Source organism: Enterovibrio baiacu, from assembly GCF_004120195.1.
GTDB lineage: Bacteria > Pseudomonadota > Gammaproteobacteria > Enterobacterales > Vibrionaceae > Enterovibrio > Enterovibrio baiacui.
In genome coordinates this window covers 1-57,671 of the sequence record NZ_SCHN01000008.1, presented here as the reverse complement: position 1 = coordinate 57,671, position 57,671 = coordinate 1, and the positions used below count along the sequence as shown (strand labels likewise).

At 48.2% G+C, this 57,671-nt stretch carries 54 protein-coding genes, 2 tRNA genes and 2 rRNA genes (1 of these 58 running past the window's edge); 31 read left to right on the top strand and 27 right to left on the bottom strand.

Annotated features, from left to right (window positions below):
- A protein-coding gene (locus EQP46_RS07145) for a DsbA family protein (protein ID WP_129492997.1) crosses the window boundary here: on the top strand, nt 1-183 show its final stretch. 558 nt of this gene lie to the left of the window's left edge; 183 of the gene's 741 nt are visible here — the last part of the coding sequence; its start codon lies beyond the left edge, outside the window; its stop codon occupies nt 181-183.
- 341 nt (nt 184-524) lie between these two features.
- Nucleotides 525-2,096 carry a lytic polysaccharide monooxygenase gene (locus EQP46_RS07140; protein WP_129492996.1) on the top strand — a complete coding sequence of 524 codons (1,572 nt, stop codon included), beginning with the start codon at nt 525-527 and terminating at the stop codon, nt 2,094-2,096.
- A 67-nt stretch (nt 2,097-2,163) separates the two neighbouring features.
- Here EQP46_RS07140 and zipA read toward each other — a convergent pair whose 3' ends face one another.
- On the bottom strand, nt 2,164-3,204 hold the full coding sequence (gene zipA, locus EQP46_RS07135) for a cell division protein ZipA (RefSeq protein ID WP_129492995.1): 1,041 nt from the start codon (nt 3,202-3,204) through the stop codon (nt 2,164-2,166).
- A gap of 276 nt (nt 3,205-3,480) precedes the next feature.
- Here zipA and cysZ point away from each other — a divergent pair, with 276 nt between their 5' ends.
- The 5 genes from cysZ to crr all read left to right on the top strand — a co-directional run bounded on the left by cysZ (nt 3,481) and on the right by crr (nt 8,371).
- Nucleotides 3,481-4,242, top strand: a complete 762-nt coding sequence (gene cysZ / locus EQP46_RS07125) for a sulfate transporter CysZ (RefSeq protein WP_129492993.1) — start codon at nt 3,481-3,483, stop codon at nt 4,240-4,242.
- Nucleotides 4,243-4,493: 251 nt separating this feature from the next.
- Nucleotides 4,494-5,462, top strand: a complete 969-nt coding sequence (gene cysK, locus EQP46_RS07120) for a cysteine synthase A (protein WP_129492992.1) — start codon at nt 4,494-4,496, stop codon at nt 5,460-5,462.
- A gap of 317 nt (nt 5,463-5,779) precedes the next feature.
- Nucleotides 5,780-6,037 (top strand): HPr family phosphocarrier protein, encoded by a 258-nt coding sequence (locus EQP46_RS07115; RefSeq protein WP_002537934.1) that lies wholly within the window; start codon nt 5,780-5,782, stop codon nt 6,035-6,037.
- 54 nt (nt 6,038-6,091) lie between these two features.
- Nucleotides 6,092-7,819 (top strand): phosphoenolpyruvate-protein phosphotransferase PtsI, encoded by a 1,728-nt coding sequence (ptsI, locus tag EQP46_RS07110; RefSeq protein WP_129492991.1) that lies wholly within the window; start codon nt 6,092-6,094, stop codon nt 7,817-7,819.
- Nucleotides 7,820-7,861: 42 nt separating this feature from the next.
- The gene (crr, locus tag EQP46_RS07105; RefSeq protein ID WP_017009306.1) at nt 7,862-8,371 is read left to right on the top strand and encodes a PTS glucose transporter subunit IIA; all 510 of its coding nucleotides are present in this window, start codon (nt 7,862-7,864) and stop codon (nt 8,369-8,371) included.
- A gap of 169 nt (nt 8,372-8,540) precedes the next feature.
- Here the strand turns inward: crr and EQP46_RS07100 are convergent, their stop codons facing one another.
- Entirely contained in the window at nt 8,541-9,434 is an 894-nt protein-coding gene (locus EQP46_RS07100; protein ID WP_129492990.1) for a helix-turn-helix transcriptional regulator, read from the bottom strand.
- A gap of 235 nt (nt 9,435-9,669) precedes the next feature.
- Between EQP46_RS07100 and EQP46_RS07095 the strand changes: the two genes are divergently transcribed.
- From EQP46_RS07095 to EQP46_RS07080, 4 genes are all read left to right on the top strand, one after another.
- The gene (locus EQP46_RS07095; protein ID WP_129492989.1) at nt 9,670-11,232 is read left to right on the top strand and encodes a PTS fructose transporter subunit IIC; all 1,563 of its coding nucleotides are present in this window, start codon (nt 9,670-9,672) and stop codon (nt 11,230-11,232) included.
- Between the two features lie 5 nt (nt 11,233-11,237).
- Nucleotides 11,238-11,684, top strand: coding sequence for a PTS sugar transporter subunit IIA (locus EQP46_RS07090; RefSeq protein WP_129492988.1), 447 nt, complete (start codon nt 11,238-11,240; stop codon nt 11,682-11,684).
- Between the two features lie 85 nt (nt 11,685-11,769).
- Nucleotides 11,770-14,433, top strand: coding sequence for a glycoside hydrolase family 38 N-terminal domain-containing protein (locus EQP46_RS07085; protein ID WP_129492987.1), 2,664 nt, complete (start codon nt 11,770-11,772; stop codon nt 14,431-14,433).
- Nucleotides 14,434-14,487: 54 nt separating this feature from the next.
- A complete protein-coding gene (locus EQP46_RS07080; protein ID WP_240671682.1) occupies nt 14,488-15,282 on the top strand; it encodes a MurR/RpiR family transcriptional regulator in 795 nt (264 codons plus the stop codon).
- Nucleotides 15,283-15,368: 86 nt separating this feature from the next.
- Here the strand turns inward: EQP46_RS07080 and EQP46_RS07075 are convergent, their stop codons facing one another.
- The 5 genes from EQP46_RS07075 to EQP46_RS07055 form a co-directional block, all read right to left on the bottom strand.
- Nucleotides 15,369-17,825 carry a beta-mannosidase gene (locus EQP46_RS07075; protein WP_129492985.1) on the bottom strand — a complete coding sequence of 819 codons (2,457 nt, stop codon included), beginning with the start codon at nt 17,823-17,825 and terminating at the stop codon, nt 15,369-15,371.
- A gap of 2 nt (nt 17,826-17,827) precedes the next feature.
- Complete coding sequence (locus EQP46_RS07070; RefSeq protein WP_129492984.1) at nt 17,828-18,139, bottom strand: PTS fructose transporter subunit IIB; 312 nt, start codon at nt 18,137-18,139, stop codon at nt 17,828-17,830.
- Nucleotides 18,140-18,436: 297 nt separating this feature from the next.
- Entirely contained in the window at nt 18,437-19,336 is a 900-nt protein-coding gene (locus tag EQP46_RS07065) for a Dyp-type peroxidase (protein WP_129492983.1), read from the bottom strand.
- Nucleotides 19,337-19,459: 123 nt separating this feature from the next.
- A complete protein-coding gene (locus EQP46_RS07060; protein WP_129492982.1) occupies nt 19,460-19,855 on the bottom strand; it encodes a hypothetical protein in 396 nt (131 codons plus the stop codon).
- Nucleotides 19,855-20,343 (bottom strand): DUF2919 domain-containing protein, encoded by a 489-nt coding sequence (locus EQP46_RS07055; protein WP_129492981.1) that lies wholly within the window; start codon nt 20,341-20,343, stop codon nt 19,855-19,857. Before EQP46_RS07055 ends, EQP46_RS07060 begins: the two co-directional genes overlap by 1 nt.
- A 374-nt stretch (nt 20,344-20,717) precedes the next feature.
- On the opposite strand from EQP46_RS07055, the gene EQP46_RS07050 reads away from it, so the two are divergent.
- From EQP46_RS07050 to EQP46_RS07040, 3 genes are read left to right on the top strand one after another with little or no spacing between them, the layout of a single operon-like run.
- Entirely contained in the window at nt 20,718-21,059 is a 342-nt protein-coding gene (locus EQP46_RS07050; protein WP_129493398.1) for a DUF2956 domain-containing protein, read from the top strand.
- A gap of 23 nt (nt 21,060-21,082) precedes the next feature.
- Nucleotides 21,083-21,523 carry a DUF1499 domain-containing protein gene (locus tag EQP46_RS07045; RefSeq protein ID WP_129492980.1) on the top strand — a complete coding sequence of 147 codons (441 nt, stop codon included), beginning with the start codon at nt 21,083-21,085 and terminating at the stop codon, nt 21,521-21,523.
- Between the two features lie 27 nt (nt 21,524-21,550).
- Nucleotides 21,551-21,913, top strand: coding sequence for an MmcQ/YjbR family DNA-binding protein (locus tag EQP46_RS07040; protein ID WP_129492979.1), 363 nt, complete (start codon nt 21,551-21,553; stop codon nt 21,911-21,913).
- Between the two features lie 58 nt (nt 21,914-21,971).
- On the opposite strand, the gene EQP46_RS07035 is transcribed toward EQP46_RS07040, so the two are convergent.
- The 3 genes from EQP46_RS07035 to EQP46_RS07025 form a co-directional block, all read right to left on the bottom strand.
- Nucleotides 21,972-23,201, bottom strand: coding sequence for a polyhydroxyalkanoate depolymerase (locus EQP46_RS07035; protein WP_129492978.1), 1,230 nt, complete (start codon nt 23,199-23,201; stop codon nt 21,972-21,974).
- 384 nt (nt 23,202-23,585) lie between these two features.
- On the bottom strand, nt 23,586-23,867 hold the full coding sequence (locus EQP46_RS07030) for a winged helix-turn-helix domain-containing protein (RefSeq protein WP_017009008.1): 282 nt from the start codon (nt 23,865-23,867) through the stop codon (nt 23,586-23,588).
- Between the two features lie 205 nt (nt 23,868-24,072).
- Entirely contained in the window at nt 24,073-24,396 is a 324-nt protein-coding gene (locus tag EQP46_RS07025; protein ID WP_194956748.1) for an ArsR/SmtB family transcription factor, read from the bottom strand.
- A 215-nt stretch (nt 24,397-24,611) separates the two neighbouring features.
- On the opposite strand from EQP46_RS07025, the gene EQP46_RS07020 reads away from it, so the two are divergent.
- From EQP46_RS07020 to EQP46_RS07000, 5 genes are all read left to right on the top strand, one after another.
- Nucleotides 24,612-24,962, top strand: a complete 351-nt coding sequence (locus tag EQP46_RS07020; RefSeq protein ID WP_129492976.1) for an ArsC family reductase — start codon at nt 24,612-24,614, stop codon at nt 24,960-24,962.
- A 55-nt stretch (nt 24,963-25,017) separates the two neighbouring features.
- Nucleotides 25,018-26,151, top strand: coding sequence for a succinyl-diaminopimelate desuccinylase (gene dapE, locus EQP46_RS07015; protein WP_129492975.1), 1,134 nt, complete (start codon nt 25,018-25,020; stop codon nt 26,149-26,151).
- A complete protein-coding gene (locus EQP46_RS07010) occupies nt 26,151-26,822 on the top strand; it encodes a M15 family metallopeptidase (protein ID WP_129492974.1) in 672 nt (223 codons plus the stop codon). The genes dapE and EQP46_RS07010 overlap by 1 nt, the downstream gene beginning before the upstream one ends.
- Before the next feature lie 2 nt (nt 26,823-26,824).
- Nucleotides 26,825-27,037, top strand: a complete 213-nt coding sequence (locus EQP46_RS07005) for a DUF2897 family protein (RefSeq protein WP_017009003.1) — start codon at nt 26,825-26,827, stop codon at nt 27,035-27,037.
- 242 nt (nt 27,038-27,279) lie between these two features.
- Nucleotides 27,280-28,383, top strand: a complete 1,104-nt coding sequence (locus tag EQP46_RS07000; protein WP_129492973.1) for a phosphoribosylaminoimidazolesuccinocarboxamide synthase — start codon at nt 27,280-27,282, stop codon at nt 28,381-28,383.
- Nucleotides 28,384-28,465: 82 nt separating this feature from the next.
- On the opposite strand, the gene bamC is transcribed toward EQP46_RS07000, so the two are convergent.
- Nucleotides 28,466-29,491 (bottom strand): outer membrane protein assembly factor BamC, encoded by a 1,026-nt coding sequence (gene bamC, locus EQP46_RS06995; protein WP_129492972.1) that lies wholly within the window; start codon nt 29,489-29,491, stop codon nt 28,466-28,468.
- Nucleotides 29,492-29,509: 18 nt separating this feature from the next.
- The gene (gene dapA / locus EQP46_RS06990) at nt 29,510-30,388 is read right to left on the bottom strand and encodes a 4-hydroxy-tetrahydrodipicolinate synthase (protein ID WP_129492971.1); all 879 of its coding nucleotides are present in this window, start codon (nt 30,386-30,388) and stop codon (nt 29,510-29,512) included.
- A 368-nt stretch (nt 30,389-30,756) separates the two neighbouring features.
- On the opposite strand from dapA, the gene bcp reads away from it, so the two are divergent.
- Nucleotides 30,757-31,227 (top strand): thioredoxin-dependent thiol peroxidase, encoded by a 471-nt coding sequence (gene bcp / locus EQP46_RS06985; RefSeq protein ID WP_102318237.1) that lies wholly within the window; start codon nt 30,757-30,759, stop codon nt 31,225-31,227.
- Nucleotides 31,228-31,306: 79 nt separating this feature from the next.
- Here bcp and EQP46_RS06980 read toward each other — a convergent pair whose 3' ends face one another.
- The 3 genes from EQP46_RS06980 to EQP46_RS06970 all read right to left on the bottom strand — a co-directional run bounded on the left by EQP46_RS06980 (nt 31,307) and on the right by EQP46_RS06970 (nt 34,244).
- Nucleotides 31,307-32,776 (bottom strand): FAD-dependent oxidoreductase, encoded by a 1,470-nt coding sequence (locus tag EQP46_RS06980; protein WP_240671681.1) that lies wholly within the window; start codon nt 32,774-32,776, stop codon nt 31,307-31,309.
- 153 nt (nt 32,777-32,929) lie between these two features.
- Nucleotides 32,930-34,009, bottom strand: coding sequence for an AI-2E family transporter (locus EQP46_RS06975; RefSeq protein WP_129492970.1), 1,080 nt, complete (start codon nt 34,007-34,009; stop codon nt 32,930-32,932).
- 13 nt (nt 34,010-34,022) lie between these two features.
- On the bottom strand, nt 34,023-34,244 hold the full coding sequence (locus tag EQP46_RS06970; RefSeq protein WP_129492969.1) for a sulfurtransferase TusA family protein: 222 nt from the start codon (nt 34,242-34,244) through the stop codon (nt 34,023-34,025).
- Between the two features lie 167 nt (nt 34,245-34,411).
- On the opposite strand from EQP46_RS06970, the gene bepA reads away from it, so the two are divergent.
- The 4 genes from bepA to EQP46_RS06950 all read left to right on the top strand — a co-directional run bounded on the left by bepA (nt 34,412) and on the right by EQP46_RS06950 (nt 37,427).
- Complete coding sequence (gene bepA, locus EQP46_RS06965) at nt 34,412-35,869, top strand: beta-barrel assembly-enhancing protease (RefSeq protein ID WP_129492968.1); 1,458 nt, start codon at nt 34,412-34,414, stop codon at nt 35,867-35,869.
- Between the two features lie 147 nt (nt 35,870-36,016).
- Nucleotides 36,017-36,367, top strand: coding sequence for an arsenate reductase (glutaredoxin) (gene arsC, locus EQP46_RS06960; protein WP_129492967.1), 351 nt, complete (start codon nt 36,017-36,019; stop codon nt 36,365-36,367).
- A 15-nt stretch (nt 36,368-36,382) separates the two neighbouring features.
- Nucleotides 36,383-36,964 carry an NAD(P)H:quinone oxidoreductase gene (gene wrbA, locus EQP46_RS06955; RefSeq protein ID WP_129492966.1) on the top strand — a complete coding sequence of 194 codons (582 nt, stop codon included), beginning with the start codon at nt 36,383-36,385 and terminating at the stop codon, nt 36,962-36,964.
- A 67-nt stretch (nt 36,965-37,031) separates the two neighbouring features.
- Nucleotides 37,032-37,427 carry a DUF2069 domain-containing protein gene (locus EQP46_RS06950; protein ID WP_129493396.1) on the top strand — a complete coding sequence of 132 codons (396 nt, stop codon included), beginning with the start codon at nt 37,032-37,034 and terminating at the stop codon, nt 37,425-37,427.
- Nucleotides 37,428-37,502: 75 nt separating this feature from the next.
- Here EQP46_RS06950 and EQP46_RS06945 read toward each other — a convergent pair whose 3' ends face one another.
- Entirely contained in the window at nt 37,503-38,777 is a 1,275-nt protein-coding gene (locus EQP46_RS06945; RefSeq protein ID WP_129492965.1) for a DUF2066 domain-containing protein, read from the bottom strand.
- A 140-nt stretch (nt 38,778-38,917) separates the two neighbouring features.
- Here EQP46_RS06945 and EQP46_RS06940 point away from each other — a divergent pair, with 140 nt between their 5' ends.
- Nucleotides 38,918-40,159 carry a uracil-xanthine permease family protein gene (locus EQP46_RS06940; protein ID WP_129492964.1) on the top strand — a complete coding sequence of 414 codons (1,242 nt, stop codon included), beginning with the start codon at nt 38,918-38,920 and terminating at the stop codon, nt 40,157-40,159.
- Between the two features lie 71 nt (nt 40,160-40,230).
- On the opposite strand, the gene upp is transcribed toward EQP46_RS06940, so the two are convergent.
- A complete protein-coding gene (gene upp, locus EQP46_RS06935; RefSeq protein WP_102318229.1) occupies nt 40,231-40,857 on the bottom strand; it encodes a uracil phosphoribosyltransferase in 627 nt (208 codons plus the stop codon).
- Between the two features lie 178 nt (nt 40,858-41,035).
- Here upp and purM point away from each other — a divergent pair, with 178 nt between their 5' ends.
- Nucleotides 41,036-42,079 carry a phosphoribosylformylglycinamidine cyclo-ligase gene (gene purM, locus EQP46_RS06930; RefSeq protein ID WP_102392012.1) on the top strand — a complete coding sequence of 348 codons (1,044 nt, stop codon included), beginning with the start codon at nt 41,036-41,038 and terminating at the stop codon, nt 42,077-42,079.
- A gap of 2 nt (nt 42,080-42,081) precedes the next feature.
- Nucleotides 42,082-42,717, top strand: a complete 636-nt coding sequence (gene purN / locus EQP46_RS06925; RefSeq protein ID WP_129492963.1) for a phosphoribosylglycinamide formyltransferase — start codon at nt 42,082-42,084, stop codon at nt 42,715-42,717.
- Nucleotides 42,718-42,809: 92 nt separating this feature from the next.
- Here the strand turns inward: purN and EQP46_RS06920 are convergent, their stop codons facing one another.
- Complete coding sequence (locus EQP46_RS06920) at nt 42,810-43,601, bottom strand: class II glutamine amidotransferase (protein ID WP_129492962.1); 792 nt, start codon at nt 43,599-43,601, stop codon at nt 42,810-42,812.
- A 77-nt stretch (nt 43,602-43,678) separates the two neighbouring features.
- A complete protein-coding gene (gene lpcA, locus EQP46_RS06915) occupies nt 43,679-44,257 on the bottom strand; it encodes a D-sedoheptulose 7-phosphate isomerase (protein ID WP_129492961.1) in 579 nt (192 codons plus the stop codon).
- 287 nt (nt 44,258-44,544) lie between these two features.
- Between lpcA and fadE the strand changes: the two genes are divergently transcribed.
- Nucleotides 44,545-46,995, top strand: coding sequence for an acyl-CoA dehydrogenase FadE (gene fadE, locus EQP46_RS06910; RefSeq protein WP_129492960.1), 2,451 nt, complete (start codon nt 44,545-44,547; stop codon nt 46,993-46,995).
- 111 nt (nt 46,996-47,106) lie between these two features.
- Here the strand turns inward: fadE and EQP46_RS06905 are convergent, their stop codons facing one another.
- Nucleotides 47,107-48,387: a TIGR03503 family protein gene (locus EQP46_RS06905; RefSeq protein WP_129492959.1), complete on the bottom strand. Its 1,281-nt coding sequence runs from the start codon at nt 48,385-48,387 to the stop codon at nt 47,107-47,109.
- Entirely contained in the window at nt 48,384-49,121 is a 738-nt protein-coding gene (dnaQ, locus tag EQP46_RS06900) for a DNA polymerase III subunit epsilon (RefSeq protein ID WP_129492958.1), read from the bottom strand. Before dnaQ ends, EQP46_RS06905 begins: the two co-directional genes overlap by 4 nt.
- Before the next feature lie 51 nt (nt 49,122-49,172).
- Between dnaQ and rnhA the strand changes: the two genes are divergently transcribed.
- A complete protein-coding gene (rnhA, locus tag EQP46_RS06895) occupies nt 49,173-49,640 on the top strand; it encodes a ribonuclease HI (RefSeq protein ID WP_129492957.1) in 468 nt (155 codons plus the stop codon).
- A gap of 45 nt (nt 49,641-49,685) precedes the next feature.
- Here the strand turns inward: rnhA and EQP46_RS06890 are convergent, their stop codons facing one another.
- Nucleotides 49,686-50,420: a methyltransferase domain-containing protein gene (locus tag EQP46_RS06890; RefSeq protein ID WP_192545485.1), complete on the bottom strand. Its 735-nt coding sequence runs from the start codon at nt 50,418-50,420 to the stop codon at nt 49,686-49,688.
- A 28-nt stretch (nt 50,421-50,448) separates the two neighbouring features.
- On the opposite strand from EQP46_RS06890, the gene gloB reads away from it, so the two are divergent.
- Both gloB and EQP46_RS06880 read left to right on the top strand, forming a co-directional pair.
- Complete coding sequence (gloB, locus tag EQP46_RS06885) at nt 50,449-51,207, top strand: hydroxyacylglutathione hydrolase (RefSeq protein ID WP_129492955.1); 759 nt, start codon at nt 50,449-50,451, stop codon at nt 51,205-51,207.
- A gap of 71 nt (nt 51,208-51,278) precedes the next feature.
- Nucleotides 51,279-52,847: a lytic transglycosylase gene (locus EQP46_RS06880; protein ID WP_192545484.1), complete on the top strand. Its 1,569-nt coding sequence runs from the start codon at nt 51,279-51,281 to the stop codon at nt 52,845-52,847.
- A 67-nt stretch (nt 52,848-52,914) separates the two neighbouring features.
- On the opposite strand, the gene EQP46_RS06875 is transcribed toward EQP46_RS06880, so the two are convergent.
- The 5 genes from EQP46_RS06875 to EQP46_RS06855 form a co-directional block, all read right to left on the bottom strand.
- Complete coding sequence (locus tag EQP46_RS06875) at nt 52,915-53,760, bottom strand: endonuclease/exonuclease/phosphatase family protein (RefSeq protein WP_129492954.1); 846 nt, start codon at nt 53,758-53,760, stop codon at nt 52,915-52,917.
- Nucleotides 53,761-54,119: 359 nt separating this feature from the next.
- Nucleotides 54,120-54,196 (bottom strand) — tRNA-Trp (locus EQP46_RS06870).
- 36 nt (nt 54,197-54,232) lie between these two features.
- A tRNA-Asp gene (locus EQP46_RS06865) sits at nt 54,233-54,309 on the bottom strand.
- Between the two features lie 66 nt (nt 54,310-54,375).
- Nucleotides 54,376-54,491, bottom strand: a 5S ribosomal RNA gene (gene rrf / locus EQP46_RS06860).
- Between the two features lie 96 nt (nt 54,492-54,587).
- Nucleotides 54,588-57,478, bottom strand: a 23S ribosomal RNA gene (locus EQP46_RS06855).
- Nucleotides 57,479-57,671: the final 193 nt, after the last annotated feature.

The following is a 57,671-nucleotide window of genomic DNA, read 5'->3' as shown; positions in this document are numbered from 1 at the left end:
ACGCGAGATCAACTCAAACAACACGATGATAGCGTCGAGATGGTTGAGAAAAACGTTTCTCTGTTCCAGCAACTTGGCCTGCGCGGCACGCCAGCCATGATCATTGGCGGTGATGTTGTACCTGGCTATCTGCCTGCCGAAAAACTTGCACCGTTGATCGAATCTGCCTTAGACAAAGCCTAATGACCAAAGATAAAGAAACTGGTCTTTATCGAGATCGAGTGAGGAAAGCTTTTTCCTCACTCCATTGCCCTCCTCGACCTTCATGCTTAAACCTTAAGCGTGCCGACATTTTTCTTCTATACACCTCAATATGTTAAGTCATTTTACGTTGTATTTTGTGTTGCTAAGGTTTAGTGATTTACCTTCCCGTTTAACTCGAAAATTTTCATCCTTTTGAAAAAAGTCTCTTTCTTTTTCGAGCCACTTTTTAATTGTGATAACAATGAATTGAAGCAGTTTTAATAATTGCGCACACCAAGGAGGCAATCACTAAAACAACGAGAAATATAAAAGGAAGGAACATGTTACGTACTCGACTACTCCCCTATATCGCGATAGCGTCTGCTGTTTCAGCAGTAGCCATTCCGCACACGGTATCCGCACATGGGTATATGGATTACCCGCCCGCTCGACAAGAAATCTGCGACAGTGATGGCGGCTTCTGGGATTCGGCAGATGGCTCTACCATTCCGAATGCAGCCTGTCGTGCTGCGTTTTGGGAGTCCAGCTGGATACCCTTTATTCAAAAACATGAGTTCGCCAAACTCGTCTCTGATTACACCAACCAAGCCGCTGTTGAAGAAGCCATACCAAGCGGCGCTCTGTGTTCTGGTGGCGATCCCGATAAAGCGGGCATTGATTTACCGTCTTCTGAATGGCAAACCACCCCCATTGATCCCGCAGCCAATGGCAAATTGACGCTGCTTTATCACGCAGACACACCGCACAATCCAAGCTTCTGGAAAATCTACCTATCAAACGCCAATTACAATCCTGCCTCCTCACCACTCGCTTGGTCTGATATTGATTTGATTGCTGAGTTCGATGATTTGCCCGTTGTGGTGATCAACGAGAGAAAGTACTACCAAATGCAAGTGACACTCCCAACAGACAGAACGGGGAATGCTGTGCTCTTTTCTCGCTGGCAACGCGTCGATGCCGCGGGGGAAGGTTTCTATAACTGTAGTGATATCAGCTTTGGCGGCGATGTTGTTGCGCCAACATGGAACAGCATCGGCAGTGCAATAAAATCCACCACAGATGCCTCTGCAGGCGATACTGTTTGGTTCCGCGTGTTTGATGGTTCAGGCGCTGAAACGGTATTCGAAAAGCTACCAATAGACGCAACCAATGACGCAGAAACCGTGTGGGGCGCGCAGCTCGCTAACGCAGTCAACAACACATCCTCAAGCGCACGTTTAGGTAAATTGGCAGAAGACGGGACAGTCGCTTGGGACAGCAATGATCTTTATGGCAACTTGGTCTTTGTAAAAAACACCAACCACAGTTTCCAACTCGAAGTGAAAAAAGCCGCCGTGAATGCTGCACCTGTTTTGTCAGCGCCCACTTCGGTCTCTGTTGATAGCGGCCAAGACGTTCAATTCTCCGTGTCCGCAACGGATGCAGATAATGACCCTATCGATTTTTCCATCTCAGAAGGAAGCTTCTCGATTAAAGGAAACACAGCCACAGTGACATATTCAGCGCCCGACACCCTTCAAGATCTGATCCAACAGGTTCAAATCACGGCCACAGATGGCCAAGCAACCGTATCAACAGTTGTTGATATTGCTGTGAAGGGGACTGGCCCTGTAGGGGAAACCGATTGGCGTGCCGATAACGTCTACCTGTCGGGAGATTCAGTAAACCACCTTGGAACGCAATACACTGCACAGTGGTGGACGAAAGGTGACGAACCAGGCACATCATCCGTATGGCAGGCACAAGCGGGGGGTGGCGATCAAGCATGGAACGACGGCGTTGCTTATTCAGCGGGTGACATCGTGATGTTTGAGAACGCGAGCTATGAAGCAAAATGGTGGACCAAAGGCGACCTTCCATCAAATGGTGGCCCTTGGAAACGCGTGAAGTAAAAGAAAACCATCAAAGGGTTTCTCCATAAAAAAACGCCCTTAACGGGCGTTTTTTTCTTCACGCTGTTTAAGCAGGTGAATGGAATTTTTTAATTTTTTCTCTGTACGTATCAATGCGCTGAGGCGTCATCATGGTACGAGAATCATCCGTCACCAAACCACCTAACTGATCCGCAACTTGTTGAGCTGTCTGCAGCATCAACTTAAAGTTTTGCTCAGCTTCGCCATAACACGGTAACGTCATAAACAACGAAATGCCTGGCGTGGTGAATTGATGGATAGTTTCTAATGGGAAACTGCCTGGGTTAAACATGTTCGCAGCACTGAACAACACTTTACCCGTACCCGCTAAATCCGCATGACGATGGAAGATTTCCATTTCGCCATACAGCAAACCATGTTGCTCAAGGCAGTTAATCAACTCAGTGCCATCGAACTCTTGGTTATTGCCCGCTTGCACATTGATGATCAGCACTTGCTGTTGAGGCTCAGGTGCAACCTCTGGCTCTTCATCAACCGCGGCAACATCTTGTTCTTCAGATGTTTCAGCAACAGCATCTTTGGCTGGCACGTCCACCACATCTTCATCATAAGACGACGCGGTTTGGTAAAAATCGTTCGACGCTTTCTTCGGTTCAGCAACCGGTTCAGCATCAACACGCGGCTCATCAACGGTAAAAGATGGCGCGTCGTTATCTGAGGCAGAGAAAGCCGGCAGATCAAACGCTTCTTCTTTTGTATCGACAACAACATCGTTCGCAACGGTGTTTGACTCAAGGTCATTATCAATACGTGTATCAGGTGTCGATGCTTCGTCGGTACGCGTTTCGTTCGCGAACAGCGGATCAACATCAGACTTATCGCCAAAGCTTAAACCAGGTTCTTTCCTGTCCACTTTAGGCTTGTCATCACCCGATTTGATGACACGAACAGAGCCGATACCATCCTGATCAAAGCCAGTGTCATCCTTCTCTGTCAGCTTACCAATGGGTTTTTCACCAAATTTGGCAGGCTTTTCTTTCCTACTGGTCCAAAGGCCATGAAGCAGAAGCGCAGCTATCGCTACCGCTCCCAAAATGATCAATACAAGGCGCAATTCCTGCATCATTTAATCTCAGTATTTATCTAATTAGCGACGAGAAACCATAGAGCAAGCCCCTATCTAAACACCTTGGAACAAGCTTTGGCAATGTCGCGCATACAATTTGCTGACTACTGTACCAAAAAGCGCATAAAAGTTAATGCTCAACCCATAAGAACACTCAAAAAGTGCCTGTTCTTTCTGGCTTTTGACACGCAATGCACTTAAAAATTCCACGCCAGCATAAATTGCCAATACCAACAGGAAACCGTTACCATGCAGAGGTTAAAGCAAGGAGACACTATGACCCCCTCAAAACTGGTACAACAACCAACATCCGGTGCAGGTTATTTCCTGCGTGGATTTTCTCTGGCGTTTACGCCAGGTATCCGCAGATTTGTCATCATTCCATTGATGGTTAACCTCTTGTTGATGGGTACCCTGATTGGCGTGCTATTGTCACAACTCAGTACTTGGATTGATGGGTGGCTCTCCTATATTCCTTCATGGCTAGATTGGCTTTCCTACCTACTCTGGCCATTGCTGGCAATTTTCGTGTTGGTCATCTGCTCGTATTTTTTCAGCACGGTCGCTAACTGGATAGCCGCTCCCTTTAATGGCTTATTGGCTGAGCACTTGGAAGCAAAACTCACCGGCAAGCGCCCACCAGACGATGGTATCGCTGGGATCATTAAAGATTTACCGCGTATATTCAAACGAGAATGGCAGAAACTTTGGTATTACCTACCGAAAGCACTGGGGCTGCTGATTTTGATGTGGATTCCGGCGATCGGACAAACACTAGGGCCAGTACTTTGGTTTTTGTTCAGCGCATGGATGATGGGTATTCAATACTGTGACTACCCATTTGATAACCACCGCGTGTCGTTTCCATCAATGAAAGCCACACTGCGTGAACAAAAAGGCATGAGCATGAGCTTTGGGGCGTTAGTCATGGTGTTCACCATGACCCCAGTGCTTAACCTGTTTGTCATGCCCGCCGCTGTGTGTGGCGCCACTGCAATGTGGGTAGACAAATACCGTGGCGAGCTCGCGCGCTACTAACCACCGAGGAGCAAATCCTCTTCTTCTATATACATGTTAACTTTGTCGCCCAACCTCACGGGCGGCAGAGTCATGCAAAGAAACGCCTCCATAATTAGCCAACCCCTGTCTACTTTCCATATCACAAAAGCCAGAAATAACTGTCTAAGTTCTGAAATCACAATAAGATATAACCAACGATTCCTTTGCATTTATGCAAACGGCGATATTATTTTAGACGTATTCCCCAGCAAACCGAAGGAACGAAGAACATGGGTAAGATTTACGAAGATAATACAACTACCATCGGCAACACCCCTCTAGTACGCCTTAACCGTGTATCTAACGGAAAAGTGCTGGTAAAGATTGAAGCGCGTAATCCAAGTTTCAGCGTTAAATGTCGTATCGGTGCGAACATGATTTGGGATGCCGAGAAAAAAGGCACACTGAAACCAGGTGTAGAGTTGGTAGAGCCTACCAGTGGTAACACAGGTATTGCATTGGCATACGTTGCAGCCGCTCGCGGTTACAAGTTGACGTTGACCATGCCTGAATCAATGAGCCTTGAGCGCCGTAAACTGCTAAAAGCGCTGGGTGCAAACCTTGTGCTGACAGAAGCAGCAAAAGGCATGAAAGGTGCGATTGCTAAAGCAGAAGAAATTGTCGCCACTGACCCAGCAAAATACCTGTTGCTTCAACAGTTTGATAACCCTGCTAACCCAGAGATCCACGAAAAGACGACGGGTCCTGAAATCTGGGAAGACACTGACGGCGAAATCGATGTATTCGTTGCGGGTGTAGGTACTGGTGGTACGCTAACTGGTGTTAGCCGTTACATTAAAAACACCCAAGGTAAAGCGATCACAACCGTTGCCGTTGAGCCTTCAGAATCACCGGTTATTGCACAAACAGTTGCGGGTGATGCAGTTCAACCTGCACCACACAAAATTCAAGGTATCGGCGCAGGTTTCGTACCTGGCAACCTTGATCTATCACTGATTGATAAAGTCGTTCACGTTACCTCTGACGAAGCGATTGCTATGGCACGTCGTTTGATGGAAGAAGAAGGTATTCTAGCCGGTATTTCATCAGGCGCAGCGGTTGTAGCGGCAAACAAAGTTGCAGAGCTTCCTGAGTTCGCAGGCAAAAACATTGTTACCATTCTACCAAGTTCTGGTGAGCGTTACCTCAGTACTGCACTGTTCGCAGGCATCTTCACTGAGTTAGAAAACCAGCAGTAATATATACAATTTGTTACAGACAATAGTCTGACAGACAACAAAAAAGCCCCTCCGGGGCTTTTTTGTTTGATTTTTTTAGCCCGCTCTAGTAAAAAATCCCCGCTTCTTATTTTCGAGGCTCGAAATAAAAAGCCGCCTCGTGTTCGAGGCAGATGCCCATTCAAGCGAAAATGTCACAAAAATTTGACTTGGATTAAGCAAAGGCATGCAAATCTTCGTTAGTTTAGGCTCCACCGATAGCCAAATCAGGTCATTCGGTTTAAGCTATCAACAGATTTAATACATAAACTTAAATAAATAATGTATCGGGGTAAATCATGTATCAAAAGCAAGTAGAAATCACTGCTGAAAACGGTCTGCACACTCGTCCTGCTGCTCAGTTTGTTAAGGAAGCAAAAGGCTTCGATGCAAAAATTACTGTTGAATCTGGCGGTAAAGAAGCAAGCGCAACTAGCCTGTTCAAACTGCAAACTCTTGGCCTGACTAAAGGTACCGTTGTAACTATCAAAGCTGATGGTGCACAAGCTCAAGAAGCTGTTGATCACCTAGTTAAACTGATGGACGAGCTGGAATAATCCAGCTTTTTTCTATCCATTAGCAATTAAATTTGGTCAACGTAAGGTAAAGCTATGATTTCAGGCATTCTGGCATCTCCTGGTATTGCATTCGGTAAAGCGCTGCTACTTCAAGAAGACGAAATCGTCATCAACAAAAACCCTGTTTCAGCTGACAAAGTGGACGCGGAAATTCAGCGCCTTTTCGATGCGCGCGAAAAATCTAAACTTCAGCTAGAAGCTATCAAAGAAAAAGCACTCATCACGTTTGGTGAAGAGAAAGAAGCTATCTTTGAAGGCCACATCATGCTGTTGGAAGATGAAGAGCTAGAAGAAGAAATCATAGCTTTCATTAAAGAGAACAACGCAGCGGCTGATTACGCGATTTACAGCGTATTCGAAGAGCAAGCATCTACGCTTGAGTCTCTTGACGACGAATACCTAAAAGAACGCGCAACTGACATCCGTGACATTGGCTCACGCTTTGTTAAGAACGCCCTGGGTATCAACATCGTTTCTCTAAGCGCTATCGACGAAGAAGTGATTTTGGTTGCTAACGACCTAACACCTTCAGAAACTGCGCAAATCAACCTGGATTACGTACTAGGTTTTATCACCGATATCGGTGGTCGCACTTCTCACACTTCAATCATGGCGCGCTCGCTAGAGCTACCAGCAATCGTTGGTACCATGAACATCACTAAAACAGTGAACAACGGTGACATGCTGGTACTTGATGCAATCAACAATAAGATTGTTATCAACCCAAGCGAAGAAGAGCTAAGCAAATTCAAAGCGATCCGTGACGAATTCATCGCAGAGAAAGAAGAACTGGCTAAATTGAAAGATTTGCCAGCAATCACTCTGGACGGTCACCAAGTTGAAGTATGCGGTAACATCGGTACCGTGAAAGACTGTGATGGTGTTAACCGTAACGGCGGCGAAGGCGTAGGCCTTTACCGCACCGAATTCCTGTTCATGGACCGCGATGCACTGCCTACTGAAGAAGAGCAGTACAAAGCATACAAAGACGTTGCGCTTGCAATGCAAGGTCACCCAGTGATTATCCGTACTATGGATATCGGTGGTGACAAAGATCTACCGTACATGGATCTGCCAAAAGAAATGAACCCGTTCCTAGGCTGGCGTGCAATTCGCATCAGCTTGGATCGTCGTGAGATTCTACGTGACCAACTTCGTGCCATCCTTCGTGCATCTGCACACGGTAAACTACGCGTGATGTTCCCTATGATCATCTCTGTAGAAGAAATCCGTGAGCTGAAAAAAGCAATCGAAGAATACAAAGTGGAACTTCGCGCAGAAGGCCATGCGTTTGATGAGAACATCGAGATCGGTGTAATGGTTGAAACACCAGCAGCTGCAGCGATTGCTCACCACCTAGCGAAAGAAGTTGCATTCTTTAGCATTGGTACAAACGACTTAACCCAGTATACTCTTGCGGTTGACCGTGGTAACGAGATGATCTCTCACCTGTACAACCCGCTGTCTCCAGCTGTACTTACTGTGATCAAGCAGGTAATTGATGCTTCTCACAAAGAAGGCAAATGGACTGGCATGTGTGGTGAGCTTGCAGGCGACGAGCGTGCAACGCTACTACTGATGGGTATGGGCCTTGATGAGTTCAGCATGAGCGGCATCTCAATCCCACGCATCAAGAAAATTATCCGTAATGCCAACTTTGCTGATGTTAAAGCAATGGCAGACGAAGCACTTGCAATGCCTACTGCTGCGGAAATCGCTGAGCATGTAGAAAAATTCATTGCTGAGAAAACTGTCTGCTAAATTACGGCAGCAAAGTATTGATAACGCTTAGGAGCAAACACTATGGGTCTGTTTGACAAACTGAAGAAGCTGGTTTCTGACGACAGCAGCGATGCAGGTGTGATTGAAATCATGGCACCACTTTCTGGTGAAATCGTAAACATCGAAGATGTGCCAGATGTTGTTTTCGCAGAAAAAATCGTTGGTGACGGTATCGCAATCAAACCAACTGGCGACAAAATGGTTGCACCAGTAAACGGTACCATTGGTAAGATTTTTGAAACTAACCACGCTTTCTCAATCGAATCTGAAGACGGCATCGAAATGTTCGTTCACTTCGGTATCGACACTGTTGAGCTAAAAGGTGAAGGCTTCAAGCGTATCGCTGAAGAAGGTCAAACTGTTAAAGTTGGCGACCCAATCATCGAGTTCGATCTAGCAATGCTAGAAGAAAAAGCGAAGTCTACTCTGACACCTGTTGTTATTTCTAACATGGACGAAATCAAAGAGCTGAACAAGCTTTCTGGTTCTGTTGTTGTTGGCCAAACACCAGTACTACGCATCAAGAAGTAATTCTTTGTGTGTAAGAGAAAGCGCAGCCTCGGCTGCGCTTTTTTGTTGCCTCTTGTTTCTATCTGCTCTGCCATATTCAACGTGCTTTCACGCACCGACAAGCCTCAACTTGCCTAACACCCACTTATCAGCCATCCATTTTCAAAACATCAATGGATAAGCGCAGAAATTAACTCGTCACAACAGCGTCGTGAGAAAACTCATGAGAAAAGCTCTGCTGTTGGCTAATGTAATGCTGTCGATATTGCGTTGGGGTCATCCCTGCTAGCCTTTTAAACAAGCGACAAAAGTAATCTGCATCCACAAACCCACTTTCCAGCGCCACCTGTTTCACGCGCAGGCCTTTTTCAATCAACAGGTGTCGGGCATGAGCAAAACGTTCTCGATTGATGTACTCGTTAAAGCCAATGTCGCTGTGCTGCTGAAACAGGTGAGAAAGGTAACTTGATGAAATACAGAAATGCTCGGCAACCGACTCTCGGCATATCGACTCATGAAAATGGCAGCGCATGTAAGTCAGAATCTGATGAAAGAGCTGTTTTTGTTTAGACACATCTGAGGCATTGGCGCTGAGCTTGCGAGAGATCGCCCGTAACAATACATCAAGCTTCACATCGTTTAATCCCCTAACATCTGACGTTAAGCCAAGCAGCAACGCATTGAGAGAGGTTAGCGGCATCGCCCATTTCGCCAAACTGATGCAACGGCCATCTTGCCAATGGTTATAACTCAGACCAAGTTTTTCACCGCGACAACAAATGCTCAAGGTATTTGCCTCATCCGCGTACGGCAAATTCCAACCGTGAGCCGCAACACGAAGTACATCGCCAGGCTGCATGCGCACCACACCTCGCTCCCCACCACCGTGACTGAACATCATGTCCACGGCCCCTTCCACAACAATTTCAACTCTTTCGTCTGGCGTGCACCATGCCAACAACGGCATGTCATTGCATGGCAATGCGTGGTGATATTCCGCATTGAGCTTTCCATCTAGACGACCTGCAATCTCTGAAAGCACCAAATATGAAAATGTGTCGGGCTGGTTAGTCGTGTTGGGCATTAGGCATCACTCTCATTGTTGGATGTGAAAATACATTCACGAGAACACTAACTGTTCAGTTTACGGTGAAAAAATTTACAGTGTTTTGAGAAAATTTCCATGATGGATAGCACCCTTTAACTGTAAATATTTACAACAAAATGACTAATATGCGTTCAATCACAGTCTTAAATTGGAAATATTTTCATCATTCTTATGCCAAAACCCTATTTGAAGGTCGTAGAAGGAGAACCTCATGACCAAAAATGTTGTTGCGATAACCGCCTGTGCTGCTGGTATTGCTCACACTTACATGGCAGCTGAAGCCCTCGAGCAAGCTGGCAAAGAACACAATTTTTTTGTAAAGGTTGAAACCCAAGGTTCAATCGGTGCGCAGAATGTTTTAACAGAACAAGAAATTAACGATGCAGAACTGGTGATCATCGCCTCTGACATTGAAATTGATCTTGCTCGCTTTGCAGGGAAACGTGTTTACAAGGCGCGTCCAAAAGCCGCGATTCGCGACGCCATGGCACTCATCAAAGAAGCCGAAGAAAACGCGACTGTCTTTGGTGCGAAAGGCACAAAAGTCGGTAACGTAACCTTGGGTAAAACCACTGAAAACGGTTTTGTTCAGCACATCATGAGCGGTATCTCTTACATGGTACCTATGGTTATTGCTGCGGGTTTGTTGTTGGCCATCGCGAACATTTTTGCCTTCCAACGTGATGACCTAGGCCGTATGGTCGCTTGGGGCTTTGACCAAACAGAACCACTCGGTTACTTCATGGCGCACTTGTTCAAAGTGGGTCAAATCGGCTTCTTGCTGATGATTCCATTGTTCGCAGGCTTCGTGGCAAACTCCATCGCAGATCGTCCAGCTATCGCACCAGCTATGTTAGGCGCATACATGGCGAATGACCCTGCATTCCTGGGGACAGACGCAGGTGGCGGCTTCCTGTCAGCCATTCTTGTTGCTTTCCTTGTCGGCTACTTCGTGAAGCAACTAAAGAAAATCAAATGGCCGAAATTGCTTCAACCCCTTGTTCCAATCATGATCATTCCGTTGATCGCGACCTTCTTCATTACCGTTGTTGTGCTGTATTTCATTGGCCAGCCTATCGCGGGCGCAATGAGCGCGCTCTATGAAGGCCTAAACTGGCTAACCAACACCTACGGCGCGTCTACCTTCATTATCGGTGCCATTATTGGTGCAATGATCGGCTTCGACTTCGGTGGCCCAGTCAACAAAACGGCACTGATTTTCGGTACTGCCGTGTGGACAGACACCGTTGCAAAATACGGCATTGAAGGCGCTAACTTTGTACCAGGCACCGCAGCGCAAGCGGCTATTTCTGTCGCGCCACTGGGTATCTTCTTGGCATCAAAACTGTTTAAAAACCGCTTCACAGACACTGAAAAAGTTTCTGCAAACTCTGCGTTCGGTATGGGTATTGTTGGGGTAACTGAAGGTGCTATTCCGTTTGCTGCGGCAAACCCTGTTCAAATCATCACCGCCAGTGTGGCAGGTTCAGCCCTAGCCGGTGGCCTTGTGGGTTACTTGGACGTGAAATTCTACGGCGGTATTGGCTCTCCGTTGGGGACATTCATCGGTTACATCGAGCAGCCGATTCCTTTCGTGACGTGGATTGCCTGTACCTTCGCGGGTATCGCAACCACCGCCATGATTATCGGATTCTGGCGACGCCCTTCTAAACAGCCAGTCGCTGATGCAAACGAAGCGGGCACAATATCAAGCACCATGCAGCCAGAAACAGCCACACCCGCTGTTGCCACCTCAACCGCAGTGAATGGATAAACCTCATGAATAACGTCTTTAACGTCGAACATATTCTGACGGATGCTCACTCAACCTCTCAGCAGCAAGCGTTTCAGTTTATTGCCGAGCACGCCCATCAATTGGGTTACATCGACAGCGTTGATGGTTTTGCTCGTGGGTTGCAAGCGCGTGAGTCGCATGACAGCACGGGTTTTCTCGGCGGAATGGCCGTACCACACTGCAAATCCTCCCATGTGAAAACACCGGCGATTTTTGTGGTGCACTTTGCCAACCCTATCGAATGGGACACCATGGACGATGAACCTGTCACCACGGCAGTGTCGTTAGCGATTCCAGAATCAGGGGCAGAAGAAAGCTTGATGATGCTGACGAAGTTATCGCGCGCCATGATGAAACCCGACATTCGAAACACGCTACAACAGAACGACACGCAAGCCATTTTAGATACCATTCAACACGTGATTGCGTGAGTTTACATATCCAATGACATGAAGGTGCCGCTCGCCGAGCCGCACCTTCACATTCTGCGGATAGCATTCCAAAGCGGACAGGTTTATGAAAAAACAACTACATGTTATCTCCCATACCCATTGGGATTTTGAGTGGTACTTCTCCGCTCATGAATCGCTCATTCAATTGATCTATCACCTCGAAGAAGTGATGGACGCGCTCGAGAAGGGCGAAGTAGATAACTACTACTTGGATGGACAGCTGAGCATAGTAGAGGATTATTTGTCGGCCTGCCCGCAACACAAAGAACGTTTTTGTCATTTGGTCGAAAGCGGAAAACTAAAGATCGGCCCTTGGTATAGCCAAACCGATCAACTGATCATTTCGGGTGAGTCCATCATCCGAAACCTGCAGCTGGGTATTCGTCTTGGTGAATCACTCGGTGGCTGCGAAATGCTGGGCTATGTGCCGGACGCTTTTGGTCAAAGCATGGACATGCCAAAGATTTATAACGGCGTCGGCATCGATAAAACGGTGTTTTGGCGCGGACTGTCGACGGACGTTTATCCGCACCGAGAAGGCCAATGGCAAAGTGAAGATGGTAGCCACGTGCTTTTCTACAACATCAAAGATGGCTATTACGTGGGTGGACAACTGATCTACTCTGACGATGCTATTTCACTGACCCAGCAAGTCGAAAAAGACTGCCTTAGCGATCACGTTGCCCTGCCACTGGGCGGCGACCAACGCTTTGTCGATCGTAACGTCAAAGAGCGCATTGCGCTGTTTAATCAAAAGCTGGCAGACGCCAACATCGATAGCCAACTGATTGAAAGCAGCTACGACACGCTGTTTGCCTCACTTAACGTAAAAGACCTGCCAATGGACACGCTGAGCGGCGAGATGATCGACGGGCAAGTATCGAAAATCCACCGTTCCATTTACTCGTCACGCGCCGATCACAAGCGCCTGAACGATATGCTAGAGCGACGCATCACCCTTGAGCTTGAGCCCCTTATGGCGCTCGCCACCCGTTATGGTATCGGCTATCAACCTGAACTCATTAATAACCTTTGGCGCATCATGACGCGCAACCATGCCCACGACAGTGCCGGCGGTTGCAACACAGACAAAACCAACAAGATCATCGTTGAGCGTTTTGAACAGGTTGATCAAACATCAAGTGCAGCTCGAGATTACTTAGTGCGTAAACTTGCGGATTCTCAGCCAAAGCTCGACAACGGCGCGCGCCTGACGCTGTTCAATACCTTGCCTGTTGCCCGTAATCAGGTTCAAGACATCACACTTTCAACCAAGTCACCGCATTTCACGCTAAGCACCTTAGCGGGTGAGAACGTGGAATTTGATGTATTAGCAAAAACCCAACACTACAACGGCAGCATCCAACGCAATCCCGAAGACAATGATCCGAATGGCTACTACTACCAAACTGACATCGCCGTTCAACATGCGCTTCCCGCATTAGGTTTTACGTCTCTCATCATTCAAGAAATGCCCGAAAAAGACGCGCAAGTGTTACCCACCGTGCTTGGAAAATGCATCGAGAATGATCGTTACCGTCTCGACTATCAAAACGGCGAATTGAATCTTACTGACAAACAAACAGGTCAGCATTGGCCGCAAGCCTTCACGTTGCGTGATGGCGGCGATGATGGCGATACCTACGACTACTCACCACCTGAAAATGATTGGGTGATCACCTTGTCATTCAGTCACGCGGAATGCACGACACAATCCGGTCAATGTAAACAACAAATGACCTTGAAAGGCACGTGGTTGCTGCCAGAAAACTTAGAAGCTCGCGCTCAGGGTTTCCGAGACACCGTTTGCGAATACACAGTGAACATGACGCTCACCAACGATGAGCAACCCTTGCAGATCGATATTGTCATCGACAATCAAGCCGACGATCATCGCCTACAGTTGGTCATTAACAGCCCGATAAAAGCGAAAGAAAGCATTGCGGATACGCCATTTGGCTTTGCGCGTCGCCCATTGTTCCAAATGCAATTGGCGGATTGGCGCGAGCGCGGCTGGAAAGAAGAGCCTTGTGGGATTTACCCGATGATCAACTACGCCAACCTGCACGATGAGCAAGCCAGCTTGACCGTGTTCGCCCAAGGCATCAAAGAGTATGAAGTGCTTATCGAGAACGCGGAACAGCCAAGCGGCACCCTTGCCCTTACGCTTTTCCGCAGTGTTGGTTGGCTGGGCAAGCCTGACCTTCTTCGTCGCCCTGGGATTGCATCAGGTCAGCAGTTTAAATACATCCCCACCCCTGATAGCCAAATGAAAGGCCACCAGCACATCACGCTTGGTCTACACATCGATCCAAGGTTCTCGGCAGCAGCCGCCGTGCAGCAATGGCAAGCGTGGAGTGTGAACACGCCTTACTATCAGGCACAAACGCTCAATCAATTCACCAATACCTTGAAGTATTTCGTCATGCATCCGCTCGAGCGCGCGGTAAATGATAGCGACAGTTTGTTTACGCTGGATGCGCCGCAGCTTGTTTGTAGCAGCGTGCAGTTCGACAACAACGCCCTGCATGTGCGTCTGTTTAATCCATCGGAATACAGCATCGAAAACGCAGGCTCACTCTCTGTGAAACATACAGCACTCATACACGCAGCAGAAACCAACCTGATGTTCGACACCCTGAATACCTTGGTGGTTGCTGGCGATGTGATTCAACTTGGCGACTTCCGTGCGAAACAAATCCGCACCATTAAGATCACGCTTGATTAAGAGGAGCGTTCGCCCTACGGTAGTGGGGCGAATGATTGATGGCCTATGGTACTGATGAACAAAGATATTGGATTGTTGTTTGAATATGCACGGAGCAAATTCACCACTACCGACAATAAGATTGCGGGGTATTTTCTCGCACGTCGCCCCGTCAAAACCATTGAAGAGCTGGCCACGGACATCGGCGTGTCCACCGCTTCCATCACGCGTTTTTGCCAAAAAATTGGCCTGAATAACCTCAAGGAATTCCTGTTTCTTTATCAAGAGCAATTGGACAGCGCAAACCCTTTGTCTAAGCCCGAAAATGACGGACTCCAGCAAGATTATTTCGATGTTTTACAGCAGCTAAAACACTGCCTTGATACCGACGTTATCGACCAAATCACCCACGCCATTGCAAGGCATCAAATTATCCATGTATTCGGCACCGGATTCAGTGCACTCGCGGGGGCGGACTTTAAGTTCCGCTTTGGGCGACTCGGCAAGTTCGTCGAAGTGGTGCAAGACACAAACTCGATGCAGATGTACCAAGACATTCTGACGACCGATAACCTTGTCATCGTACTGAGTTTGAATGCGCAGAATGATGACATGGCCAAGGTCGTGAAAAGCCTGACACGCCGCGGCATTGAAACCTATTTAATTTCGGCGAACCCTAAATCAAAGATGTCTCAATCTGCCACAGCCACTTTGCTTACCGCCTCGCTAAATGGTGAAGAGCGAACAGGGATGATTTCGGCGCAACTGCCTATGCTGATGGCCATCGACCATCTTTACTATCACTACGTATCGCTTGACCGAGAGACCATCAAAAACTGGGTGTCGACCGAAGCACCATTTGGAAAATAATTCGCTTCGAACGTCTGCTTCCTCGGCGTCTGTTTGACCAGTAACGAAAAAGCCCTCCGAAGAGGGCTTTTTGCTATCAAATTAACTCAGTAGCTCGCCGCTAAATGGTACACAGTGAGCCCTGCTTTCAACTGTTCAGCAGATGTATTTCCCGTGTATTCCAAGGTAATAGGCTGTGACGGCAACAAGGTAACGCTTGAATCATCAAAACGGCCGGTATCACTGCCTTCGCCATCAAATTCAGGATGGACAAAGAAGGCGGGTTTATCAGTACTCAAAGTCACCATCACACGACCATCGACCTCTTCCACCTTGGTTTCGATGTTCGCTTTAGGCAGTGGCAGGCGCTTGTATGCATCGTCAAACCATGTGTTGGTAAAGATTTGACCGTCACACTCAACAACCGCATGGAAGAAGCCTTCGTGCTTGCGTTCGTTAATCACGTTGCGGTCGCACTGCCATACCACCTGGTTATCATCTTCACCCAACATGCTCTCAATCGGCCATGTGTCGATCACTTCGCCGTGCCAGTCATACCATGTCACTTGGCCTTTCGCTGCCAAACGGCGGTGTTCATCGTTTATCACATTCAATCGTAGCGTGTTTTCTTCATCCACAAACACCGCCAATTGCTGCGCGAAGAAGCGTTTCGCATGGTAGTGCAGCTGCTTCCAACGCCCGGTGTACTCGATGCTCGACCAAGAACTGACAGGCCAGCAATCATTCAATTGCCAGTACAAGATGCCGCGACAAACCGGCTTATTCGCACGCCAGTATTCGCTCGCCGTTTTAATGGCTAGCGCTTGTTGAGCCTGACTTAAATACAGCATCTGAGAAAAGTCAGAAGGGAAACGGAAATAGCGTGTGAACATTTCAGTGATGATGCTATTTCCGCGGCTATTTTTCTGGTGTTGCTCAAAGGTCGGAGAGGTAACGTTCCACTCTTCCTCTGATGCAAAGGTTTTTACCGTTGGTAATGACGGCCAAGACTGATAGCCAAACTCACTACAAAAACGCGGCTTAATGCTGCTGTAGGCATCGAAGGATTTGCCGGAATGCCACACATCCCAAAAGTGCATGTCACCTTTGTTGTCGTCATGCCATGCATCACCAAAGTCCAACTCACCGTTACATGGCGAGCTCGCCCAGAAACGGCGGCTTGTGTCTTCACGCTCAACCACTTCTTGCAAAACACGGCTTAAACGATCGTAATTCACCACGTATTTTTCGCGATTCGCACGAGACTCAGGGTACCAATTGATTGCACCAATCACCTCGTTATCACCGCACCACAACGCCAATGACGGGTGATCGATTAGGCGGCGAACTTGTTCTGTGATCTCTTGTTCTACGTCGCGAAGGAAATCCGGTGTCGACGGGTACAAGGCGCATGAGAACATCAAATCCTGCCACACCAACAGACCTAGCTCGTCACACAGATCATAGAAGGTATCGCGCTCATACATGCCGCCACCCCAAACACGGATCATGTTCATGTTCGCGGCTTTCGCATCTTCCAACAAGCGGCGGTAATGATCAGGCGTTTGCTTGCCAGGCATCGCATCCAACGGGATCCAGTTCGCGCCTTTTGCCATGATGGCTTTGTCATTGACGACAAACGTCATTGCCGCACCCACGTCGTCTTCGCCCGTTTCTAAATACAATTCGCGAAGCCCCAAACGCTTCTCGATGGTTTGACCGTCTGTCATCACCGTCAGGGTATACAGGGGTTGCTCACCGTACCCTGCAGGCCACCAGCGTTTAGGCTGCGTCACGCGAAAACAACATTCCGCCTCCATGCCGCTCAACGCGATAGATTGCGAAATGCGCTCGCCATCAGGGCCCACCAAACAACATTCAATCTGAGCGTCAGTATCAGGGCTGATCTGTTCTGCAGAAATGATGACCATGACATTACAACTACCGTCACTGTGCCATTGTTGTGTTGAACGCACCTGCTGAAGACGCACTTCAGACACAGGTTGCAAACGAATGCTGTCGTAAATCCCACTCACCAATAAGCAAATGCCCCAGTCCCACCCTGAGTGGCACTGCGTTTTGCGTAAGGTGTTCATGTGTGGAATTTGGTTGTTTCCCACCGCCCAAGGCACCGGAAAAGGCAAACGCTCTGCGCGTGCTTTGGCTTCAATGTCTGCGCGTTTAAGCGTAATTTTCAGCGTGTTTTCGCCGTCGCATAAGTACGGACGAACATCGCGGCGGTAATGGCGGAACATGTTGCTACACAGCAAGATGGTTTCACCATTCAGTACAATCTCAGCCATGGTATCGACCATGCTCAAGATCAGGTCAACAGCCTTTGCATTCAGAAGGTTGGCATCGGCGGTGAAGGTTTTCTCAAGCACCCAATCATGCTCGCCAACCCACTGCACCTTGGTTTCGTTACAGCCAAGATAAGGGTCAGGAATAATGTCCGCAGCAAGCAAAGCACTGTGCACATCACCAGGCAGCATAATAGGTGCAACAATAGAGGCATCCATTAAAGATGTGAGTTGCCATTCGCCGTCTAATTTCAACATTGTCATCGTTAGACCACCGCTACGTCGCAAGCTGCATCGAGTATTTCAGCAGCATTCACCACCAGCTTTTTCACCGTTGTTTCGATGATGGTTTTGCCATCAAAGCGAGACATTCCCGCTAATTCGATGTCCGTTGTGACGATGACCGCATCGGCGTTTTGTACATCGTCTGATGTGATTTCATTTTCCGCACCCAGCGCACCTTGGGTTTCAACCTTAATGGTCCAACCGCGCGCAATCGCCGCTTGTTCTAATGATTCAGCAGCCATATAAGTATGGGCAACACCTGAAGGGCAGGCAGTAATGGCAACAATGTTCATGATCTTCTCCAGCACGTCTGTTTTTATAACGTTATTACCCTGAAGATCACCACACTGAATGAGGGTGCGTCGAGGGAGTTTCACTGGACATTTTTATGGTGTGTCGCAAAAGCAAAGCGTGGTCAAACTTAGCGAAAATGATTGTTCTGCATCAGTCACAGTTCAAAGAAAAACCCCGCAGCCACCCACCGCAGTTCCGAGGGTTTCCGCGCTTTCCTTCTTTCAAAAAAAACAAAAAAACAAAAAAAAGCACCGCCAATTGGCGGTGCTTTTTGTTCTCTAGATTGCATCAATAAATTACGCAATTTTGCTTAATGCTTCCATCGACGGAGCGAAGAAATACGCGCCTGTCACTGGCGTAGTGAAGCGCAGCATCATGTCTGTTTTACCATCGCGCTCACCGAACATGCTTTCTAGCATCGTTTTGTGAACATGCTGCGTGTGGCAGTACGCGATAAACAGCAAGCCGTGATCACCTGACACCGAGCCATACGGCAGACTATGTCTTACCATTTTCAGGCCTTTGCCGTCTTCTTTGATATCAACACGTCCTACGTGGGATGTCGCAGGCACATCATCCAACTCGATAGAGTCAGATTTGGTACGCCCAATGATTTTCTCTTGCTGTTTGACTGACAGAGGTTCCCACGCATTTAGACGGTGAACGTAGCGCTGCATCATGACCACACTGCCACCGGCACATTCACCATCAGCAATGATGGCCACAGCACGACGGTCTTCTTCGCCTTCAGGGTTTTCCGTTCCATCAATGAAACCCGTCATGTCACGAGAATCCAAGTAACGGTAACCATAGGTTTCATCCACAACCGTAACGTCTGAACCGATGTTTTCAAGGAACTTTCTAAGTAGATAGAAGTTCAGGTCATGACGCGTTGAGTGCACGTGCAGCAACACATCACAATCCGTTGCTGGCGCATGCGTGTCACCCTCACCAAGTGCTTTGAAAGGCATGAAATCGTCAGGGGTTACGATGTTATTGGCTTGGCAAAATGCAGGTGTGAACGACACGGCTGCTTTCATGTTACTGCCAGGCTGGTTGGAGTTGATGTCATCAACAAGCGCATGCACGTCACGAGAGCGCCCAAGAACAGCAGATGCTGAACCCGTGACTTTGAACAATACGTACAGTGCAAATGGCCCTGCGTCGGCCACGATTGCTGGCTGGGATACCGCCATTGTTACCTCCAGATAAATACAGCTCTTTCAGCTTCTTAAGTCTGATAGCGCGAAAATTTCAAGCATAGTAGCAGAGAAACGCACAGACTTTGTCCTAGATCTGGAAACTTGACGAGATGATGATTAAACGGACGTTATTTCAACTTTCAATGATGCCAATTCGTCGCGTTGTGTATTCGCACACTCGATGGACGTGGGTGTGTTCAATCCTGCCTGTACAACGGGTGACATAATCGTGCGCCAATTACCATCGTCGCATTGTTCTTGGATAAGCAGGGAGATTTTGACTTCATCTGCCGTCACTTCAAGCAATTCGGCTTTGCCGATCAATGCACCTTGCTGTTGGCTGTTTTCAAACAAAATGGTTTCTTCACCCGGAATCAGCGACACCGAGCTTTGCGCACGTTGATGTTTACCTGCGCGGTCAATTTCAAAGTTCACGTCGACTTGCCAGTCAGCCATGGCTAACGGGCTAAGCATTGCGCTAAACAGGACAAGGCCTTTCTTCCACTCGTTCATTATTTTTCTCTTTCTGTTTCTCGGTAAATCGGAGAAGCAAATAGAAACTGAATGCGGCGGCTTCTTAATAAGTAAATGACTAGCCAAAGCGCAATCAGTAATGTCACCGCACTGCTCCAATGAAAGCGCCAGTGCCCAACAATTAAATGCTTAATTTGTAGTACTAAATCACAGCTAAACGCTGCTAATAAAATGGCTCTTCCCCAATGCCAAACACGTTCTATCACCCTCGGGTATCGATGCAGGTTACCAGCCATCAACATCAACGCGACGGAAGGAAAACCAACCGCTAACCCCAAATAGAGCGCGTCGTGGTTTGGGTAAATCAAGGCAAGCAAATCTGCGCCTTGTTCGCGGCTTACGCCAGCAACAACAAACACAATCCAGGCTCTCGCGAGAAAAATACACGCGAGCCAGAAAAATAGAGCGGGTTTCGCGTTGCCATGTTTGTCGAAATAATCAGGTGATTGGTACAAAAGCGTATTCATTCATGTCCTAGGGTCAATAGACCCTATTAACTGCGGTATGGCTAATAAAACAATGTTCATCAACCACGTATTCACTGTCTCAATATTCACACGGGTGGCATAGTCCTAACGCACAAAATTGCGGGTCAGCGCAGGCGGTTTCAATACAGGATTTAATGTACGTCACATTTACACCCAAACAATCTGAAGATGCAAGATTCACAGAGTTTAGGGACATCGTCACGTAACCGTAGTACCACTGACGCTCACCATCAGCATATCGGTGTCTCTTTATTCCTATATTTGGAACTTTGACACGAATAGTGGATTTTGGTTTCGTGGCACATTGTTATCAAAGGTATAATCCAGACTAACAAATGAACAAGAACAGTATGATGAGCAATCCAACTCCGTCTCCAGAAACGCAAAATGAAGCGATGAAAATCGCAAAAGCAACGCAAAAGCCTGGGCAATCAAAGGAGCAAACTAAGCTCATTGCACAGGGTATTGAAAAAGGGATCGCGCTTTATAAAAAACAGCAAAAAGCCAAAGCACGAGATCGTGACAAAGAACGTAAGAAACAAATCAAAGCAAAGAACGCAGGTGAACACTCTCAGCAAGCTGATCGCGAAGTAGTGGTATCGCACAGCAACTCAACACGCACATCCCCCCTACCTTGGGTATTGCTCGTGGTGAGTTGGCTTGGGTTTGCCGCCTATCACTTTATCGCTCGCTAAGAAGCCCCTACAAGGAAGGCCCTATGAAAAAAACAATAATTGGCTCACTCACAAGCCTTGGACTTTTGTTATCCGTCGGTTGCGCTCAAGGAGATAACGCCATGACAGACAAATCGCTCACGCCCTGTGGTGATAAGCCAAACTGTGTATCCACACTTGATGATCGTGAGAATTTCCAGTTAGCGCCCTTCACCCTCGCGTCTGACGATGTCACGATCTCGCAAATTATCGAAGTCGCTCTGACGCTACCGGGCTCTCGCTCGGGTGATCGCGCAAAAGACTACGCTCGCATTGAATCAGTGAGCCGTGTCTTTCGTTTCGTTGATGATCTTGAGTTGCGTATCGATGGTGACAATCTGATTGTGCGTTCAGAATCTCGCGTGGGTTACTCTGATTTCAGTGCAAACCGCAAACGTGCTGAAGCGTTACGCCAAAGCCTAAAAGAAGCTGGCTTGATCTTATAAGCATTGGAGTAGGTAACCGACATAGACATGGATATCGCAGCATTAAAAGCGCATTGTGGTGCCCTCATTGGCATTCGTTTCGACGTAAAGTGGGGCGGTGTTGAGGTGTATAGCGTGCACAAAACAAAAATGGTGTGCATTTTCTATGACGGCAACAAAATGGCCTGCAAAGTGCCTGATGAGCATTTCTTGATGATGGCAGACATACCTGGCTGCCGTCCTGCTCCGCACCTTGCCCGTGTTGGCTGGATAGAGTTTGGCGACACGTGTCCACTTCCAACCTCTGAACTTCAAACCCTCATTTCGCAATCTTGGCATTTGGTGGTGGATAAACTGCCCAAGTATGTTCAAAAGGCATTGAGGCCAGAAGGCACGCCAGACACGCAATAAAAAACGGTCAGCCTGTTCGCTAGACTGACCGTTTCCTTTCTATTTTTACACTCACGCTCTACTTTCTCGCGTTGTGTTTTTTCACAAATGCCTTGATGGCTGGCGCAATGAATTCTCGATAACGCCTACCATTGAAAATCCCGTAATGCCCAACACCTTCTTGTTCGAGGTGTGCCTTTTTAGATTTCGGCAGTTTATGGCATAAGTCGAGCGCAGCAGCCGTTTGGCCTCGCCCTGTTATGTCATCCACCTCACCTTCAATGGTGAAAATGGCCGTTCGCGTAATGTCCGCCATATCGACCGCTTCGCCGCGATACGTCATGGTGTTGTTTGCCAGGTCTTGCTCTAAAAAAACCTTTCTGATCGTATCCAGATAGTAGTGCGCCGGCAGATCCATCACCGCAAGGTATTCGTTGTAAAACTTACGATGTGCTTCTGCATTGTCACCGTCGCCTTTGATCAAATCATCAAAGAACTTGAAGTGCTTTTGCACATGGCTATCGAGGTTCATTGACATAAAACCTGACAATTGTACAAAGCCCGGGTACACCAATTGCCCCGCCCCTTCAAAGCTTTCAGGTACAGTGCAAATCACATTGGATTCAAACCAATCAGCGTCCTTCCCACTGGCATAGTCATTCACCTCTGTTGGATTAATGCGGGTATCAATAGGCCCGCCCATCAAGGTCATGGTGGCTGGCGTCGCAGGGTTATTCTTCGCTGACATAATGGATGTGGCCACCATCAGCGGAATACAGGGCTGACACACCGCCACCGTATGCGTATCAGGCCCCAGCATTTCGAGAAACTCAATCAGGTAGTCGACATAGTCGTCGAAATGAAACTCCCCGTCACAGACGGGCACATCACGAGCATTGCGCCAGTCGGTAACGTACACATCGTGGTCCGGCAAAAACTCGCGGATCGTGCCGCGCAGCAAGGTGGCAAAGTGACCGGATAGTGGTGCAACAAACAGCACGCGCGGTTGATTGGGCTGGGCCTTACTGCGTCGAAAATGCAGCAGGTTACAAAACGGTTTGTTGGCAATGACGTTGTATTGAATCGCAATTTTTTCGCCATCGATTTCAGTGAAATCTAGCTCCCATGCGGGTTCGTCGTAGCAGTCAGTGAGCCTCTCAATCAACTCCATCGACGCATCAAAGCTCCGATTCGCTGAAAACATTCGAAAACCATTCCACGGCGCCGCATTCACATCACGGACAAACTTGGCCCAGCTATTCAGAGGTTTAATCGATTCCATGTACGCAGCATTGAGTTGATAAAGCATCCTTCCACCCTTTTCATTAACCGCTTTAAATGACGCCCCAATAACGTATTGAGTAGTCACGCAATTAACATACTAGACCAGAAATGGAGCAGGACATTGCACGCCCATTTTCATTGGGTTTGCAGGGAGAACCAAAGGAATTAACGTAAAAAAACGAGGTAGGAAAAGTGACATTCAGCGCGTGATAGGCCTATAACCCAAAGGAAAAGAGGCATACCCTAACGCGGGTTGAGCAGAATAACGTGAAGTTGCAGCCTGGCAGACTGATCGTCATTTACATGGGTTTGACCCAATCTTGTTCTGCACATTTGCGGAAACACGATTGGCGTTCATTCTCTTGTCGCCGAGCTGCATCTTCAACTAACTTGGCATTGTCTTTTGTGATTAGCTGGTCAAGGTGTAGACGATATCGCCTTTACGCTCTTCCACCCACTCGCGTTTGAACGGTCCCCAGTCAGTGAGGCGATAGTAGCCATCATTATGACGTCGGCCGTCTTGAATAAATGCCAGCTCAATCCCTAAGCCCGCCAAGGATTTGATCACGTCTTGAATGGTGCGACGTGGCCAGCCTGTGGCTTCAATTAAGCGTGGAACGTTTGGGCGCTCCATTTCTTCGACAAGACTTGCGAGATACAGTCTTCTTGCAAAAACCGGATTCAGTTCCATTGAGACCTCCTAAAATGCACTGTCTTCATTATTCAACGAAATGCAATCGAGGTATTGCGCTTGATCAAAAGGAACACGTATTCAACGGCATACAAACTTTCAGTTATTGAAGGTTGTGATCTCAACATCTATATCCAAGCAACCTCAAGATGCTTGTTCAGCGAGAGTTTGTTTGGGTATATAACGGTAGCGCGGAAAAAGCCTGTTATTTCTTTAGAGTACGTTTGTTCTGTCGCTCACACCATGCGCTCTGAATCGCGTCAATCAAGTGTTTCACCTTTGGCGCCGCAAGACTGTAATACACCGATTGAGACGATTTACGTGTCGCAACAAGGTTAGCTTGACGCAGTACCGTAAGGTGCTGAGAAAACGCGGATTGGCTCAACGTACTATTTTCTAGAAGCTGGGAGACGTTCCTTTCTCCTTCTCGCAACTGACAAAGCACAATCAATCGCTCTGGATGCGAAAGGATACGCAGCACTTCTGCGGCCTCTTTTGCGTCATTAATCAAATCGCTATCCACATTCATCACCCTAAAAATATTACTCTTTATAGATATAGCTAATTACCCATAGATGAATCAAATCTAATTTAGCAGCACATAATATAACAATGGATGTCGGCCCAATTATCGAGGTGTGAGAAAACGATGAATCGTACGAGGATTACCGTCTCCGCCTTGCTTTCAAAACGGTGGAATGTCAATCTAGCACCCTAAAACCTAACGCAAAAAGGAAGCAATCAATGAGCACGATGGTTTACGGTATCAAGAATTGTGACACGATAAAAAAAGCCCTGAAATGGCTAGAAGCCGAAGGAAAACCTTTTACGTTTCACGATTACCGTAAAGATGGCATTGATCAGGAAATGCTGAAGAAATTTGTCGATGAGTTGGGCTGGGAAGCACTGGTCAACAAACGCGGCACTACGTTTCGCGCATTGACAGAAGAGCAAAAGAACAACTTAGATGAATCTAACGCTATCGCGCTAATGTTGGTTCAACCTGCAATGATTAAACGGCCATTGCTTGCACACGGCGGCAAATACTACCTCGGCTTTAAACCTGCTGAGTACGCCGATATTTTCGCGGAATAACCAACACGCAGAACACCCTTATAGAACTCGATAAGCAGAAAGGACACACACCCCCATGACAGACAGTGCTGTATTGTCTTTGGCCAAGGATTTAATCGGCCGCCCATCCGTCACCCCAATCGATGAAGGGTGCCAAGAATTAATGATCTCTCGCTTAGAAGCGATTGGTTTTTCTATCGAGCGCCTCGTGTTCGAAGACACAACGAACCTTTGGGCTCGCCGTGGTACAGAAGCGCCATTGTTTGCCTTCGCAGGCCACACCGACGTGGTGCCATCAGGCCCTGTTGAGCAATGGCATACGCCTCCTTTCGAGCCCACCGTCATTGATGGTTATCTTCACGGTCGCGGCGCGGCAGACATGAAAGGCTCACTGGCAGCAATGGTCGTCGCGGCAGAACGTTTTGTGGCGGAAAACCCTGACCACAAAGGTTCTATCGCCTTTTTGATCACATCAGATGAAGAAGGCCCGTTCATCAATGGTACTACCCGCGTGGTCGACACCTTGGTCGAACGCAATGAAATCATTGATATGTGTATTGTTGGCGAACCCTCTAGCACTCACGCCGTGGGCGATGTGGTGAAAAATGGCCGTCGCGGCTCGATCACAGGGGACGTGGTGATCAAAGGAATCCAAGGCCACGTGGCTTACCCGCAATTGGCGCGTAACCCTATACATCAAGCCTTACCAGCTCTGGCTGAACTAGCGGCAACCCAGTGGGATCAAGGTAACGCCTACTTCCCACCAACCAGCTTCCAGATCCCGAATGTGGCTTCTGGCACAGGCGCTAGCAATGTCATTCCTGGCGAGTTTCACGTGCAATTCAACCTTCGCTTCAGCACTGAATCGACAGTTGATGACATCAAATCACGTATTCACTCAGTCCTTGATGCACACGGTTTAGAATACGACTTGGCGTGGACATTTAGCGGACACCCTTTCCTTACGGATACGGGCACCTTGCTGGACGCCGTGGTTGAAGCAGTTGACGAAGTGAACCATCAGAAACCAGAACTTCTGACCACAGGCGGAACGTCTGACGGTCGCTTTATCGCGCAAATGGGCACGCAGGTTATCGAACTCGGCCCAGTGAATGCCACCATCCACAAAGTGAATGAGTGCGTAAAAATTGCCGATTTAGAAAAGCTCACGGACATGTATCAAAAAGTCCTAGAGAAAGCGCTCGCCTAATGCCTTGGAGTGTTGCGTCGCTGACCGGTCAAACACAGGAACACCTTGTTGAGCACGGTGATTTCTTGCTGCATGCTGACGTGAAGGCGGATTTCATCCGCCTTCAAACCACAGCGCAGGCCGCCGGATTTGAACTTGCGATAGCGAGCAGCTTTCGAGATTTCGACCGTCAGCAGATGATTTGGAACAACAAGTTCACGGGCCTTAGGCCGATCCTTGATGATAGCGGTACCGCACTCGACCCTTCACGTTTAAGCGATGAAGAAAAAGTGCGTGCGATCCTTCGATGGTCAGCGCTTCCCGGCGCAAGTCGACACCATTGGGGCACCGACATCGATGTGTATGCGACGAACCTTTTGCCACAAGGTGTTTCCTTACAACTCGAGCCTTGGGAATACCTTTCCGGCCATCAAGCATCGTTGTTTGCTTGGCTTGAGGATAACCTCGAACAATGTGGCTTTTATCTTCCCTACCGTGAAGACAAAGGCGGCGTGGCATTCGAGCCTTGGCATATAAGCCACAAAGCGACGACGCAAGGGTTGCTAGAACAGCTCACACCACAAACCTTGAATTCAGTGATTGCGTCATCCGACATACAAGGGCGTGAAACTATCCTTCCCATGTTGAATTGGATATATTCACAGTACATTTCCAATGTGTGTGAGGCCTGATCATGGATTTTCTAACCAACCCTTATGTGATTATTTTCATTGTGGTCGCGGTAGTGGTCAGCAACATCATGGCGCTCAAGTACACCGCAAATGCGAAATTTGGGATGAAGCAAAAGCCCAAAACTGATGACGAAAACAAAGAAAACGAAGCGCAGAAAAAGACCGCTCAAGCCAACAAAGAAGATGATGAAGACGACAAGTCCTCTTTTTGGTAACCCCACATTCGTCAATTGATTCGCCATGTTAAATGGAAAAAAGCGACGCCTGACGTCGCTTTTTTTATGCCCGCCTCTTCCTAAATCTGTGCATTGCATCTTTTTAGGCAAACGTTTGCTTTTTCTCTAACAGCGAGCAAAGACTTCTTGGTATGATGCGTGTCAAATGGATGGTAAGCGCAAGGAATCTCCGCTCCCTGCCATCTTCTGTGTGCCGTTCAACAACAGATAGGAATGTCTCAATGAGCCTCGCGGATCAAGTTCTCGCCGTTAACGACGATCTTCCCATTCGTACCCACCAGCCAGTTCACAGCGGAAAAGTCCGCTCTGTTTATTGGCTCACGGAAGCCGATAGCCAACGCCTCATTCAAGAGAAAGGCTACGATGTTGCTCCCGACGCCCCACTTGCAATCATGGTCATCAGTGACCGTATTTCTGCGTTTGATTGCATCTGGCATGCGGAAGGCGGCTTAAAAGGTGTTCCCGGCAAAGGCGCTGCACTCAACGCCATTTCGAATCACTGGTTCAAGTTGTTTAAAGAAAATGGCTTAGCAGACAGCCACATTCTCGACATTCCCCACCCGTTCGTGTGGATCGTTCAAAAGGCCAAGCCTGTCAAAATTGAGGCCATTTGCCGTCAATACATCACGGGCTCAATGTGGCGTTCATACGCCAAAGGCGAGCGTGAATTCTGTGGCATTGCGATGCCTGAAGGCTTAGAGAAAGACAAAGCGTTGCCTGAGTTACTGATCACACCGTCGACCAAAGGTATTTTGAAAGGCATTCCAGGTGTCCCTGAAGCCGATGATGTAAACATCACGCGTCAGAATATCGAAGATAACTTTGCGGCATTTAACTTCTCGTCTGCCAATGACATTGCCCTTTACGAAACCTATCTTAAAGAGGGTTTTGGTGTTATTAGCAACGCGCTCGACGCCGTAGGACAAACCTTCGTCGACACCAAATTTGAATTCGGCTACGTCTCAGATGCATCAGGACAAGAAAAGCTGATTTACATGGATGAAGTAGGCACACCTGATTCATCACGTATTTGGGATACGGCGGAACACGAGGCTGGCAACATTGTCGAGAATTCGAAAGAAGGGTTCCGCCAGTTCTTGCTAGGCCATTTCCCTGACCCAGATATCTTGCTGAACAAAGAACGCATGCCTGAGCGAGAAGCCTTGGCGAGAGACAACGCACTGCCCGTTGAAGCCTTGATGGATATTTCGCGTACTTATGTCGGCATCGCTGAAAAAATCATCGGCCAGCCAATCCACCTGAGCGAGAACCCGAAGCAAGAAATCATCGATATCTTGCGCGAAGAATATGGTTTGATTGACTGATTCACCGTCATTCAAAATCCAAAACAAAAAAAGAGGACGCTTAGGCGTCCTCTTTTCATTTCAAACGATTCATGAACTCAAGTTAATCGAGGTTCAAACGCTCAACGGCTGCAACCAACACAGGGCTAAAGCTTGCTAATTGCTCTTCTGCAATCGGCTTGCCCGCGCTATCCGTTACGTTGATAGAGGTACGGTTACCCAAATCACCTAACTGAATGTTGTAGTTGTCACGGTCAAACTGAAGAGGTTTTGTGCCAATCTCTTCCCAGAACTCATCATCTGGCGCTTTGTATTTCACCGTCAATGTACCTTGAGAACGGTTACGATCTTCAATCGTCATACCAAATTGACCCAAGATAGCAGGCAAACGCTCCCAGAATACGTCGTAAGGTGCGCGAGCGATGATAACAGGCAAGCCACTGCGGTCTTTACCCAAGCTGATTGGAATGTTCTTCACCAGCTGTGCCGCGCGAATACGCGCTTCTTCACGCAAGTCACCGTCATAACGTGATGTGATCATGTTGGTCATCTGCGCGCTATAACGATCACGCATGTCCACACTCACCTCTTCCGTTTGACCATTGCGCTTCCACTCGATCATATCGATGCGGAAACCCGAACGGCTTCGGTCAGACACAGGCACAACGGTGTAGCGGCTTTCGATAACTTCGTCGTCATCTTCCAGCGTCCAAACCAACCAATCCGTTTCAACACCATCGATAGAAGACGTTCGTACCGGAATTTGGTTTTCTTCAATCAAGGTATTGATGGTTTGCCAAACACGTTCAGATTGCTCTTCTCGCGGCATCCATACGGTGACACCTTTCGCATCACGCTCATAGCGTGCACCAGGAATAAGCTCCAAGATTTGCTGAGGTGGGCGGATATCAATGTTGCGTCCAATAGGACCTGCGAAGTCACGATTAGGAATAGTATACGCACCTGAAAACTCAGGCTGTTGATCTGGCAAATTTTTCCATTCTGACAAGGGTGCAGATTCTAAATACTCGAAGTCATCAGAGGCCTGACGACGAGACTCGCTGCTTGAACAGGCCGCCAACGAGGCGACCACAACTGCACACAGGCCGAGTTTAAAAACAGGTTTCATTAGATCTCCAGAGAAGCATTACAGCACACCAGCGTCAATCAATGCCTGTTTAACCTTAGGCTGCAACGCGGTGTTGAGCGGGGTCAAAGGCAGACGCAGTGTTCCATCCGCAATAAGGCCCATTTCATGCAGTGCCCATTTAACCGGAATTGGATTCGCTTCTACAAACAGATCAGTGTGAAGAGGCATGATCTTTTCATTGATTGAGCGCGCTTCTTCAAGCTCACCCGCCAATGCCAATTTGATCATTTTTGCCATTTGCGCAGCAGCAATGTTATTCGATACCGAAATGACACCTTGTCCGCCCGCAGCAACGAAATCCAGTCCTGTTAAATCATCACCACTTAAAAGGACAAAATCTTCGCCACAAAGTTCACGGTGAGCACGCACACGGTCTAAATCACCGGTTGCATCTTTGATGCCGACGATGTTTTCGAATTCAGATAAACGCGCAACGGTTTCTGGCAACATGTCAGCGACAGTACGCCCCGGCACGTTATACAAAATTTGAGGGAGTTCAGTGGATTCAGAAATCGCTTTGAAGTGTTGGAACAACCCTTCTTGAGACGGTTTGTTGTAGTAAGGCACCACGCTCAAACAACCAGCGATACCTGAACCTGCAAACATTTTGCTGAAGGTAATGGCTTCGTGTGTGGCATTTGCACCTGTCCCTGCAATTACAGGAATGCGTCCGTCTGCGAACTCTAGCGTCTTCAGAACAATCTTGATGTGCTCTTCCACGGTGACGGTTGCAGATTCACCTGTTGTACCCACAGAAACGATTGCATCTGTGCCAGCATCAACATGAAAATCTACGAGATTTTTCAAACTGGTATAGTCAACTTCACCAGAGCTATCCATCGGCGTGACCAATGCCACGATACTTCCTGAAAACATTTCCTTCTCCAAAAATGCGTTTTGTCCCATGGTACTTTTGGCGACCTGCAAAAACAAGCGCCGAGACCGCGCCTAAACGCTGGCTTTGCGCGGTTGATCACCACGAAAATGAACGATATTGTCCTGACTACCGTAATGTTGATTGCCAAATTTGTCTGAACGCATCAAAAAGCGTTATTTTCGCTTTGATATCATCAGTGAGACAGAACGGACGGCCTTTCATTCAGACACGAACAAGAAAGGTGTACGCTGATACCCAAACAACCTGAAGATGAAGGAATCAGGTTGCTTAGGTATACATCAAAATTCCATTTTTCATGTAAGAATGGGAGCGCTCAACACGCTACTATTTTCAATAAGGAAGACATATGCAAATGCTGACCGCAGGTGCTGCTGCACCAGAATTTACGCTTCAAGATCAAAACGGCGAAATGGTGTCGCTGAGTCAGTTCAAAGGGAAAAACAAGGTTCTGGTGTATTTTTACCCAAAAGCAATGACGCCGGGTTGTACAACACAAGCCTGTTCATTGCGCGACAGCAAAAGTGAATTGGAAGCGCTAAACACCGTGGTGTTGGGTCTCAGCCCAGACCCAGTGAAAAAACTTAAAGGGTTCGAAGAAAAGAAAGAATTAAACTTCACCCTGCTAAGTGATGAAGACCACGCCGTCGCTGATGCCTTTGGCGTGTGGGGCCCGAAAAAATTCATGGGTAAAGAATATGATGGTATTCACCGTATCAGTTTCCTCATCGGTGAAGACGGCAACGTTGAGCACGTGTTCAACAAGTTCAAAACCAAAGATCACCATGATGTGGTTATCAATTATCTGAAAGGCGAATAAGCCCACTCAGGCTGTCGTTCTGGCGATAAGATCGTAAAAGCCGGCGAATGCCGGCTTTTTGCTCAGTATTGCAAGCAAATCATTCCCGATCAGGCAACGGAATCGCCAAGGCTTCGGGGTAGTTTCTTTGCGTTGCGATCGCTTTGGCTTTCTCAACAATCGCATCTCGGTGCAAAGACGCTGTTAACGCTAGAGACGGTTTTTGCCACGCCTCAGGCAAGGTTATCCAACCTTTGCTTTCACAATGCGCCAGAATGCGGTCTGCCGCTTGTAACGCTGACGATGCTTTTACCAATTCAATACGTGCGTAGCGGTCTCCATCAAACGACGCATCGGCGGCACGAAGACTTGGGTCATCGCCGGGTATCTGTTGCGCACCACAAAGCGGGATGCCACCCACTTCGGCGTTTTCGAATGCAGGAAGCCATTGGGAGAAATGCCCGATCGCACGCTCTGTGCGCACTTTGACATGTTCCCATTCCCACCCTGCATCGACTTTGTCGATCATACATTGCGGCAGCATCGGCTGGGCACTGCGTTGACCGGCGTTGACAAGACCACCATCGAACAGCGTGATGTCTTTGGTCATACCATGAAGCTGAATAAACCCTTGCGGGTATGGCGTTAATTGCGCCATGCCTTGAGGCGTGCCTCTTTCACCATGCACAATCACTTCAGGCCAAATACCCGGTTGTGAAGGCCAGTGCGCGAGATACGCCGCTTTGTATTCCACCCAACGTTCGCGAGGACGCTGCGCCAAATCATCGAGAGAGCCTGTGCGAAAACCGCATGCGTTGATAAGAAAATCGACATGATGCGCGTGGGTTTCCCCCGACGCATTTTGCGTGGTGATAGACCAACCTTGCGCCGTTTCTTCAACGTCCGTGACACGATGCTGTAACTTGAGCGTGCAATTCGGTACACCTTCCAACCCGAGTGCAGCCGTCGCGGCTAACCTGAATACGCTTAACCCGTATTCTTGTACCACCACCAGCGGGTATTTGAACTGCTCAAGTGACATGTACTTGGCAACGGGCACCATCCATTCATCTGGCGACGTTGGATTGTCTGGCAATTCCGCATGAGCAAGGCGCAACATGTCTTCTTTACTGTAAAGCCTGAAGTAGTCGTCTGGTGACCCCAGCACAGCATTGTCAGCGTCACTTTCGAGCATTTTTCGGTAATGTGCGGTGAGCACATTCAGGCGATGTAAAATGGCGTCCGGTTCGCCAGGATCCGAAGTAGGTATCGCAATCACAGTGGGACGGCGGTTCACGGAATGCGGATACGCACGCACGGTTGCAATGGACTGTTCCAACAACGCGATACACTGCGCTTCTGAAATCTCTCTGTATAAGTTGCCACCCGCGTGCAAATGACAAATCGGTGGACCGCTGACCAGGCTTTCACTCGATTCAAAAACAAGGGTTTCTACCCCTAATCCAGCCAGTTTCAGTGCCGCTGTTGCGCCTGCAACACCACCACCCACAATGCCAACTTTGAACGGTAAGCCCGTTTCTGCCACTTTTGCGCCCTCAATAGCACTCACGATCGTGTCTCTCAATATTTATTATTGGATTCAATATGAACCGTCTTTCATTATTGTAGTGATTCTTCGTTATCTAAAACAAGAAGAGACCCACTAGGGTCTCCTCTTTTTACCCTAACCTTCGGGTTTAGGATCACCGTGTTACCGCGTTTTTCACGATTGCGTGGCTATGTCTTCGTCATCAGCGTCATTGGCTGGCAATGCATTCCAAACGGCTTTCACCAGTGTCGCAAGAGGAATCGCGAAGAAAACACCCCAGAAACCCCACAATCCACCGAACACCAACACTGCAACAATGATAGCAACAGGGTGCAGATTGACCGCTTCAGAGAACAACACAGGCACGAGAACATTGCCATCAAGCGCTTGAATAATACCGTATGCCAGCATCAAGTAACCCAGCTCAGGGCTGATGCCCCACTGGAACAACGCCACCATAAAGATAGGTAAGGTCACCGCAGCCGCACCGATATACGGAATAAGCACTGACAGTCCCGTTGCCACACTGAGCAACGCGGCATAGCGCAGATCTAGCAACGCAAACGTGATGTAACTTGTGATACCAACAATGATAATTTCAGTCACTTTACCGCGAATATAATTGGAGATTTGCTGGTTCATCTCGCTCGCCACACGGTTTGTCAGACGGCGATTGCGCGGCAATACCACGCTGAATGAGCGCAGCATTTCTTTTTTGTCTTTCAACAAGAAAAACACCAGCAGCGGTACCAAAATCAGGTACACCGCAAGGGTCGCTAAACTCACAAGCGAAGACAATGAGCTTTTCACGACAGTTTCGCCTAACCCCAACACGCGGCTTTGCAACGTATCAATGAAGGTATTCACCATGTATGGCTGAACAAGGTCAGGATACTGCTCAGGGAGGTGAGAAACGAAGTTTTGGAAGTCGTTAAACATGGTCGGTATATCGGCAATCAAATTGACGATCTGCGTCCATATCGTCGGCACTAAGCCAAAGCAAGCCATCAACATGAAACCAGCAAAGAGCATCAGTACCACCAGCACCGACGCAAATCGAGGCAATCCACATTTCACGAGTTTAGAAACAGGCCATTCCAGAAGATAGGCAAGAACAATCGCCACAAGCAGTGGCGCTAAGAGGTTGCCGAAAAAGTAGATGACGATGAAACCTGCAACAAGTATTGCGACGAGACTGACGGCATGAGGGTCAGAAAATCGTCTCTGATACCAACGGTTAAGCATCTCTAGCATGTATTGTCCTGTTTTAAAGTTTGGTGATAGTGAGCACCGTCGCGTCTTGGACAGTCCGTTGAGTAACGCGAAAACCTTTACTGATGAGATAACGGGGAATATCGCGCAACGCCCCACTGTCTGTAACAACGATATCGATTTGTTGGTTTTTCGCCAAGGTAGCACAGGTTCTTTTGGCTAATAATAGAGCCATTGGGCAGCGCTCTGTACGCAAATCAAGGGATTGAATTTCCATTCTTTCTCGCTGCTCGTTATTATCGTCCGCATTGTATACCTAAACAGAACGAAGAAGTAGTTTGGGTCTTTCACACAATGCGGCAAACTCAATGGAAACCTGTCGTCCTCTTTGCTGTCTATATCCTAGCAATCCGTTTTCGAACGCTGGAGGAACCAACGGACGTTATGCAACTGTTTAAGAAAACAATAATCAGCATTCTCGTTGCATCGCTCGCTTTGCCGTCACCTGCTATAGCGACCACATACAGCGATCTGCCAGACATTGGTACTGCCGCTGCAGGCACTCTCACCGTCGAGAAAGAAATCGAATACGGCGATGCTTACATGCGTATTTTACGTGGCAGTCAGCCGATCGTGAGTGATCCCCTTTTATCAGAATATGTCTCTTCATTGGGCGCATCACTCGTGGCTAACGCTAATGATGTTAAAACACCTTTTGAGTTTTTTCTGATCCGTAACCGTGACATTAACGCCTTTGCTTTCTTTGGTGGTCACGTTGCACTTCACACTGGGTTGTTTCTGCATGCAAAAACAGAGAGTGAATTAGCGTCTGTTGTTGCGCATGAAATTGCGCACTTAACCCAACGTCACCTCGCTCGCGCCATGGAGCAACAAGCTCGCCAATCTCCACTGACCATGGCAGCACTTGTAGGATCTTTGCTACTCGCCATTGCAGCGCCTCAGGCGGGCATTGCTGCTGCACAAGCAACAACGGCTGCATCGATTCAAAGCCGGATTAACTACACGCGCAGTAATGAAAAAGAAGCTGACCGCATTGGTATTGAAACCCTTTCTCGCTCAGGGTTTGATGCGAACGCCATGCCGACGTTCTTTACGCGCATGGCTGACCAGTATCGCTTTGCATCAACGCCTCCTCAGTTTTTGCTGACGCACCCACTGCCGGATTCGCGTATCACGGACTCGCGTTCACGCGCCCAGCAGTATCCTCAGCGAAGCGTTCCTTTGTCGCCCAATTACCAGTTAGCACGCGCCCGCGTCATTGCACGTTTTGCCGGCATTGATAGCGCAGCAGCGCTGGATTGGTTTAATCGCAACAGCAAAAGTGCCTCTCCCGCACTGAAGCAGTCGATGAATTACGGCAAGGCGTTGGTGTATATCGACAGTCGCCAATTTGATAAAGCGACCGCCTTACTGACACCGCTGCTTAAACGACAGCCTAACAACCCGTTTTTCTTGGATGCAGCTACCGATCTCGATATCAACCAGAAAAAATATGATAGCGCGATCAACAGATTGAATAGTGCGCTAGAAACGCAGCCGAACAATGCTGTTCTGCTGCTAAACAGGGATTATGCTTTGGTCAATGCTGGACGCTTCAAGGAGGCCATCTCAGGATTGCTGAAGTTCACGCACCGTTATCCGGCGGATATCAATGGTTGGTCATTGTTACAAGAAGCCTCTGATAGCCAAGGCGATCGCGCTGGCGCCTTAGCTGCACAAGGTGAGCTGTATGCGTTACAAGGCCGCTGGCATAAAGCCATTAACAATTACACACAAGCGAGCCAGTTGGTTGATCTTGGCAGCCTTGATCAAGCCCGCTACGATGCACGTATAGATCAACTACGCGTTGAAGAATCTCGCTTTAATGCTTTACAGCGATAGCACGTATTTTCAATACACCGCGATGTAGCTCGCCGTCGCCATTCATTCTCAACGTATTTATAACGAAATGGCCATGCCAAAGTGCATGGCTCAAAAAACAGTGTTGCCTAGCGCAACCGTTGTCCGTGACTCTTTAAAGGAGCTTTCATGTCAGTCACCATTTATCACAATTCACGCTGTTCAAAGAGCCGCCAAACACTTGGCCTGTTGACTGAACGCGGCATTGAACCAGAAATCGTCGCTTACCTCGACACACCTCCGTCTGTTGAAACGCTCACCGCTTTACTCGAGATGCTGAGCTATGATTCGCCGCGTCAAATGATGCGAGTGAAAGAAGACACCTACAAAGCACTTAACCTTGGCGACGCGTCTGTCACTGATGCTCAGTTGATTCAAGCCATGGCTGACAACCCAAAACTCATCGAACGCCCAATCGTGGTTGCGAATGGTAAAGCGGCAATGGGCCGTCCGCCAGAAAGCGTTCTTGATATTCTGTAATCGTGAGTACCCGCAATGATTGAGATTCTGGTGCTGTATTACAGCCGACATGGAAGTACGCGTAACGTCGCAAGGCTTATCGCTCGTGGTATCGAATCCACAGGCGCCGTCGCGCGTTTACGCACAGTGCCTGAACTGTCCATTGCGGGAGAAACCAAGCCAGCTGTCACAGCAGATGACCCGTTTGTTACCCTTGATGATTTAAAAGCCTGTCAGGGTTTGGCGCTAGGCAGCCCGGTTCGATTTGGCAACATGGCCGCCCCCCTCAAACATTTCATCGATAGCACCAGTAAAGAGTGGTTAGCCGGCACATTGATCGGCAAACCTGCAATGGTCTTTAATTCTGGCTCTATGTTGCATGGCGGCCAAGAAACGACCTTGCAATCCATGATGCTGCCTTTACTTCATCACGGCATGGTTATCGTTGGTTTACCGCATTCAGAAGCGGCGCTCCACACGACAACGGGGGGAGGCTCACCTTATGGCCCTTCTCATTTAACCAGTGAAGCGCGTCGCCAACCCGACGCCGATGAAAAGGCGCTCGCCATTGCTGGCGGCAAGCGTTTGGCCAACATCGCATCAAAGTTACACCCGTAAAAATGAACGCGTTAATACGCGATACACAGATAAAAGGAGTTATCCGTTGTTCTCTTCTCCCTCAACAATGAGGATTGCCGCACTAACGTCTTACCTCGCTTTAACTGGCTGGGTAATCCTTTGGCATGGCGTTCTGTCCCCTCACCCTCACGTTAACGCGATGGGCGTGACGATTGCGTGGTTATTGCCGCTTCTTTTTCCCATGAAAGGTATTCTCACCGGCAATGCATATACCCATGCGTGGGCGAATTTTGTTTTGATGTTTTACTTTCTCCACGCACTCACGTTACTCATCGTTGATGAAGGAGAGCGCGGGTTAGCGTTTGTTGAACTGGTCATCACCTCCATCGCATTTGTCAGCAACACTTATTACGCCAAATTGAAAGGCAAAGAACTCGGCATTGGCCTGAAGAAACTGTCGATGGTTGAGAAAGAAGAAAAAGCGCGATACGAAGAGAAATAGAAATCGCGGGATCAAAAAAGCAGGCCTTGAGCCTGCTTTTTGTTTTTTCAGCTAACGGATATGATCGGCGTGCGACTAGCCATTCCACTGGTAATCAAGAGACGCTTCAACAGGATCGATTGGCGCAATCACCGCTGGTGCAATGCTCTGCACAGCTTGGCCATCAATCACCACGGCATCATCAGCGACAGTGGTATCAACCACTGCAGCATCAACCACAGAGCCGTCAGCCACCAATGGCGCTGGAGTCACGATATTGACTGACTCAACCGGGCTCAGCAAGGTCTCTACACGGCGTAAGCGACGATCAGATTGCATTTCATTGTGGAACACATCTTCTGAGGCCAACAGGCTAACGCGGAACGTTGCTGTATCGTTAATCAGTGATTCTAAGCGAAGCGCCGCCACGGAATTCAGCCCTTTCAATGTGCGCTCTAAAACAAAGAAATCTTCTGCAGACGCCATGCCCGACACATTCAGCTTCTTCGCACCGCTATCAGCCACACCTAAGGTCACGCCGAAACGTTCCGCGTAGAAATCAGAGATGTCATCTACCATGGTGGCAAATTCATCAGCCGTAGCGCCAGATGCACGACCTTCAATAGGGGCATCTTTCCCCATGGTTGCGACATTAGGGAACAATTGCCAGCTCAGTTGGTTGCCACGCATTTTAACGACGGCGACACCTGCAGGGTTATAACGCGCACTTGCTTCAGCAATAGGTTGTGCGAAGCCGCCCCACAAATCGGGAATTGAAATCGCCACCACATCGTCGAAATCGCCCACAGGCATCAGAACAGGCAAACCGCGACGCTCACCTTGTGCCTTGAGTTCGTTGATCAATGAAGAGCCGGATTGCTCCCAAACCACGTTGCGCGATGACGCTTGGTCTTGAACAACCCAGAAAAGTACTTCAGGGCGAGGAACACCCCAATACTTCGCTTGAGCTTGTGTCAAAAGGGTACGGATTTTCGCATCATCAAAACCAAGGATAAGGCTTCGCTGAGCTTCCACATCGCCATAGCCCAGTTGCGTGATGTATTGATTTACCGTGGGTAAGGCTTTTTTAACGACGGGGTTTTCACCCACATTTGATTGTCCTGATGCACGAATAAGCACATCAACAAAGGCTTGTTCCTTCGCCAACTGCTCTGTGGCGGCATCACTGTCATCCAGCACTACTTCTGCATTAAAAATAGAAGCAGCCATGGCGCTTGTTTGCCCAACAAAAAGTGCGAGGGCCAAAAAGAAAATTCGTAACATAACTATGCCAGATAACTCGATTCTTAAACGTTGATCATAAGATGAAGCCTGAGATGCAGCAATGGTAAAACGCCGAAATTGCGTCATATAGCCATTTCATTCCTCCCAGCTCATCCCCTATCTTATTGCTTTATTGTGTAATTCGTCGACAAGGGTTTGTTCTGTCATGGGAAAACCCTATACCTCGTGGTAGTATTTTCCGATTTTTTTATTAAGGATGCTGCGTCATGATGCAAATACTACAAGGGGCACAAATGTTATTTGTTGCCTTTGGCGCGTTAGTTTTAGTCCCGTTGTTAACAGGCTTAGATCCTAACGTTGCACTGTTTGGTGCCGGTATTGGTACTCTTATCTTCCAAGTAATCACCAAACGCTCCGTACCCATTTTTCTTGCCTCCTCTTTTGCGTTCATCGCACCCATTCTTTTCGGCGTTCAAACATGGGGCATTCCTGCGACCATGGGTGGCCTAATGGTGGCAGGTGTCGTTTACGTCATCATGGGCGGCATCATTAAGGTTCGCGGTGTTGGCTTTATTCACACCTTACTGCCACCTGTGGTGGTTGGCCCTGTCATCATGGTCATTGGCCTTGGCCTTGCTCCTTCAGCCGTAAACATGGCACTGGGTAAATCAGGCGATGGCGCGGTACAACTGATTGATGGTTCTGTCGCTTTGTGGATCTCCGCCATTTCACTGATCACCACTATTGGAGTGTCAGTGTTTGCAAAAGGTTTCTTTAAACTTGTGCCAATTTTAAGCGGTATCATTGCAGGTTATACGACAGCGCTGTTCTTCGGCGTGGTCGATTTCTCGCCTGTGACAAACGCTGCGTGGCTGTCCATGCCGAACTTCACCATGCCTGAGTTCAACATCAATGCTGTGTTGTTCATGATCCCAGTAGCAATCGCGCCAGCGGTTGAGCATGTGGGTGACATGCTGGCCATTTCTAACGTGACGCAAAAAGACTACCTGAAAAAACCGGGTCTTCACCGCACCATGGCGGGCGACGGCTTTGCCACTATCGCTGCGTCCATGTTCGGTGCACCACCTAACACGACCTACAGCGAAGTGACTGGCGCTGTCATGCTAACGCGTGCCTTCAACCCTGTCATCATGACCTGGGCGGCGGTGACGGCGTTGGTGCTGGCATTTGTGGGTAAGCTGGGCGCGGTGCTACAAACCATTCCCGTTCCTGTCATGGGCGGCATCATGATTTTGTTGTTCGGCTCTATCGCAACGGTTGGCTTAAACACGCTGATTAAAAACCAAGTGGATCTGCACAAAGCGCGTAACCTTGCGATTGTTGCTGTGACCTTGGTGTTTGGTATTGGTGGTATGGCGTTTGGTATTGGCGACTTTAGCCTTCAGGGCATCAGTCTTTGCGGTATCGTTGCTATCTTCCTGAACCTTGTTCTGCCAAAAGACATGGGCGAAAGCCACGTTGTCGATAACGCGCAAATGGAAGATTGATTCTTTCCCAATTGCGAACAAAAAAGGCTTCCAATCTGGAAGCCTTTTTTAGCGCTGGATGATGGTCGGTATTATTTAGTACCGAAGATCTTGTCACCCGCATCGCCCAAACCTGGAACGATGTAGCCTTTGTCATTCAGTTTTTCGTCGATTGCTGCCGTGTAAAGCTCAACGTCTGGGTGTGCTTTTTCAAGTGCTGCAATCCCTTCTGGTGCAGCAACAAGCACCAACACCTTAATGTTGAAACAGCCATTTTCTTTCAGCAAATCGATGGTTGCGATCATCGAGCCGCCCGTCGCTAGCATTGGGTCAACCACCAGCGCCATACGCTCATTGATGTTACTTGCCAGTTTGTGGAAATAAGGCACTGGCTCTAGCGTTTCTTCATCACGGTAGATACCTACCACACTGATACGTGCACTTGGAATGTGCTCAAGAACGCCATCCATCATACCTAGACCTGCACGCAGGATAGGAACAACGGTGACTTTTTTACCCTTAATCTGATCAACTTCTACTGGACCATTCCAACCTTCAATCGTCACTTTTTCAGTTTCGAAATCAGAGGTTGCTTCATAGGTCAGCAGACTACCTACTTCTGTCGCCAGCTCGCGAAAACGTTTGGTACTGATATCACCTTCGCGCATCAGACCAATTTTGTGTTTTACCAGCGGGTGCATAACCTCGACGACTTTCATGACAGACTCCTGCAAAAAACAAATTCTACGCATTATACACGAGAAAAAATCGCCGAATAGCAATGCTCATCCAGTTGCGCTTTTTTAGCACAAATCGACTGACGCAAACGTTTTCCTTTTTGCAAATGCGCTGTTAAAATGACGCCGCTTTTAGTCCACAACTCGGTAAGGATCTCCAGTGAGCGGTAATAAGTCTTCTCTTAGTTACAAAGATGCAGGTGTTGATATTGATGCAGGTAATGCACTCGTTGACCGTATCAAAGGCGTCGTAAAACGCACTCGTCGTCCTGAAGTCATGGGTGGTATCGGCGGTTTTGGCGCACTGTGTGAGCTACCAACCAAATACAAACAGCCTGTGCTGGTATCTGGCACAGACGGCGTGGGCACGAAACTGCGCTTGGCGATGGACCTAAAAAAACATGACACCATCGGCATCGACTTGGTTGCCATGTGTGTAAACGATTTGATTGTTCAAGGTGCAGAACCTCTGTTCTTCCTTGATTACTACGCCACAGGCAAACTGGATGTGGATACGGCGGCAGATGTTGTCACAGGTATCGGCGAAGGTTGTTTGCAGTCAGGATGTGCCTTGATCGGTGGTGAAACCGCTGAAATGCCAGGCATGTATGACGGTGAAGACTATGACGTTGCAGGTTTCTGCGTCGGCGTTGTGGAAAAAGAAGACATCATTGACGGCTCTAAAGTCAGTGCTGGCGACGCAATCATCGCGATTGCATCATCTGGTCCACACTCAAACGGCTACAGCTTAGTGCGTAAGATCATCGAAGTTTCGAATGCCGATGTATCCGCAGAGCTTGAAGGTAAGCCTTTGGGTGACCACCTTCTAGAACCGACTCGCATTTACGTTAAACCTGTTCTTAAGATGCTAGAAACCTGCGATGCACACGCCATTTCTCACATCACTGGCGGTGGCTTCTGGGAAAATATCCCTCGCGTTCTGCCTGAAGGCACGAAAGCGGTTATTGATGGAAACAGCTGGGAATGGCCAGCCATTTTCAAATGGCTACAAGAAAATGGCAACGTGACGCAACACGAAATGTACCGCACCTTTAACTGTGGTGTTGGTTTGATCATTGCCCTACCTGCAGAGCAAGCGCAACAAGCTATCGACATTCTTAACCAAGAAGGTGAGAACGCATGGCTTCTTGGCAACATTGCGAATGCAGCTGCCGATGAAGAGCAGGTAGAAATCAAGGGGTGATCATGAAAAACGTGGTAGTGCTGGTCTCCGGCAACGGCTCTAACTTGCAAGCCATTATCGACCGATGTCATGGAAAAGATGGCATCAATATCGTAGCGGTAATGGCGAATAAAGAAAGTGCCTACGGACTGACTCGTGCGAAAGAGGCGGGTATCGATGCCGTTGTGGTGCCAAGTAAAGGCATCACAGATCGCAGCGAATACGACGACAAGTTAATGACAGCCATTGATGGCTATCAACCTGACCTGATTGTTCTTGCTGGGTTTATGCGTATTTTAACACCTGCATTTGTTCAGCATTACCACGGTAAAATGATCAATATTCACCCTTCGCTACTGCCTAAGTACACAGGGTTGAATACCCACCAGCGCGCCATTGATGCGGGTGACAAAGTGCATGGAACCTCTGTGCACTTTGTGACTGAGGAACTCGATGGTGGCCCTGTTATCCTTCAAGCTCAAGTGCCTATTTTTGACGGTGACGATGCCGACGCGGTATTTGAACGTGTTCAAGAACAAGAACACAACATTTACCCACTCGTTGTCCAATGGTTCTGTCAGGATCGTTTGAGCATGGCTGACGGAAAGGCGCTGTTTGATAAACACGTTTTAGGGGATGCCGGTTACGCGGCCGAGTAATACTCAACCCATTGCTCATCAGCTGAAAGAATAAAAAAACGCGCTTAACAGCGCGTTTTTTGTCTCTGTAATATCACCGTTAATAACGAGGGTTACGCCTCGTAATCTGCTCGGTTACAGGTGATCACTTCGCCGAGGTGGAACACACAATATTCCCCAGGCTGCATTTTGTGCCACGTTTCATTATTGGTGAGCGGCTGCGTCGCTATCACGGTCACCACATCATTCGGTGTGGTTTCTTCTTGGAAGTCGACAGTGACATCTTCATCAATCAAGCTGGCTTTACCAAACGGCGCGCGTCGCGTGATCCAATGAAGATTGTTAGTGCAGTAGGCCATGACATAATCGCCATCACTGAACAACATGTTGAACACACCAAGCTCACGCAATTTATCACAGCGACTTGCGATAAAGCGGAAGACCTCAGTCATGTCTTCTGGCTTTTCTGGGTAGTACTGTTCAATTTCATTCAGTAGCCAGCAAAACGCTTTTTCGCTGTCTGTCTCACCAACCGGTTTAAAGTGCCCTGATGGCATATCTTCATAACCTGTCAGCTGACCATTGTGCGCGTACGTCCAATAGCGACCCCAAATCTCACGTGTAAAAGGATGCGTGTTTTCTAGATTTACATCCCCTCGGTTAGCTTGTCGAATATGACTGACTACCGCACAGCTTTTGATAGGATAACTTTGAACGAGTTCAGCGATTTTAGAGTTACAGCTAGGGTTGGGATCTTTGAATGTGCGAAAGCCTTTGCCTTCATAGAATACAATTCCCCAACCATCTCGGTGCGGACCTGTATTACCACCACGCTGAATCAAACCAGTAAAACTAAAACAAATATCGGTTGGCACATTGGCACTCATGCCAAGAAGTTCACACATGTTCCGTCACGCTTTCCTTATCAACGGTGAGAGTCGCTCATCATCGAGCAACTCAGCACTGTATGGGCGAGGCCCAATTATTTTTCCATTTCTTTTTCAACAAGCTGAATCAGGATGTGGATGATCTTGATGTGCACTTCCTGAATACGGTCAGCATAACCAAAATGCGGTACACGGATTTCAATGTCCGCCAGTCCAGCCATTTTACCGCCGTCTTTACCTGTCAGCATGATAGATGTCATGCCTTTGGCTTTTGCTGCTTCAATCGCGCGAAGAATGTTGCCCGAATTGCCAGATGTCGACAAACCAAACAAGACATCGCCTTTCATGCCTACCGCTTCAAGGTAGCGAGAGAATACAAATTCGTAGCCAAAGTCATTACTCACACAGGAGATATGGCTAGGGTCTGAAATCGCAATCGCAGGGTAACCTGGACGGTTTTCGCGATAACGACCTGTCAATTCTTCAGCGAAGTGCATTGCGTCACAGTGGGAGCCACCGTTACCACATGAAAGCACTTTACCGCCTGCTTTAAATGAATCCGCCAGCAGCTTTGCAGCAGCTTCAATGTTCGCAATGTTCTTTTCGTCTTTTAGAAACGTGTCTAGCACGCTTGCAGCTTCCGTCAGCTCAGAGCGAATAAGGTCTTGGTACATGGGCTATTCTCTTTTTTTATGTTGGATGACACGGGGCAAGCCGCCCAAATATCTGTCGAGCCAGTGTACCTGTAAACACTGGAAGCTGTCGATATTCCCATGACGGTTGTGATTGTTGTTTGAAAACAATCAACTGAAAAACGCGTTAGAGTAATTTCTCTAACGGATGAAAGACGGAGCACATTTTTACCGGTCATTGTTTTACATTCTTGCAAAAACCTGCTTACAATTAAGTGGTATGACCTCTTACCATTTAGTGACGGGTTGCTGGAGAAGGAGAACCGAAAATGGCAACAACCCTATACCTGATTACGTTTGCCGCCATCATGGCTGTGATGGCTTACCACCGTGCTGGCTTGAAGCTGTTTACTGCGCTCGCTGCTGGTTTGTTAATTGTTGGATCAATCATGGGCATCGTGGGACAAGTCACGTGGCTTATTTTTGTTGCCATCGCGATCCCATTGAACGTGAAATCTTTCCGTGAAAGCTGGTTAAGTAAGCCGGCGTTGAAAGCATTCCGTGGTGTGATGCCTGAAATGTCACAAACGGAAAAAGAAGCCATCGATGCGGGTACGGTTTGGTGGGAGGCGGATCTTTTCCGTGGCGCGCCTGATTGGAACAAACTCCATGACATTCCTGCACCGAGACTCAGCGCGGAAGAACAAGCGTTCTTGAACGGTCCAGTTAACGAAGTGTGTCGCATGGTGAACGAATACCAAGTGACGCATGAGCTGGCTGATTTACCGCCGAACGTTTGGCAATACCTGAAAGACAATAAATTCTTCGCCATGATCATTAAAAAAGAATACGGCGGCTTGGAATTTTCAGCGTATGCGCAGTCTTTGGTATTACAAAAACTGACCGGTGTATCAGGCGTGTTATCGTCAACCGTTGGCGTACCTAACAGCTTGGGCCCTGGCGAACTGCTCCAACACTATGGTACAGAAGATCAAAAGAATCATTACTTACCCCGCCTTGCTGAAGGTAAAGAGATCCCGTGCTTTGCATTGACGAGTCCTGAAGCGGGTTCCGATGCGGGTTCAATCCCTGATGAAGGGTTTGTGACTAAAGGCATGTGGCAAGGCAAAGAAGTGCTGGGTATGTCGATTACCTGGAACAAGCGCTATATCACGCTCGCCCCTGTTGCGACCGTGCTGGGTCTTGCCTTCAAGCTGAAAGACCCAGAAGGTCTATTAGGTGACACCAAAGATCTTGGTATCACTTGTGCGTTGATTCCGACCGACATTGAAGGCGTTGAAATTGGCCGCCGTCACTTCCCACTAAACCTGCCTTTCCAAAACGGTCCAACAAAAGGCGAAAACATTTTCGTGCCTATTGATTTCATCATCGGTGGCGCGGAAATGGCCGGACAAGGTTGGAGAATGCTGGTTGAGTGTCTGTCTGTTGGTCGAGGTATTACCTTGCCTTCAAACTCGACGGGCGGCTTAAAAACTGCTGCGTTGGCAACCGGGGCTTATGCACGTATTCGTCGTCAGTTCAAATTGCCTATCGGTAAAATGGAAGGCATTGAAGAGCCATTGGCACGTATTGGCGGTAATGCTTATGTGATGGATGCGGCTAGCGCCCTTACTGTTGCCGGTATCGATTTGGGTGAGAAACCCTCCGTTATCTCTGCCATTGTTAAATACCACTGTACCCATCGCGGCCAGCGCAGCATCATCGATGCGATGGACGTTGCGGGTGGTAAAGGCATTTGTATTGGTCCGAAAAACTTCTTAGCTCGTGGCTATCAAGGCGCACCGATTGCCATTACGGTGGAAGGTGCAAACATCCTCACACGTTCGATGATCATCTTTGGACAAGGTGCGATTCGCTGCCACCCCTTCGTATTAGCAGAAATGGAAGCCGCTTACAAAGACGATGAAAAGCAAGCTCTAGCAACGTTTGATCAGGCGCTGTTTGGCCATGTTGGCTTCGTCATCAGCAACCTAATGCGTTCGGTCTGGTTAGGCCTTACAGATGGTCGTACTTCAAAAGCGCCACGTAAAGATGCAACCACTCGTTACTTCCAGCAAATGAACCGCTACAGCGCCAATTTGGCACTTCTTGCGGACATTTCCATGGCTGTTCTTGGCGGTAACTTGAAGCGTAAAGAACGCCTTTCTGCGCGCCTCGGTGATGTGCTTAGCCAACTGTACCTCGCATCGGCAACAATGAAGCGTTACGCTGATGAAGGCTATCAGAAAGATGATTTACCGCTTGTGCACTGGGGTATGCAAGATGCACTTTATCAAGCTGAAGAAGCTTTGATTGAGTTCCTCGCAAACTTCCCTAACCGCTTGGTTGCAGCACCATTGCGTGTCCTACTGTTCCCATTTGGTACACGCAGAACGAAACCAAGTGACAAGCTGGACGGCAAAGTGGCACAAATCCTTCAAACCCCAAGTGAAGCACGCAGCCGTATTGGTCGAGGCCAGTTCCTAGAGCCTTCAGAGCACAACCCTGTCGGTAAGATTGAGCAAGCACTGATGGACATTTTGACCGCGGAACCGATTTATCAAAAAATCGTTAAAGCGACAGGTCAAAACCTTCCATTTATGTTCTTGGACAAGGTGGCTGAAATTGGCCTGAAAGAAGGCGTGATTAACGATAAAGAAGCGGAGCAACTTCGCATTGCAGAGGAAGGGCGTTTAGAGACCATCAATGTTGATGATTTTGACCCTGCAGAACTTGCGGCTGCAGATACCACGCTAAACAATGTTATTCATGCTGCATAAGTAACATGTCGCTCACGCCGTTTAGGTGAAAAGCGAACCATAAAAAAGGAGAAGCCATGGCTTCTCCTTTTTTGTCTCTCACACTGCCGTTCGCGAATATTGTGGCTCAGTTTATGCCGCTTTATCTGATTCTTCAGGTGGTGCTTCCAGTTCCCCTTCCATCTCTGCAGCAAGTTTCTTGGCCTTGATCTTACGGATAATGAACCAAGTTAAAATCGCAAGCACAAGCAACAGGATGTTCCCGCCAATGATGGTAATCAACGCCATCTTGCGGTCTTCTTCACGCTGAATCGCCGCCTGCTTTTCTTCTTCAATGCGCGCACGCTCTGCTTCTCGCGCTTCGCGTTCTAACTTGGCTTGCTCTATCGCTTCATAGTCTGCAACCGCGAAGGTTTGCTCTGGCAACTCAAACACCAAAGGACGGCTTGAAAGCTTGTCTGTGCCGTACAACCATGCATGCCATTTATGGCGTCCTGGTACGTCGAAATTATCGATATCAACGGTCAGGCGGGTATAGTCTTTCGTTGCCTGCCCTTGATAGACAGAGGGCTTACCGTTGGAGTCGGTAAACTCGACATGGGTGGCAATGGTGCCGGGTTCAACGCTTGCCGTATCGGACTCTACCAAAAAGTGGTGTGGCAGGGCTTTCTTGCGGCTTTGTTTAAACGTGGCCATTAGCGGCGTGGGGTACACCAACACTTCTTGTTCAAGGGTACGGAAGAATACGCCATTGCCCGATGTAACGCGGGCGCGGTATTTCCCTGGCGGCACATTGATAGGCAGTTCTACGGTAAACATACCGTCACCCGCCACCTCATCAAGGCCAGCACCATCGTCTTTAAATTGTCCGAGAGATTGAGCTTGCGGGCGCTGATCAACGGGAATGCCTTCCACGCTCTCAATGAACTCAGTGAAAGTGACACCCAATTCAACGCTATCCAGAAAGTCTCTGAGGTTTAGGGGGTTGCCCGCTTGCATCAGTTGCGCGGTGAATTTGAGGGTTTCACCTTGGTAAAGGCGATCGGGGAAGGTGTCTACCTTCATGCTTAATTCAGACAGGATGCGGATTTTGTTCTCAGGCGTGACTTTGCCTATCGCCTGCCATGGTCCGGGCATGGGATTGAAAACGGAGACAATGTCCATGTCGGCCTCAGTGTGCCATGAGACATTGTCAGGGTGTCGCCATTCATAAAGCTTGGTTCCGTCCGGTTGTATCAGCACAACAGGACGGCTCGCTTCTTCACGGTAAATAACGAAAGCAACTTGAGTGATGGTGGAATCAATTCGGAATCGGTTGTTGAGCAACCGTATATCGCGATCAGATGTCTGCGCGGCCGATACGTTGAACGACATCAGCAAAACGAGCAGAAGCCCAGCCCACCCTCTTTTCATACAATCTCCTGTTGCCTCCACAAGCAGCTGCCATTTTTCTCAATGGTATCAAGCTGCGCGTTATGCTCTTGTAGTTCATCGGCCGATGCACGGATAATCTTTAGCGATTTCGTACCCGCTTCTACACGACGAATAGATTCGCCACTTTGTGAGTTCTCGTCACTGCCACTAAATGCCAGCGACGTTTGCCCACCGGTCATCAACAGATAAACATCTGCCAAGATCTCGGCATCAAGCAATGCGCCGTGGAGCGTTCGGTGAGAGTTGTCTATGCCATAACGTTCACAGAGAATATCGAGGTTATTTCGCTTACCCGGAAATATCTGCTTCGCCATCGCCAAGGTATCGGTGATCTTACAGAAGTCTTCTGTTTTACCGATACTTGGATCCAGCGTTTGGAATTCATGATCCATGAAGCCGACGTCGAAGGGCGCATTGTGCGCGACCATTTCAGCGCCTTTGATGAATTCCAAAAACTCTTTGTGAATCTCGCCATATTCAGGCTTATCAATTAAGAACTCATCGGTAATACCATGAACACCGATGGCCTCAGGATCGATCTCGCGATCTGGTTTGATATAGACGTGGAAATGCTTACCGGTGAGTTTGCGATTGATGATCTCAACGGCACCGATTTCAATGATTCTATGGCCTTCGTAGTGAGGGCCACCTTCACGGTTCATACCCGTGGTTTCTGTATCGAGAACGATTATTCTGTCGTAACTGGCTTTCATGGCGTCACTTGTGTCAGACTTGGCGATTAATTTACACAGATACTAACAAATATGGTCAAGCAGGTAGAAATTTTCACGGATGGTTCTTGTCTTGGTAATCCTGGACCTGGTGGATATGGCGTTGTTATGCGCTACAAAGCGCACGAAAAAGAGCTTAGTGAAGGCTTTGACCTAACGACCAACAACCGCATGGAGTTACTCGCTGCCATTGTTGGTTTGGCGACATTAAAAGAACCTTGTGACGTAACCCTTACGACGGACAGCCAATATGTACGCCAAGGCATTACGCAATGGATCCACAATTGGAAAAAACGCAGTTGGAAAACGGCAGACAAAAAGCCTGTTAAAAATGCCGATTTGTGGAAACGTCTAGATGAAGAAACTCAGCGCCATCGTGTGGATTGGCAATGGGTGAAAGGCCATGCTGGTCACCCTGAAAATGAGCGCTGTGACGTGCTCGCTCGAGCTGGCGCAGAAAAACCAACACAACCCGATACTGGCTACCAACCAAGCGAGTAACCCCATTCACAGGACGTTTCGTCCCTCACCTTTCGACCAACGTATTTAAATGTCGCCAGATCCCGTTCTGTAATTCACGCTGACTGGCGATAAACGCTTTCGCAACTTCCACTCGGGTTTTATCGGTTTCAATGGATATGTTCGCTTTCTTGCAACGATAAAATACAGTGAACCGATGGCAGGTAGCAGCCCAGAGCATGCATTTTCAAACCACACGCCGCACGTGCGGTGCTTTGTGGCAGGAATTAACCCGAAGCATGAGAGCTCGACGATTTCGTAATTTAATACGCCTAACCAGTCACGCACCCTCAACGGTGTAAACATCCGCCCATTCCAAGGCATTCGATTTTTACGCCAAGGGATCAGTCTCCCAATCCCCATGATACTGCTGGGGTTCACTCCCGTAATCACGAGATAGCCATCATCGATCATCACTCTGTCAATTTCGCGAAGCAGTCGGTGGGGATCATCAGAGTAGTCAAGCTGGTTTGCTAGCACACAAACGTCGAATGCTTTATCAACGAAAGGAAGGTCATAGTTTTCAGATTCGACATTGCGGAGAGGGTTTAACTTGTCGATACAGACTTGGTGCTGAATGTTACAATGACCACTTACTAACTCACAACTCAAGCCACCAAGCTTTAGCATGTGATAACCAAACATTTTGGGAAGCCACTCATCCAGACGCGTTTGAATGTGCGCGCACGCCCATTCGCCATGCGCGAATTGATCCCATGTATAAGGGTATTCTAGTGGACGTTGGCTGCGAGCTGGTTTCATAAATACTATGTTATAGCTGGAGAATGAAATGCTATCTGTATCAAGCATACCCGCATTCAATGACAATTACATCTGGCTGCTAAAAAATGATGACAATCATTGCGTTGTCGTCGATCCTGGTGATGCCAACCCCGTTCTGGAAACGTTACAAAACCTAGGGCTGACGCTTGATGCGATTCTGATCACCCACCATCACGCAGATCATGTTGGTGGTGTGGCAACGCTTAAAGCGGCCTTTCCCTCAATCACCGTTTACGGCCCGGACGCTGAACGCTTCCCTGATGTGACAAACCCTCTTAACGATAAAGACACTTTCACACTCTTCAATACCGCATTTCACGTTATGCATGTTGCCGGTCATACACTAGACCACATTGCCTATTACGCAGATGACATGTTGTTTTGTGGCGACACCTTATTCTCCGGTGGTTGTGGTCGATTGTTTGAAGGTACTCCTGCACAAATGCTGCATTCATTGTCTACTTTTTCAGCCTTGCCTGATAAAACTCGCGTGTTTTGCGCTCACGAGTACACAGAATCAAACTTGAAATTTGCACAAGCCATCGAGCCGAATAACACTGAACTGAATCAATATGTTGCTGAGGTTGCGAATTGGCGCTCACAAGGGAAAAGCTCAATCCCTAGCTCTATAGATAGAGAGAAAGCCATTAATCCTTTCCTTCGCGCACATCACCCCTCGGTGAAAGACGGGGTTAAACACAGAGCTAAAGATACGTCAGATCTAGAAACTTTCACCGCGCTAAGACGTTGGAAGGACGAATTTTGACATTAGTCACTTGTAAGCATTGCTATAGGCCGCTTATTATCAGCGGCTATTTTTTGAAAGGTTTCTAACACATGAAGTTCCGTTATGTATTAGTAGGATCGATGTTCCTCGCAGGATGCCAACTTACTGGGCAGGAAGACGTCGCCACCACGACTAATACGCCGAAAGAACCAGATGCGACGATTACACAAGGCGTTGCGGAAGCACCAGCTATTGTTGTTGAAACAAAGCCTGAAGCCCCTGTCGTGACGCCACAGAGCCAAGATGACGTTTGGGAACGGATCTCAATGCAGCTTGAAATGCCTGTACCTGACAACAAACGGGTAAATTACTATCGCAATTGGTATCTCAAGCACCCACAACACCTAAAAACTGTCGCCAAGCGCGCAGAGCCTTTTCTATTCCTTATCACAGAGAAAGTGGAAGCCCGTGGCATTCCGTTAGAAATCGCATTACTTCCTGTGGTGGAAAGCTCATTCGATCAATTTGCATACTCCCATGGTCGAGCCGCTGGTCTTTGGCAATTTGTGCCAGATACGGGTCGTCGTTTTGGCTTGGAACAAAACTGGTGGTATGACGGTCGCCGCGATGTGGTTGCCTCAACAGACGCTGCATTAGATCTGCTTGAGTACCTTCATAAGAAATTCGATGGCGATTGGTTACATGCGCTTGCAGCCTACAATACCGGTGAAGGTCGTGTATTCCGTGCTATTCGAAAGAATAAAGCTGCTGGCAAACCGACAGACTTTTGGTCACTCGACTTACCAAAAGAAACTAGTGGATATGTGCCTAAACTCATCGCTGTCGCGGATGTGGTGAAGCATCAAGATAAGTATGGTTTACCACTGCCAGCCATTGCTAATAAGCCCGTGCTAGATACGGTCGAGCCAAAGGTTCAAATGGACCTAGCGTTAGCCGCAAATTACGCGGGTTTGTCACTGTCTGAACTTCAAAGCCTAAACCCTGCTTACAACCATTGGGCAACCTCGCCTGATGGCCCGACCCACTTACTGCTGCCGAATGAGAAAGTAAGTCGATTTAAGCAGAAACTGGCTGAGAACAATAATCAGGGCATCAAAGTTACGCGCTACAAAGTGAAAAGCGGTGATTCCCTTGGCTTGATCGCTCAGCGTAACAACACCACAGTGAAAGTGATTCAGCGTGCAAACAATATGAAAAGTACGACCATTCGTGCTGGTCAGCATCTGATGATCCCTGTTGCGTTGAAAGACGAGAATCAGTATTCACTCAGCGCCCCTCAACGCTTAGCAAAACTAACAAGCAAAAAGCGTGGCGACTACAAAGTGTCTTATGAGGTGAAAAAAGGCGACAGTTTTTGGACGATCGCGCGCAAGTACGATGTGTCTCATAGCGCTTTAGCTCGCTGGAATGGCATGGCACCTAAAGATCCGCTTCGTATCGGCCAAGAGCTTGTTGTTTGGAAAAAAGGCGCGGAAGGCGAGCGTATTCGCACGATTGTTTATCAAATTCGTGAGGGTGACTCACTAAGTAGTATTGCTGCACGCTACAAGGTATCAGTCTCACAGCTAGTTGAATGGAACTCTCTTAAGAAGAATGCGTATATCAAACCAGGTCAAAAGCTGAAGCTGTATATCGATGTAACGAAAGTCAGCGCTTAGCACCCTATAGAAAAAACGCGATACATGTGTATCGCGTTTTTTTGTATCCAAAGAATGCTTAAACACATCAATTGACTTCAAACGAAAAATTCGCCGTCATCATGGCATGATCAGAGGCCGAAGTGCTTCGACTGCTCGCGTCATTCAACTCTAAGTCTCGATAGAAAATATGATCCAACGGCAAACTAAACACCTTTAAACGCGCATCAGTATTAAAGACAGCTTCTTTTAAACCAATGCGATTAAGCTCAGCCTTAACCGTCTTCAACCGCTTATCACTCCATGTATTGAAATCCCCAGCTACAATCACTGGGCCATCAAGCTTTATCACCGCTTCAACCAATGCATTGAGCTGCTCGCGGTAATCCTCTATCCCAAAGGTAAAATTAATACTGTGAATATTAATAACAGACAACGTTTGGCCATTTGATAACGGAAACTCGCTATACAAAGCACTTTTAGGCAAGCGTAAGTAAGGCTCTACTTTTGTGTAAGCACAGACTTTTTGAGGGACGAGTTCCGACAGCGTCATCACGCCTGCCACTTCATCATTTACAGAAAACGCAAATGCCTGATTACTGTGCCATTGGCGTGCTGAAATGTAATGCTGCAGATCTTGAGATGACTGTGCCTCTTGAAGAAGTATCAAAGAAGATGTTTTGGAGAGTGCCAACAGTTCATCTTCCCACCCATCCAACTGCTGCTTGTAAATATTCCATACAGCGATGCTCAATGGGTTACTCACATCAATGGAAGACGACACAGGATAGTTCAAACACCGCACGTCCTTCTGGCTACTTGCCAATCTGGGTGCTTCAGGCACTTCAAGCATGTCATAGATCCATACCGATATCGCACCAATCAGGGTCGCCGTGCCAAGAATAAGCCAACGTTTTTTTAGCGTTTTTTTCATTACAGATGTAGCCGTGTGATAACCAAAAGAAGTCTGTGAATCTCAGTGGATAGCCCAGCACATCCGCGGCTTCTCACACCTAAATTCTACCAGCTCATAAGCCTCTATCACCAATCTAAATATGAAACGCCCGCAAATAGACAGAAAGTTTTTATGAATTCGCAGAGTTAACGGGTAATAGCAAGTCGCATTCGACGGATAATTACGGCCTAGTATTTTCAAATGGGCGTGTAAATTAAGGCTTAGATGTTGGCAGAGAAGGAATGGCTCGGCCAGACTTGTGCTCCAGCTCCCAACATCACTTTGAAAAAGTGACTGAAACGAAAAAGGCTCCAGCATTTCTGCTGGAGCCTTAAATGTGGCAGGGGTGGAGAGATTCGAACTCCCAACACGCGGATTTGGAATCCGCTGCTCTGCCAATTGGAGCTACACCCCTGTAGTTATTTTAAAGACTTAACTCTGTCTGAATAAATGGCGGAGCGGACGGGACTCGAACCCGCGACCCCCGGCGTGACAGGCCGGTATTCTAACCAACTGAACTACCGCTCCACACGGTGATAAACAGTCTCCTGTTTATCCGATACATGTCGTTCAATACRCATATCTAAATTGGAAGCCTGGCGATGTCCTACTCTCACATGGGGAAGCCCCACACTACCATCGGCGCTGTTACGTTTCACTACTGAGTTCGGCATGGAGTCAGGTGGGTCCATAACGCTATGGTCGCCAAGCAAATTTGTTAAAATCTGGGAAAATTCTGACTAGCTTTGTGTCTCAACACACATTCAATGTTCTTCTTGAGTCCGCTAAAACCCCTTGGGTGTTGTATGGTTAAGCCTCACGGGCAATTAGTACAGGTTAGCTCAATGCCTCGCAGCACTTACACACCCTGCCTATCTACGTCGTAGTCTTCAACAACCCTTTAGAGACCTTAAAGGTCTAGGGATGACTCATCTTGAGGCTCGCTTCCCGCTTAGATGCTTTCAGCGGTTATCGATTCCGAACTTAGCTACCGGGCAATGCCACTGGCGTGACAACCCGAACACCAGAGGTTCGTCCACTCCGGTCCTCTCGTACTAGGAGCAGCCCCTCTCAATCATCCAACGCCCACGGCAGATAGGGACCGAACTGTCTCACGACGTTCTAAACCCAGCTCGCGTACCACTTTAAATGGCGAACAGCCATACCCTTGGGACCGACTTCAGCCCCAGGATGTGATGAGCCGACATCGAGGTGCCAAACACCGCCGTCGATATGAACTCTTGGGCGGTATCAGCCTGTTATCCCCGGAGTACCTTTTATCCGTTGAGCGATGGCCCTTCCATTCAGAACCACCGGATCACTATGACCTGCTTTCGCACCTGCTCGAATTGTCATTCTCGCAGTCAAGCGGGCTTATGCCATTGCACTAACCTCACGATGTCCGACCGTGATTAGCCCACCTTCGTGCTCCTCCGTTACTCTTTGGGAGGAGACCGCCCCAGTCAAACTACCCACCAGGCACTGTCCTCACCCCCGATAAGGGGGCTAAGTTAGAACATCAAACATACAAGGGTGGTATTTCAAGATTGCCTCCACACATACTGGCGTACGTGCTTCWAAGGCTCCCACCTATCCTACACATGTAGGCTCAATGTTCAGTGCCAAGCTGTAGTAAAGGTTCACGGGGTCTTTCCGTCTAGCCGCGGGTACACAGCATCTTCACTGCGATTTCAATTTCACTGAGTCTCGGGTGGAGACAGCGTGGCCATCATTACGCCATTCGTGCAGGTCGGAACTTACCCGACAAGGAATTTCGCTACCTTAGGACCGTTATAGTTACGGCCGCCGTTTACCGGGGCTTCGATCAAGAGCTTCTCCGAAGATAACCCCATCAATTAACCTTCCGGCACCGGGCAGGCGTCACACCGTATACGTCATCTTTCGATTTTGCACAGTGCTATGTTTTTAATAAACAGTTGCAGCCACCTGGTATCTGCGACTCCCGGCAGCTTAGAGAGCRAGTCTCATCACCGCTAGGAGCGTACCTTCTCCCGAAGTTACGGTACCATTTTGCCTAGTTCCTTCACCCGAGTTCTCTCAAGCGCCTTGGTATTCTCTACCCGACCACCTGTGTCGGTTTGGGGTACGATTCCTTATAACCTGAAGCTTAGAGGCTTTTCCCGGAAGCATGGCATCAATGACTTCAYYACCGTAGTRRCTCGACATCGTGTCTCAGTGTATAGCGTCCCGGATTTGCCTAAGACACCCACCTACGCACTTGAACCTCGACAACCGTCGCGAGGCCCACCTAGCCTTCTCCGTCCCCCCATCGCAGTTATAAGCAGTACGGGAATATTAACCCGTTTCCCATCGACTACGCCTTTCGGCCTCGCCTTAGGGGTCGACTTACCCTGCCCCGATTAACGTTGGACAGGAACCCTTGGTCTTCCGGCGAGGGAGTTTTTCACTCCCTTTATCGTTACTCATGTCAGCATTCGCACTTCTGATACCTCCAGCAKSCCTTACAGMMCACCTTCAACGGCTTACAGAACGCTCCCCTACCCAATATGCATAAAGCACATTGCCGCAGCTTCGGTGTATCGCTTAGCCCCGTTACATCTTCCGCGCAGGCCGACTCGACCAGTGAGCTATTACGCTTTCTTTAAATGATGGCTGCTTCTAAGCCAACATCCTGGCTGTCTGAGCCTTCCCACATCGTTTCCCACTTAGCGATAACTTTGGGACCTTAGCTGGCGGTCTGGGTTGTTTCCCTCTTCACGACGGACGTTAGCACCCGCCGTGTGTCTCCCGGATAGTACTTACTGGTATTCGGAGTTTGCAAAGGGTTGGTAAGTCGGGATGACCCCCTAGCCTTAACAGTGCTCTACCCCCAGTAGTATTCGTCCGAGGCGCTACCTAAATAGCTTTCGGGGAGAACCAGCTATCTCCGAGTTTGATTGGCCTTTCACCCCTAGCCACAAGTCATCCGCTAATTTTTCAACATTAGTCGGTTCGGTCCTCCAATTGATGTTACTCAATCTTCAACCTGCCCATGGCTAGATCACTCGGTTTCGGGTCTACTCCTAGCAACTACAACGCCCAGTTAAGACTCGGTTTCCCTACGGCTCCCCTATACGGTTAACCTTGCTACTAAAAGTAAGTCGCTGACCCATTATACAAAAGGTACGCAGTCACCCAACAAGTGGGCTCCCACTGCTTGTACGTACACGGTTTCAGGTTCTATTTCACTCCCCTCACAGGGGTTCTTTTCGCCTTTCCCTCACGGTACTGGTTCACTATCGGTCAGTCAGGAGTATTTAGCCTTGGAGGATGGTCCCCCCATGTTCAGACAAGATAACACGTGTCCCGTCCTACTCGTTTTCACGATAAAAGCATTGTCGTGTACGGGGCTATCACCCTGTATCGCTMMCCTTTCCAGAKKATTCCACTAACACTTAAACCGCTTAAGGGCTAATCCGGGGTCGCTCGCCGCTACTGCCGGAATCTCAATTGATTTCTTTTCCTTCGGGTACTTAGATGTTTCAGTTCCCCGAGTTCGCCTCCACACACCTATGTATTCAGTGTGGGATACGTGCTTATGCACGTGGGTTTCCCCATTCGGAAATCCCAGATTCAAATGGCTGTTACTGCCTTATCTGGGCTTATCGCAAGTTACTACGTCCTTCATCGCCTCTGACTGCCAAGGCATCCACCGTGTACGCTTAGTCACTTAACCATACAACCCCAAGAGGTCTTTATGTATGGACAAACAACCAAGGTGTTCTCGTTAAAGAACAAGTTCAAATTAATGAACGGTTTTTCGCCGGACTCAAATATGTTCATCACTTCCGAAGAAGGATGAAACCAAGAACACTTGAATGTGTTTGGTGTTAATTCAAAAGAATTAACGTTTTGAGAACTTTTGTTTC

Bases quoted from the DNA above. Each gene is read 5' to 3' on its own strand.
- EQP46_RS07140 (WP_129492996.1), top strand. From the start codon at position 525: ATGTTACGTACTCGACTACTCCCCTATATCGCGATAGCGTCTGCTGTT.
- zipA (WP_129492995.1), bottom strand. From the start codon at position 3,204: ATGATGCAGGAATTGCGCCTTGTATTGATCATTTTGGGAGCGGTAGCG.
- cysZ (WP_129492993.1), top strand. From the start codon at position 3,481: ATGACCCCCTCAAAACTGGTACAACAACCAACATCCGGTGCAGGTTAT.
- cysK (WP_129492992.1), top strand. From the start codon at position 4,494: ATGGGTAAGATTTACGAAGATAATACAACTACCATCGGCAACACCCCT.
- EQP46_RS07115 (WP_002537934.1), top strand. From the start codon at position 5,780: ATGTATCAAAAGCAAGTAGAAATCACTGCTGAAAACGGTCTGCACACT.
- ptsI (WP_129492991.1), top strand. From the start codon at position 6,092: ATGATTTCAGGCATTCTGGCATCTCCTGGTATTGCATTCGGTAAAGCG.
- crr (WP_017009306.1), top strand. From the start codon at position 7,862: ATGGGTCTGTTTGACAAACTGAAGAAGCTGGTTTCTGACGACAGCAGC.
- EQP46_RS07100 (WP_129492990.1), bottom strand. From the start codon at position 9,434: ATGCCCAACACGACTAACCAGCCCGACACATTTTCATATTTGGTGCTT.
- EQP46_RS07095 (WP_129492989.1), top strand. From the start codon at position 9,670: ATGACCAAAAATGTTGTTGCGATAACCGCCTGTGCTGCTGGTATTGCT.
- EQP46_RS07090 (WP_129492988.1), top strand. From the start codon at position 11,238: ATGAATAACGTCTTTAACGTCGAACATATTCTGACGGATGCTCACTCA.
- EQP46_RS07085 (WP_129492987.1), top strand. From the start codon at position 11,770: ATGAAAAAACAACTACATGTTATCTCCCATACCCATTGGGATTTTGAG.
- EQP46_RS07080 (WP_240671682.1), top strand. From the start codon at position 14,488: ATGAACAAAGATATTGGATTGTTGTTTGAATATGCACGGAGCAAATTC.
- EQP46_RS07075 (WP_129492985.1), bottom strand. From the start codon at position 17,825: ATGACAATGTTGAAATTAGACGGCGAATGGCAACTCACATCTTTAATG.
- EQP46_RS07070 (WP_129492984.1), bottom strand. From the start codon at position 18,139: ATGAACATTGTTGCCATTACTGCCTGCCCTTCAGGTGTTGCCCATACT.
- EQP46_RS07065 (WP_129492983.1), bottom strand. From the start codon at position 19,336: ATGGCGGTATCCCAGCCAGCAATCGTGGCCGACGCAGGGCCATTTGCA.
- EQP46_RS07060 (WP_129492982.1), bottom strand. From the start codon at position 19,855: ATGAACGAGTGGAAGAAAGGCCTTGTCCTGTTTAGCGCAATGCTTAGC.
- EQP46_RS07055 (WP_129492981.1), bottom strand. From the start codon at position 20,343: ATGAATACGCTTTTGTACCAATCACCTGATTATTTCGACAAACATGGC.
- EQP46_RS07050 (WP_129493398.1), top strand. From the start codon at position 20,718: ATGAGCAATCCAACTCCGTCTCCAGAAACGCAAAATGAAGCGATGAAA.
- EQP46_RS07045 (WP_129492980.1), top strand. From the start codon at position 21,083: ATGAAAAAAACAATAATTGGCTCACTCACAAGCCTTGGACTTTTGTTA.
- EQP46_RS07040 (WP_129492979.1), top strand. From the start codon at position 21,551: ATGGATATCGCAGCATTAAAAGCGCATTGTGGTGCCCTCATTGGCATT.
- EQP46_RS07035 (WP_129492978.1), bottom strand. From the start codon at position 23,201: ATGCTTTATCAACTCAATGCTGCGTACATGGAATCGATTAAACCTCTG.
- EQP46_RS07030 (WP_017009008.1), bottom strand. From the start codon at position 23,867: ATGGAACTGAATCCGGTTTTTGCAAGAAGACTGTATCTCGCAAGTCTT.
- EQP46_RS07025 (WP_194956748.1), bottom strand. From the start codon at position 24,396: ATGAATGTGGATAGCGATTTGATTAATGACGCAAAAGAGGCCGCAGAA.
- EQP46_RS07020 (WP_129492976.1), top strand. From the start codon at position 24,612: ATGAGCACGATGGTTTACGGTATCAAGAATTGTGACACGATAAAAAAA.
- dapE (WP_129492975.1), top strand. From the start codon at position 25,018: ATGACAGACAGTGCTGTATTGTCTTTGGCCAAGGATTTAATCGGCCGC.
- EQP46_RS07010 (WP_129492974.1), top strand. From the start codon at position 26,151: ATGCCTTGGAGTGTTGCGTCGCTGACCGGTCAAACACAGGAACACCTT.
- EQP46_RS07005 (WP_017009003.1), top strand. From the start codon at position 26,825: ATGGATTTTCTAACCAACCCTTATGTGATTATTTTCATTGTGGTCGCG.
- EQP46_RS07000 (WP_129492973.1), top strand. From the start codon at position 27,280: ATGAGCCTCGCGGATCAAGTTCTCGCCGTTAACGACGATCTTCCCATT.
- bamC (WP_129492972.1), bottom strand. From the start codon at position 29,491: ATGAAACCTGTTTTTAAACTCGGCCTGTGTGCAGTTGTGGTCGCCTCG.
- dapA (WP_129492971.1), bottom strand. From the start codon at position 30,388: ATGTTTTCAGGAAGTATCGTGGCATTGGTCACGCCGATGGATAGCTCT.
- bcp (WP_102318237.1), top strand. From the start codon at position 30,757: ATGCAAATGCTGACCGCAGGTGCTGCTGCACCAGAATTTACGCTTCAA.
- EQP46_RS06975 (WP_129492970.1), bottom strand. From the start codon at position 34,009: ATGCTAGAGATGCTTAACCGTTGGTATCAGAGACGATTTTCTGACCCT.
- EQP46_RS06970 (WP_129492969.1), bottom strand. From the start codon at position 34,244: ATGGAAATTCAATCCCTTGATTTGCGTACAGAGCGCTGCCCAATGGCT.
- bepA (WP_129492968.1), top strand. From the start codon at position 34,412: ATGCAACTGTTTAAGAAAACAATAATCAGCATTCTCGTTGCATCGCTC.
- arsC (WP_129492967.1), top strand. From the start codon at position 36,017: ATGTCAGTCACCATTTATCACAATTCACGCTGTTCAAAGAGCCGCCAA.
- wrbA (WP_129492966.1), top strand. From the start codon at position 36,383: ATGATTGAGATTCTGGTGCTGTATTACAGCCGACATGGAAGTACGCGT.
- EQP46_RS06950 (WP_129493396.1), top strand. From the start codon at position 37,032: ATGAGGATTGCCGCACTAACGTCTTACCTCGCTTTAACTGGCTGGGTA.
- EQP46_RS06945 (WP_129492965.1), bottom strand. From the start codon at position 38,777: ATGACGCAATTTCGGCGTTTTACCATTGCTGCATCTCAGGCTTCATCT.
- EQP46_RS06940 (WP_129492964.1), top strand. From the start codon at position 38,918: ATGATGCAAATACTACAAGGGGCACAAATGTTATTTGTTGCCTTTGGC.
- upp (WP_102318229.1), bottom strand. From the start codon at position 40,857: ATGAAAGTCGTCGAGGTTATGCACCCGCTGGTAAAACACAAAATTGGT.
- purN (WP_129492963.1), top strand. From the start codon at position 42,082: ATGAAAAACGTGGTAGTGCTGGTCTCCGGCAACGGCTCTAACTTGCAA.
- EQP46_RS06920 (WP_129492962.1), bottom strand. From the start codon at position 43,601: ATGTGTGAACTTCTTGGCATGAGTGCCAATGTGCCAACCGATATTTGT.
- lpcA (WP_129492961.1), bottom strand. From the start codon at position 44,257: ATGTACCAAGACCTTATTCGCTCTGAGCTGACGGAAGCTGCAAGCGTG.
- fadE (WP_129492960.1), top strand. From the start codon at position 44,545: ATGGCAACAACCCTATACCTGATTACGTTTGCCGCCATCATGGCTGTG.
- EQP46_RS06905 (WP_129492959.1), bottom strand. From the start codon at position 48,387: ATGAAAAGAGGGTGGGCTGGGCTTCTGCTCGTTTTGCTGATGTCGTTC.
- dnaQ (WP_129492958.1), bottom strand. From the start codon at position 49,121: ATGAAAGCCAGTTACGACAGAATAATCGTTCTCGATACAGAAACCACG.
- rnhA (WP_129492957.1), top strand. From the start codon at position 49,173: ATGGTCAAGCAGGTAGAAATTTTCACGGATGGTTCTTGTCTTGGTAAT.
- EQP46_RS06890 (WP_192545485.1), bottom strand. From the start codon at position 50,420: ATGAAACCAGCTCGCAGCCAACGTCCACTAGAATACCCTTATACATGG.
- gloB (WP_129492955.1), top strand. From the start codon at position 50,449: ATGCTATCTGTATCAAGCATACCCGCATTCAATGACAATTACATCTGG.
- EQP46_RS06880 (WP_192545484.1), top strand. From the start codon at position 51,279: ATGAAGTTCCGTTATGTATTAGTAGGATCGATGTTCCTCGCAGGATGC.
- EQP46_RS06875 (WP_129492954.1), bottom strand. From the start codon at position 53,760: ATGAAAAAAACGCTAAAAAAACGTTGGCTTATTCTTGGCACGGCGACC.